The following is a 52228-nucleotide window of genomic DNA, read 5'->3' on the forward strand; positions in this document are numbered from 1 at the left end:
GGCGAGCAGGGTTCTACCTCGATCGTTGGTCAATCGGATTGCCGCCCTCCCATATCGGCGCCCGTAGGGCGGCACCACATAAAAGGGGCAGGAAAGCCTGCGAATAGCATCTGCTGGCATCGTACCGGATTTGTTCGCCCTTAGCGTGCAGATACGTCACTTTCGTGTAGTCACCCCTACTTCGACCGGTCGGTGTTTACGACGATGTTCTCGCTGATGTTTGCATCCTATTCGCTCGGAGCCACCGGAGGGCCAATCGTCTTTGCCGCACTAGCGAGCAGGACCGGCAACTACGATCTGGCCCTAACCATGTGCTGGTCGTCGATCGCGGTGCTGATGATCGCCATCCTCTTTCTGCCTCGCTACAACTCCGCGCAACGGGCAGTGTGAGCCTACCGCGCCGGCAGGACGGATCGGCAAGGGCGCGCGCACCCCACATTCGCGGGGACAGGAGCCCTGCCCCCGCGAAGCGCGCAACACCCCACGGCAGTCGTCAGATTCGGAATTCGGAGAACGTTTCCGGTGCGAACATGTCCTCGACCGTCAACTGCCGGGGCGAAAGACCCTGCTCATGGTGGTAGCGCGTGAACGTCTCTATGACGTGCCGATTGCGATCGATGCCGTAGGGCCACCATTCCTTGCCCATGGTTGCGATCGTGTCCTCGACCGCAGCGATCTGCCAGGGCAGCATTGTCTTGAGTGACGCCGAGACCATCAGTTGTTCGTAGACAAGCTTCTGGGCCTCGACAAACGCCTTGTACAGCGCTTGGGCGACCCAGCGGTTCTTCTCGTAGACATCGCGGCGGATCGCGACGACATGCATGATCGGGAATATTCCTGTCTTGGCGAAATAGGCCTTCTCGACCGAGACGAAGTCAGGAAACAGGCGCCGGACTTTTTCGGGTTCGGAATAGAAGGTCGAAGGCGCGCGAGGCGCATAGACCGCGTCAAGCTCGCCATCGGCGATCATTCGCGAAATGGTCTGCTCAGGTCCGATCGGAATGACCTTGAACTTCTCGGGGAGATTGATCTTGAGCTTTTCCTCTCGGCCCGGTTCCTCTTCCCCGCCGAAGAAATAGGTCACCGAGGACGGATCGACGCCGTATTCATCCTGCAGGATACCGCGGATCCACACCGGCGCGGTAAGCTGATACTCCGGCACGCCGATCCGCTTGCCGACAAGATCCGAAGGCTTTTCGATCCCGCTTTTCGCCGAAACGAAGATGCCCGCATGCCGGAAGAAGCGCGAAGGGAACACCGGGATGGCGATGAAACCCGGATCCTCGCGGCCCAGCGTGACGCAATAGGACGACATCGACATTTCGGCCACATCGAACTCGCGGTTGCGGATCATGCGGAAGAACGTCTCTTCGACATCCAGAACTTGGAAATTGAGATCGATCCCGTCGGGCCGAACCTGGCCGGTCTGGAGTGCTTCGGTCCGGTCATATCCCCAGCAGGCGAAAGATAGATTGAGACGGCTCATTGGATGGTGTTTCCTTATGACTCTTGAATGATGGTCTGGGGCTTGACGTCGGCCGCGATGCGGCTGGATTCCAGCAGTGCGGCGCAGCAGGCCATGGTTTCGAGACCCCACCAGCCATCGTGGACTGGTGGCCTCGCGCCGAGAATCGAGGCGGCGAAGTCCTCGATCACATTTGCTCGGGAAAGCGTCGGCGGGGCGATCGGAATGGTTTCGCGCCGTTCATCACCGAAGACCTCGATCGCGGTCGGCAGTAGCTTGAGGTCGGCCCGCTCACAGCTCACGAGGACGAATCCAAAATGTTCGTGGTGGGGCGCGCCGGCCGGATCGCCCGCCGAGGCCGATCCAAACGTCCGGGCCAGCTTCGCATCGATCTCGTCCTGCTGCGAAAGCTGGTTCAGAGCTTTCCGGGCCTCTCCATAGCGCGCGGGATCCTTCGGACGGCCCAGCTCCGAAATCCAGCCGAGCAGCTCGTCGCTGTCATAGTGGGCATAGCCGCTGTACGTGAGCGTGGCCGCGGCGCCGGATGCAAACGTCATCAGCGCTGAGTATGCCCCTTCGCTCGGCCGCGATGCATCCCAGTTGGCCGCGACCGCGCGAACCGATTCCACCGGCTGGCGCACGATGCGCCGCACCACATCGATCTGGTGCGCCGCCTGACTGTAGACCACGCCGCCGCCGCGCTCGCTGTCCAGTTCCTCGGGCCGTCGCGGACGATACATGAAATCGGTGTAGTTGAAGGCGTTGACCAGACGCACCTTGCCATAGCGCCCCGATGCCACGAGTTCCGCCGCTACGCGGACCGGCTCGTCGAAGGCGTGGCTCGGGCCGACCATGAGTACCTTGCCCGCTTTCTCCGCCGCCCTCGCCATCGCCGCGCAATCGCCGACCGAAGTCGCCATCGGCTTCTCGACCAGCACATGCTTGCCCGCCTCGAGCGCGGCAATGGCCTGAGCGGCGTGCAACTCGTGCGGTGTGGCGATGTAGAGGGCATCCACGCTAGAATCTGCCAGCAACGCCTCATACGTGCGGTGCCCCGTCGCTTCAAACTGCGACTCGAACCGGACGAGGGCCTCATCGCGCAGGTCGTGGGCCGCGCTCAGCTGCACCGCAGGATGGGCACGAAGGGCAGGCAAGGTCAACATGAAACCTCGTCCGAGACCCACGATTCCGAGGCGTATGTGTTTCAACGCTAACCTTTCGCACAATTGGGGAACTGAAATGGGCGGCCCCGCTTGAATTCCCGATAGTTCTATATAGAAGCATATGCAAGCTACTCAGAGTGCGGACATGCACCGCCGGCAAGCCAAATTTGACCGGCGGCGGCGAAGCCAATCTCCATGCATGCAATGAAACAAGGGAAACACGATGCGCAGAGTATTCGAAACGAAGCAACCGGAGGATCGGGCCAATGTCCAAGCCTGAAACGGTTGCCGGACTTGGTCGCCAGGAACTCGCGAGCTTCGTGTCTGCCGTGCTTGCCGAGGATCTGGGCACCGGCGGCGACGTTACCACCAATCTGACGATTGGAGATGGCCTTCGCCTCAGCGCAGTCATCGCTACCCGACAGGATATCGTGGTGGCGGGCCTGGAGCTGGGAGTCGCATTTTTCCGCCAGCTGGATCCTGGCATCAAGATCGAACTTCTGAAGAGCGACGGCGAACGCGCCGCACGGGGAGACGTGTTGATGCGCCTGGAGGGCAATGGTCGCGCCATGCTTTCGGCCGAACGATCGGCGCTCAACAGCCTGCAGCACCTGTCAGGCATAGCCACGCTCACCCACGAATATGCGGACAAGATCGCCGGAACCGGATGCACCTTGCTCGACACCCGCAAGACGATTCCCGGCCTCAGGGTCATCGAGAAATATGCAGCCCGCATGGGCGGTGCCACCAATCACCGCATGCGGCTCGATGATGGAGTCCTGATCAAGGACAATCATATCGCGCTGTGCGGTGGTGTCGAACGGGCAGTTGGCCTCGCCAAGGCATCCGAACTCGAAATCCAGGTCGAGGTCGACCTGCTGGAGCAGATCGAACCTGCACTGGCGGCGGGGGCGGAGCGGCTGCTGTGCGACAACATGTCTGCCGCGATGCTGCGCGAAGCCGTGAAGATCGTCGGCGGCAGGGTTCCGATCGAAGCTTCCGGCGGCGTCAGGCTCGACACCATCCGGGACATCGCGGAGACCGGCGTGGACTTCGTCTCGGTCGGGCGGATCACGCAGAGCGCCCCCGCCGCCGACATCGGGCTGGACTACAGCCCGGCCTGATCGATCCCGGAGAGGATCGACCCACCCCATAGAAAAGTCATTAGGGAGAAACACAATGACACCTGAACAGAATGACCTGCTTTGCCGCGTGGAAGGCAATGCCCCGATGGGCCGCCTGATGCGCCAGCATTGGCTTCCGGCCTGCATGATCGAGGAAGTCGCCGAACCCGACGGCACTCCACTGCGCGTTCGCTTGCTCGGCGAAAACATGGTGGTGTTCCGGGACAGCGAAGGCAGGATCGGCGCACTCGACGAACTTTGCCCGCATCGCCGCGCCTCGCTGGCCTTTGGCCGCAACGAAGAATGCGGATTGCGCTGTCTCTACCATGGCTGGAAGTTCGACGTGAACGGCAACGCCCTCGACATGTCCTCCGAGCCCGCCGACGCCAAGCTGCGCGAGACGATGAAGACCAAGGCCTATCCGGTTCGTGAAGCGGGGGGATTTGTCTGGGTCTGGATGGGTGATACCGACAATGTGCTGCCTTTCGATCCGCCCAACTGGACTGCCGCTCCGGCAGACAAGATCAGCATCGTGAAGATGCATGGAGCCTGCAACTGGGCTCAGATACTTGAAGGATCGATCGATTCTGCGCACAGTTCGAGCCTGCATTCCACCAACATGCCCACGGCAACCGAAGTGAGCGGATCGACCGCGACCGACAGCGCCTGGCTGCGCCCATCGGCCGACAAGGCGCCACGTATCGAGGTTCAGAAGACCCCGTTCGGCTTCCGTTATGTTGCGATCCGCAAGCCGATCGTCGAACCCGACAAGCAGGACTATGTGCGCATGACCCTGTTTGTCGCCCCTTTCACGGTCCACATTCCATCGAACGACCAATACCACCTGAGCCAGATGCTTGTGCCGGTCGATGACGAGAACACCATGTTCTACTGGATTGCCTGGCACCCCGAGAAAGGGATTTCGCAGGATGCCTGGCGGAAGTTCTGCGGTGCCGAACTCGGCCAGGATGTCGAGCCGGTCACGTTCAAGAAGATCCGTAACGCCGAAAACAATTACCTGCAGGATCGCGCCGCGATGAAAGCCGGGGACTTCACCGGCATCTACGGCATCCCGGCGCAGGACATGGCCATGTGGGAATCGATGGGACCGATCGCGGACCGCAGCGAGGATCGCCTCGGATCGAGCGACAAGGCTATCTTCACGTTCCGGACGCTGATGTATCGTGCGGCCCAAGCCGTGGAACGCGGCGAGCCCGCGATCGGGACAGGGGAGTCGCGCATTCCCCATGCCAAGCTGATGTCCTTTGAGGGCATGGTGCCCAAGGGCGACGACTGGCGCCTTCTCAATGTCTCCGATGAGGAACGCCGACTTTCGAGCGCGGCGGAGGACAAGGGAGATCTTGTCGAAGATCTGGCCGGCTGAGGCGCGGCAAAGTGGTCACGCCCCACTTCGCTTGCGCGTAGAAAATTGATAGTGCGGCCGTGTTCGACATTTTTTTCGTACACGGTCACGCACCCGGTGCGGCCGTCATCTTGAGATCTGGGAGAATCCGCGTTGCCGATCCCGCGACCGCAAACGCTCCAGCCCGAAGAGAGTCTTGGCTACCAGGTCCGGCGCTGTCACCGCAGGTTTGACAGGTTGCTCAATTCGGTCTTGGCGCGCGAGGGGCTGAAGGCAGGGTATTGGTATTATCTGCGAGCCTTGTGGTTAGAGGACGGTCTGACTCAAAAACAACTCAGCGATCGGACAAATGTCGCTGAAAACACAACCGTTGTAATGATCAACGGCATGGTTGCGGATGGTCTGGTCGAGCGCAGGCAACAGCTTGGCGACCGGCGCAAACAGAACATCGTGCTGACAGAGCCCGGTCGCGAGCTCGAAACCAGGCTGATGCATCATGCCACCAGCATCAATGGCTTGGCGTCAGCCGATATTCCGGCAGATGAAGTGGCAATCTGCCTATCGGTACTCGCAAGAGTTTCGAGAAACCTGGCTGCCGAACTCCGATTGCGGACCGAAGCAGTCGCTTGCGACGATTGATGAGATGAGCAGTCTGATGCGGTGGACAGCCAAATAGTCGGTGGAAGGCTCAGTATTCTTTGGTCGTTCGGAGTCAAGCCAGACCTTACCATGTAGGAATGACAACGAGCGCGAACCAAGCCGAATTTCGTCTGGCAATGCGGCGGCTAGCCGCAACTGTGACCGTCCTGACGCTGGAGCTTGAAGGTCAACCATTCGGAATGGTTGCAACCGCGGTTTGCTCGCTGGCGCTTGAACCGCCAAGCATTCTGGCGTGCATCAACAAGTCCGCTTTCCTGCATGATGAGTTTGCCGGATGCACAAGGTTCGGGCTGAACATATTAGAGCGGTTTCCACTCATTCCGGTTCATACCCGCACGAGCTGAAGTAGTTTGCGCATTCGGCGGGTTGGAAGATGTCGACGAGCCTGCCGATCAGCCCCCACAGCCCGCTGACGGTTCGTTCGCCCGCCTTGCGCAGCATGGCTTTCAGGCGAGAGAATGCTTTTTCTATAGGATTGAAGTCGGGGCTGTAGGGCGGGAGGAAGCGCAGGGTTGCTCCCGCCGCTTCGATCCGTTCTTTCACGGCGGCCCGCTTGTGGCTTGAAAGGTTGTCCATGATGACGACGTCGCCGGGCCGCAACTCTGGCACCAAAACCTGCGCCACATAGGCTTCGAACCAGTCGCCGTTGATCGGACCATCGAGCACCATCGGCGCGACCATGCCGGTCATTCGCAGGCCGGCCACCAGCGTGGTGGTCTTGCGATGACCATGCGGGTAGCCCATCCGCAGCCGCTCACCCTTGGCGCAACGGCCGTGGCTGCGGGTCATGTTGGTGGCGGTCCAGGTCTCGTCGATGAAAACGAGGCGTTCGGGTTCGAGGTCGATCTGTCCGTCGAACCAGCGCTGGCGTTGCCTCAGGACGTCGGGACGATCTTGCTCGATCGCGTGCCCGGTCTTTTTTTGCGCGTGATCCCGTGACGGACGAAAAAGCGATGCACGGTGCCGATCCCAACCAAGGTGCCGCGCTCGATCAGCCGCGCCTGAACCTCGACCAGGGTCATGTCGCCCTGCTCGGCGATCAGTTCCCGAATGAAGTCACCGTGCGCTTCGATCCTGCCCGAATGACGGTCGCCACCTGTGAGCGGACGGAATTGACTGCAACGAGCCGATTTTGAAGCGCCCCAAGGACCGACAAAATTACCTGCAGTGGCCACGGCTACATTTCCGTTCGGCTTCACTTGTCACCTTCTCACCTTCCCCAGCATAGCCGCTGCGGCATTCGAGGCAGGGGCGAGCTTGCGTCCATAGCGCAGCGCGGTCGATGTCGATGTCCAGCGCAGCGCCTGGGCAACAGGGCCTGCATCGGCCCCGCTGGCAAATAGATCCTGTGTCAGCCCGACCCTCAACGAATGCGTACTGAGCGCAGCTATAGCGCGATCGAGCTTCTTGCCCATCAGCGTCACCAGACCCGCATCGGCTGCGGCGCGGGCGCGGCGCTTGATAATATGCCGCACAGCAGTGGGCGTGAGCGCTGCCGACCCGATCGCATAGGTGACTCCGGGATCGCGTGCTTGCACGGCGGCCATTCGCTCCCGGTCCACCTTCGCATTAGGCGCAAGATCGGCCATGGTCAGCGCCCGGCGCGCGAGAACTACTTTGCGTCGCCGCACGGCGATCCGGCAAAACAGCGGGCCTGCGCTAATTGCGCTCACATCGCGCCATAACGCAATCCGCCGCATGGTGTCTGGCGAGACCCAGACATAGCTCCCCTCCCCCAGCTGGTCGGTTTTGGATCGCTCGATATGAAGCAGGCCCGAGCCATCGTCCTGAAGCTGGACACTTTCGCAAGTAGCCGCGACCAGCTCGGACACCCTGAGCCCGGCATCATAGCCAAGCGACAGCAACGCCGCATCGCGCAAGCCCGGCGGATCGCCGCCACAGGCATCGAGCAGCGCGGTGAGAGTCAAGCCTTTGGCTGGCTCGCGGCCGATCTCGGCGCCGAACCGCAAGGGGCCCGCCTGGCGCTGCGCCACGCCCTGTCGCTTGCGCATGCCGCGCAAGGCATCGCGCACCAGCGGTGCCGCAGTCGCCGATGGCAGATCGAGGATACGGTGCACCGCGCCCAGCGAGGCAACTTTGCGCGAAATCGTTGCAGGACTTTGCCGCCTGGCCTCGAGATGGCCGATGTACCCGGTCAAGCGCTCGGGCGAAGCCGGGAGTCCTGGCCGAGGATGATCGAGGCAAAACCCGCTGTAGCATTCAAGATCGGCAGCCAAAGCGCGCAGTGTCGCGCTGCTGCGTGCGGCGAGCGCGGTGGTGAAGTTAAGCTCGGCGACCTGGGTCCCCTCCCCCAGCAAGGATCCGAGGACCGCGACAAGGCGTTCTTTGTGCGTCGGCTTCGTTGACCGGCGGCGTTGCGGCAGAATGCCTTCGCCCGAGGCGAGCACCGTGACAATTTCGGCGCTCGCCGCTGGAACAATAGCGGTGGGGAGTGTTTTGACTTTCCTTGGCGACGCTGCGCGGCTCATTTCCCGGGAATAGCCGCGCAAATTGGCAATGTCACTACCGATAAGATACCATTAGCGATAGTGTGGTGATTTCAAGGCGCAGGTACTTGTAAAGCTATTTCGTATTAGCTATACTATATTCTTAGAGAATTGATTTTCCACCATTTTTGGAAAGCGAAGCCGCACTGCCCTACCTCGGCACCCTCGTGGCCGAAGCCCTGCTCGCGCTTGGCCGCCTGGACGGCGGCCTGAGAGGAAGCGCCCCCGCAACTTTGCGGTTGCTAGCGATCCGGCAACTGCGCAGCCTGCTCATCGCCGCGCTGCGCCAGGTGTGACGCGCCATAATTGACGTCATTGGGCCAACTCGTTGACCAGCAACTGTGACAAAATTCATGGCAACGCGCTGTCTCCGTTTACATGACGCTCGATTGAATTACCTTCCCGGCCATGTCCGCGATCCCTTCCTGGCGTGCCGGCTTCGAGTTGGAAGTCATCCTTGGCGACCTTGGTAAGCCCCGTTTCGAGCGAGAGCTGCGCGATGGAGAGGCAATGGACGAGGCATCGCCGGGCTTCTGCCGAGCCTTCGCATCGAAATTGCGTGAGCGGACAGGTCGGGCGTGGTCCGCCCCTTCTCGGCCACCGCAGCGCCCCGGCTTTTATGTCGTCCCGGAATATGGGCTGGACCCACTCAATTGGCCGGACGACCGCCTAGCGGGCGTGGAACTGCTAACCCCTCCCCTGCCCCTCGACGAGGCCGAGATGGTCCGAACCGAGCTTTCCGAGGCGATCTACGAGATCGACGGCGATTTCAACTTCTTCGCCAGTGACCATACCGCCAGTTGCGGTTGGCACATCAACATCGATGGCGGCGATGGCTACCGGCTCGATCCGGAGCGCTTCATCCTCGGCGTGGATGAACTACTGCTGCTGGCGAACAACGATCGGCTGTTCAGCCGCTACACGGCCTTGCAGCGCCATGCCGTCGGCGTGCCCTTGCTGCGGCATCTGGCGCATGATCCGACCGGCAAATTCCTGCTCGGATCCGCCCTCGGCAACCTGCTCGATGACCGCGCTGGGCGCGACAAGGGATACGCGGCAAACTTCGCCAAGCTGCTCAAGGGCTATGTCGAGCTGCGTCATTTCAGCGCGGAGTCGTTCTTCAACGGCCCACACCTTACCGAGCAACTCGAGCGGATCCCCGCGGCCTTCGAAGTCTGGCCCGCACATAGCCATCCCTTCGAGCAGGCCTTTCGCCGCAAATTTCTGCTGCTCTCGCGCTGGCTTGAGCGCGCTCGCAGTAAACTGAACTGGAATCTGACCCAAGGACTGGTCGCCGCCGAGGGTCGGGTCCAATTCGCCGGGGAGCCGATCGGCCATGTGATGGCCAATGGGCTGGTCGAGCTTAATCTGTTCGGGCATGGCGAGTACGAGTATGTCGCCACCATTCGCGACATTGCCCTCTCCGATATTCCCGAAGCGGTAGCCTTGCTCGCGCTCGATCTTGCCGAACTTTACAATCTTGGCATTCGGCAGCGTGCCAGCAGCAACACATCCTTCCAGCGCGCCGTGCTCCAGCTCGCGGCACATCTGCGGAAAGACCCCGGTCTTTCCAGTTCGGCGCAGCTTGACGAGCTTGCGCATGCCGAGAAGCTGCGGCGCGAGATGCACCCGCAATTCTACATGACCGCCGGGACATAACCTCATAATATATCCTGGTTGGCGGGCGGGCTACGCAGGCGTCTGGCTGCCACCGCCGCGCAAGCGCCCCAGTACCCGCGCCGCCGCATTGTTGCCCACGGCCAGTTCGCGCGCATAGCGTAAAGCTGTCGTCGGCGACGACCACCGCAGCGCAAGCGCAATTCCCGCGCCGTCCTCACCGGCCGCGAACAGATCCTGCGTGAGCCCGACCCTGAACGAGTGCGCGCTCAGGCCGCGAACGGTGTCGCCCTCCATCCCGGGCTCAAGCTCGACCAGGCCCAGATCGACCGCCTCCAGCACCCGGCGGCGCAGGATCGCGACCACACCCTGCCTGGTGAGCGGTTTTGAACCGATGTAGTGCCGCACAAGTCGCTGCCCGGCAGCGTCTGGCGGACTGGTCAGCACATTGATGCGCCGGAACACAGGGCCATGCGCAATCCCGCTCGCGAGCAACCAGGCCGACAGACGCACCATGGTATCGGCCGACAGCCAGGCCAGAGCCCCCTCCCCCAACTGGTCAGTCTTGGAATGCGTGATTTCGAGCCGCCCGCTGCCATCGCCAAACTGGGAAAGATCGACCACCGTCGCCCCAACCAGTTCGGACACGCGCAAACCCGCATCATAGGCGAGACTGATCAGCGCCGCGTCACGCAGACCGATGATATCGCTGCCGCACGAAGCCAACAGCGCGTTGACCGTTACCCCCTCGGGCGGCGCCTGACCCTCCTGCATCGCCTCGCCCAACCGGAGCGGCGCGGCCTGCCTTTGCCGTTCGCGCTTCTTGCGCCGGATACCTTTCAGCGTGTCGCGAACCATCCCGGCCTGGGTCGGCAACGGTTCACGTCCGCCAAAACCGAGGATGCGGTGGATCCGCGCGATTGAGGCGATCCGGCGTGCGAGGGTGGCAGGCTTTGCACCGGCACGGATGTCTGATCCCTTGGCCAGCCAATGCAGATAGTGGACCAGGGTTTCGGGCTCGGCGGGGACGGCGGTCGCGACCGGTCGCCGCGCCTTGCACCAGGCGAGGAAGCATTTGAGGTCGGCGGTGATCGCGGCCTTGGTCGCGGGTGCCATCGCCGCGACCGCAGCCTCGAGCGCCAGTGGGCTGGCGGCGCGGGTATCGACCAGCATAGCGTGGCCACCCAGCACCAGTTCCACCGAGGACGGGAACGGGCGATCGGTAGTCATGCGGGGCGATCGTTTCGTGCGCGTTTCACGGGGGCTTCTTGGGCCAAATCCGGCCACTTCGGCAAGTTCGAATTTACCATAACATCCGATTATGGAAATACCGGATATGGAAGGGCCTCCGCCATACGCACTTTAGCTACGTATTAAATTGACAATTGAGGTTCAATTTGCTGTTATTCCGTGCATGTCCGGACATTTTTCGAGTGTCGTCCTGAACGCCTACGGGGCCGCCCGCGAAGGGCTGGCCCGGGCCGAGGAAAGGCTCGCCCTGTTTCCCGAACCGGCGATCCTGATCGCCCATATTCGCAGCGCCGAGCAGGAGGCGCTGGGCTGGCTCGAAGGCGAAAGCTTCATACCAGAACAGCTCGCCATGAACTACGGCTATTCTCCGCGCGCGTGGCGGCGCTGGCCCTTCGCCTTTGTCCAGGCTTTCGAGCGCAAGCCCCCCTGGAGCGCCATTCCTACTGCCGATGCCATCCGGGCGTGGCTCAAGACCGACGACCCGGCGATCGAAGGTTGGCCCTCCCCTGCCCCGCTCGCCATCGCCGACACCCGCCTCGAGGGCTGGGCACGCCAGGCCGCGCGGCTGTCGGCGCTCCCCCGCCTGATCGCCAGCGCCGACCTCGCCGCCTCCTTCGCTCGCGCCGCCCCTCTGCCCCATGGCAGCATCGTGATCGGGGCAATGCTGGCCGACCGGCATGCGATGGCGAAGGGCAAGCTCTCCGCCGGCGGCATTGCCGCGATCGGCCTCAACCAAAACCGCGCCCCCTGGCGGGCGCTGCTGACCGGCGTGACCGACGACGACCTCGACGAACTGACAACCCACGCCCGCGACGAACGCTGCCGGCTCGCCTGGCTCGAAGCGCTTGGCGCGGGCGGCACAGCGGTGGTCCGCCTCGATCAACGGCTGCGCCTGTGGCTGGCCCGGCTCGACACCGCCTGTGCATCGCGGCGCAAGTCGTCGCACCTGCGCCCTCTCGCCCTGCTCGCCGGAGCGGGTCCTTCGCTCACCGTCGCGCGCGCGGCGAAAGCGTTGGGGCTATCTCGGCAGGCGACCACTCGGCTCATCGCCGAGGCGTGCAAGGCGCACCTCCTGCGCGAGATCACCCAAGGCAACGCCTTCCGCCGCTATGTCATCGCCGTGTGATGGGCAAAACTCGTCAAAACAGCAGAAATTCAACTAACTTTCTGACATTACTTATAAAATATGACCTCCCCGGAAATGTGCCGTACAGCGCCAAAATAGGCCCCGGATAGGGGAAGGGTGCAGCGGCGCGCCGAACGCGCTCTACGGGCCCCTCAAGGCGAAATTTGATGATTTGGCACTGCGGGCGACCTTTCACCCTTCGCTTCGAGCCTGGCGACGGCCAATTCGAGTGCGCGGGCTGTCGGAAGAGCAAATCCCCAGCAGGCCGGATCAAATGGTTCGCTGTCCCAGCGCGGCCGTCGCCGCAGTTCCGCCTGTATCGCAAAATCCCTCGCGAGCTGGAGACTGGCGAGCGCTTCTGCACGGCTTTGCCGCTGTCGGCTCTCCGCGCCCAGGGCATGCAGGGCGCGCTGGCGCCAGTCAGGTCCGTCACGGTCGACCCGCGCCAGATAGCTGAACGCGCTCAGCCTCTGCGCTGCCGCCTCAAGGCGACGATACCGTCTGCGTAGACGATGACGATGAACCCGGCGAAGCGCTACTGTGAGCATCGCCCTCGACATCGCCGACTTGGGGAGCGGCATGCGGGGCAGCTCGGCCCCAGGGCACCCGGGCACAGCGAAGGTCGCGGCAAAGCGGCGCGGCAACTCGCGGTCGTGGCAATGAGCGTGGGCCAGCAGCAGCGTGCGCGCAGGCACGACATGGAGACGGTTCGCGCTGAACTCGCGCATGTAGGCATCGAGCCCGGGCGGCGGACGCTCGGCAGCGCCCTGCCCCAGCAGCTTCAGTGCGGCATGACGGTTGCCGAGCAGACGGGGTTCGGCGAAGCCGAGCAGCTCAAGTGCACGCACTGACACCGCAGCAAGGCGGCGCAGTGAAGCAAGATCGATCACCCCGACGGCGCGGCGCGGCACATCGCGCAGATCGACCAGCAAGGCCTGATGCTTGCGGCAGAGCCAGCTTTGCCGAAGCGTCCATTCGCGCAGGATCACCAGCGGCTTGCCTGCCAGGTGGAATTCGAGCCAGCATTTCAGACAGCCATAATGGCGCCCGCGCGGCGGCAACAGATACTCACCGCTAGCCGGAACGAGGGTGGCCTGCACGACGGACACCTCGCACTGCACCGCCCAGGCAATCCGTTCGATTGCCGCACCCGCGTCCGCGCGCGTGCGGGCTACCTGTCCGCCGCCAAGATCGAGGCGGGCAAGCCCCGGCTCCAAGCCAAGAAATTCGAACAAGCCGATGCGCGTCGTATCGTGGCGTGAGACAAGCCGGTCGAGCCACGAATCGAAGAATTCCTCGGGCTGCGGCAGAACCCGGTAGGCCAGCGGAGCCGGATCCCTCTTCCATTCCTCCCGCCTCACCGGTCGATATAGCAGGGAAACAGTCGGGCCGCCTCGTAGACGTCGGAGAATTCGACGTACTCCCGCCCATGCATGTCCCTCGCAACCCGCTGGCTCCAGTGCAGCAGGCGCTTGAAATTGCCTGTCACACCGTGGCTGGTGCGCCAGATGAATTCGGCCATTTCCGGTTCGGCGAAGCGGTCCGGCTCACTCAGGCCAATGCCGCGCGCCAGGACCCGGATCAGCTGCTGCGAAGGCTCCCCCGGTGCCCAGGGCGTCAGGCGCAGGATGATCGAGCGATACGCCAGTTCGGCATCGTCGCTGAAGATGTCGGCGGCGATGTCGAGCCCGGCAACTACCATGTGGACATTGCCCTCGCTCATCAGAAACCTGAACGAATCCAGCGCATCGCGCCGCGCCCGTCCGCTGGCCGTCAGCACCGCATGGACATTGTCTATGGCAACCAGCCTGGTCGCCTGCTCACCCAGCAGTTCGGCTACCTTGAGGTCAGCAATCTGGTGCGTGCGGCGGGTGAGCGGCCAGCCCTGCTTCCACAACAACGCAAGGTTAATCCGCAGCGATGTCGGGTGCGAGGGCACGACCGCACGCAGCATCGGAATGTAGCGCGCATCGCCCCAGTCCGCTGGTTCCGGATAGGCCAACTCAATCCGCCGACCCACTTCCTTCAGGATCGATGTCTTGCCCATCCCCGACTGGCCGACCAGGACAACGCAGGTCGGCCGGTCATCCGGATCCTCGCCGGCCAGCCCCACCAGCGTATTCACATGCACACGTGCCTCGTCGAAATCGATCCAGAAGGCCTGCCGCAGTGCGCCTGCCGACGCTAAGCCTCGCTTATCGGCTTGAGCCATTCCAATTCTCCCAGTTCCTCCAGTGGAAGCCATCTCGCACCGGTTGCAGAAGTGCCTGCTGGCGGCGGCGGTGCGTGCGAAACACCTTCGCGCTCGAGCCGCTTGCGCCCCTGGCGGTGCTGCCGGGTCCGGATCTTCGAGGCCCGCACTTCCTGGCGATTGGCGTAGACGAGCCTTGCAATCTCAGCCTCGCCGCTGCCTTGATGATAGGCCGCCCCGCGGCGGCGATGCGCGGCGGCAGCGGCATCCCACTCCACCTTGGTGACGTGCGGGTACGAACCGACGACACACGCCGCGACAAGGGCATCATCGATCTGCGGATAGACCTCCTGGATCGTGCGTTCATCGACATGGATCATGATCTTGAGCCCAAGCCGGGTCGCAAAGCTCTCGTGCCAGTATCGGCGGTGATCAATCCGGACCCCGCCAGCGGTTATGGTGCGTTCGACCCACGGCAGAAACCGGCGGGTCAACTGCGCGACGTCGATCCCGAGAGGAACGAGAGCGCCATGTTCCGCCGCCCCATCCTGCCACCTCTGCGCGGGCGCGATCCGCCCCAACCCGTCATGCGGGGTGTGATGGTAGCGGCAGATTTCCCGGACGAACCAGCGCTCAAACTCCTCCAGCGTCATGGTGGCGGCCGCTTCGACGTCGTGGCCATCGCGCTTCGTGACGTCGCCCCCGGTTGCGCCCGGTAACAGCAGCATCTTTTCGCACATGGTGCCGATCAGTCGCTCGATGTGGCCCCCGAAATGGGCCGGGCCACGCGGTCGGATGTCCGGATCGATCCCGTAGGCGTGACAGGCGCTTCGGAAGACTTCTGCCCGGTGAGAGCCTGCATGGTCGGCATGCAGCCGCTTGAAGAACCCGTGAATCGGGTAGTCTTCATTCATGCCGAGACCCGCCAGCAACGGCTGCTTGGGGAGCAGCGCGTTGGCTACCGCCCGACCGCAGCGGAAGATCGAGGGATCCCCAAAACTCACATAGAACCCCAGAATGCAGCGGCTCCAGACCTCGATCAGCAGTGTAACCCACGGTCGCCCCAAGGCCTCTCGGCGCACGCTATCGACGAGCATGACGTTGGCCGGCGAGTGGTCCATTTGCACGAGGTCTAGGAACCCGTTGCTTTGGTACTGGCCGGGATGCGGTTCGTATGCCGTCCGCCGCTTCGACCCCATGGTCGAGCGCGCAAGCTGCGGTGAGCTGATATCGCCGATCAGCCGCTCGATGGTCCGAACGCTCGGGACATCTCCACGCTTGAACCGGTAATCGCCGTTGTCCGCGATGAGCAGGCTGCGGATCTGGTTGGCAGCCTCCCGCACGCTGGGGCGCGGACGATGAAGGAAAATCTCCTCGATCTCCTGGTCGATCGCCGTGAAGATTACGGGCGGCGCATGCCTTGTTCCGGGCTTCGGCCCCTTTGGCCGAGGCGCGAGACTCTCCGCGATAGGATGCTCCCGGAACCGGCGGGCAAGTTCGCGAATCCGTCGCTCGCCGAGATCCGTTTCTTCGCTGATTGCGGCCACCGACGCTGCTGCCAGCGGACCCTCCAGCGAAACATGACGCCGGAACACCGCGTACAGATATGCACCGGTTTTCAGCGCCGCTGCGGAAGGCTTGGCGGCTCGGGGTGGTTTTCGTTCGATCACCGGAATACTCCGACCGATCTATGGACCGCTTCAGCGTCGTCTATTTTGACGTAATTGAGAAGCCAAAATACTTCAGTGCCAGGATTTCATGCACTGATTTCGTCACTCTATGATTTTATATCAATAGGTTACGTTGATTGTTTACTTCTTTGTCCCGTGACACCCCTTCATCTCGCCCGAGCTGTCCGAATGCCTTGCGCTGGCCTCACTCCGGCGCCTCTGGCGCGTGCATGTGCGCGATTATCCGTTTGATAATATTGGAATTGAACACAATCCGGGGATCGAGGCCGACGAGCTTATGCGCTCGTGGTATTCCGAAGAACGCCGTCAGTTCTTGTCGTGGATCAGCCGGCGAGGTCACCCTCCCCTCGCCCATGCCGCCAAGCTGGTCATGGCCGCCAAAAGTCACTCCGAAGGATTCAGCGAGACATACAGGCATGCTGATCGCGCGCTCGAACGGCTCGATGCGCTGCTGCCGAGCCGCGATCCGATGGGCACCCTCCTTGACTGGCTGGCGGAACTGCGGACTGAGGAAATCGACTTTCTTGAAGGCGGCAGTGAGATGGTCCAGGTCAGTGGGTTCACGGTCACACGTTCGGCGCCGCGGGGGGCGGCCTGGGCTGCGTCGCTTGCGGCCGCCGTGCGGCCACACTTGCTTGGGCTGGGGTCGGCTCCAATGGCGCTTGCTGGGGTCATGCCGCGGGCTGTGTTTCGTGAACTCCATGAAGAGCCCTTGCCCGTTGTGCTTCGCGCCGCGCTTCAGGTAGCCAGCGAAATGGCTGAGGTAGATTTGCGCTTCCTGCGAAGGGCTGTCGTTCGGGCCGACGAGGTACTTTCTGGGCTGTACGCCTCTTCGACTGCTCCGCAGACCTGGCGAATGATCGTCAGCCTGGGCCCACTTACCCGAGCTGAGCTCGCTCGGGGACTTGGTGTAACGAAGCGCACTGCTTCTCAATCGGTAGCTTCGCTTCAGGAGGCACATATGGCGCTCCTTCGGCAGACCGACGGCGCTATATTGCCGGCCAGTGCTGATCTAAAACGGCGCGAATAGCCTCTTCCGCTTCCTGCCGTGTCGCGCCGCCCTTATTCAGCAACGTAACACGGACGCCCTTACGGTCAGCCCCATCGATCCGAAGCACTGGCTTCCCACTGGCATTGGCCAAGGTTTCAGGCTTTCCTGACTTCTTGGGGGATCCTGACTTCTTGGGGGGGTCTGCCGCGAGAGCGAGCGCCTTGATCACCTCAATCACAGACATCGACTTGCCAGTCTGCTCGCGCTCTGCAGCAAGACGTTCCGCCTCACGGAAGGCGCGCTCCCGTCGATCCTCAGGCTTGAGGAGCGCTTTGAGCGCAATCGCATTGCGAATGCCAAGCTCCTGCGGATTGGCAAATGCCCTGGTCAGCCCATCTGGCAGCCGTGCCAGATCGAGATACCGCGTTAGCCAGCTTTCGGAGACTTTAAGCCTTTCCGCCATCGTCTTCTGCCGACCATCGTAATAGGCCGTCAGGGCGCGCAGATAGTCTTTTGCGCGTTCGAGATCGGTAAGATCATCCCTTGCCCGGTTTTCAATGTCAGCAAGCCTGAAGGCCTCTTCATCGCCCATCTCGCGTACATCGACGAGAAACTTGAAGTCTGGATAGTTGTGCGAGCGCAGCCAGCTGATCGACCAGTGTCGGCGCGCTCCGCAAATGACTTCAAACTCAAACCCGTCATCTCCGGATAGACGACGGACGATCGCGGGTATCTCCTGCCGCCCTTGAGCCTTGATACTCTCAATAAGGTCCGCGCAGCGTTCCTCATTAAGCAGAGCATAGTCGCGGTTATGGCCTGCCCACATCCGACACTTTGCTGGGTCAACAAGCTCATGTGTGCGAGAAACAATCGCTCCCGACGCCAGGTCAGCAAGACGGTTTGAACGCCCCGTAAGCACGTTTGAGGCAATGCTCGATCTGCGAGGGGCAGCAGTATCCTCGGTCAGGTCAATACCTGCCGCCAGATCGGCCGCAAAACCACTGTTCTTCCTACTCATGCAAGCCTCCCATTAGCGGAATTGCACGCGTGCAATTTTCCAGCGGCTCATACCAAAGCCTCCTGACGGAGGCGCTTCTGATGGCTGGGCCACATCGATCGAATATCAACTTCGATTTCCGAATTCACGCCATCAAGATAGTTTAGGCAACGGTTGCGAACCGCCGAACTAGTGGCAGGGCCGTCAAGCTCATAGACTGTCATCAGCCGCGCCGTAGCATTATCAATCTCTGCCGAGTCCTTGAGAGGCGTGCGAACCATCGCATGGCCGAATAGCGTCCGCATCAGCTGCAACAGCTCTTTCTGCATCGATTTGTTTTCATCGGCCTTGGACGCGACAAAGCGGAGGAACTTCAACTCTGGAGCGAGGCCACGGTCTGCCAGCTGCTCAATCGTCTCATCTAGCATCGAGAGAAATGCAGCCGTCGAGGAGAAATCCATAACAGTCGGCGGAACCGGCACGACCAATGCGTTAGCGGCCCGCAGCACGGACAACGAGATCGCTCCGAGGGCAGGCGGCGGATCCATCACCACGACATCGAACCGATCCGATATACTCTCAATTCCCTCCTTCAGGCGGTCAAGAAGCGCGCCGTTCCCCTGTGCCATCCGTGCGGCTAGTTCGTATTCGGAATTGAACAGACGAAGGTTGGCGGGAATGAGCTCCAGACCGTCGAAGTGAGTCTTGCGGAGAGCGTAGTCCAGAGACGATCGCTCCCCCTCACGAAGGAACGGATAGAGGGTATCATCTTCGGTGAGGTCGAGATCGGGCACATACCCGAAAAGGGTCGTCGCCGAGGCTTGGCTGTCGCAATCGACGAGTGCAACACGGTAGCCTCTGATGGCCAGATACTGAGCGAGGTGAACGGCCAAAGTCGACTTACCAACTCCTCCCTTGAAGTTCTGAACGGCCACGACACAGCAGGGATCGTTTGGAGCCCGATAGGGTCTCGTCCCGAAGACGCCGCGCATGTCATTCAGCTGGGCAAGCGTATATCTCTCTCGCCTGTTGTTGTCGGTCCTTGCAGGCTCTGGCAGGCGGCCGTCCTTTTCCGCATCACGGATAGCAGCCGGCGTGCGGCCCACAAGTTCGGCCGCTTTCCCGATTGTAAAGGTTGGCTCGCGCCGGTCATCTGCCCTAGCGCTTCGCGCGGAATCCCGGAGCTTTTCGAGTACCGAGGAGGTTCGACTGGCCAGCGTCGCGACCGAGACCAAACGCTCGGCTTCTTCAATCTGAAGTCCGTTTGACACATGCCTTCCTTTCGCAATTCCGCATGTGCTACACCGAATTGCGCTTTTCGGTCAAGAAAATCGGGAATTTCGAAAGTTGGAGCGCGTTATCGGTGAGAAATCTGGGCCGCCGCGCCCTATCCTGACTCGGTGGGGGCTTCGAAAATTGCACGCGTGCAATTTCTGCCGTTCAGGGTCGGCCCCGGCGATTGAACCACCCCTCACAAAACCCTTTCCAGGCGGCGATCAACTTCGCACCGCGAAGCTTCTCCAAACGCTCGCCCATATGCTCGCGAAAGCCGTTGGCGATCAGATCTACGTCCCAACCACCGCCATGCCTGCGGCCAATCTCAAGGAGGTCGTCATGACCAAAGCGCAGCGTTCCCACTGGAAATGTCACCTCGGATGGCTTCTTGACTGAGACTGCTCCTCGCGGCGCCGGAATAGCCCCCTGCCCCACTGTGACGCTCTCTACAGCCCCTTCACGCCTCGCTTGGCGTCCAGCTGAATGACGATCAAGCTCGTCGACAGTCTCAAGCACTTCCGGCGCGCCTTTGGGCTCGAACCGGAACTCGATCTCCGTGACTGTTCGACCCTGCCTGATTTCCCGCCACTCAACACGGAAGTGAGCTAGCTGGTCAATTTCGGATTTCGCCTTCTCCAGAACTTTGCGCCGAAGTTGAGCGAAGTCTGTGTAAACATCTGGTGGAATACCCAATGCTGCGCGCAGCGCCTGCATGTCTCCCCGCCAAGTTGCTTGTCGACGATGAAGTCGGAGTGCTCCCAGCTCATAAAGCTTCAAGGCATAGTTCGAACGGAAGCCAAGCACCGCTTGCCGATTGAGCACAGCATAGGTTTCTGATGCCTGGATGAGCTTGCGAGCATCAGGAGTGAATTCCCACTCGATCCATCCAGTCTCGCCGCCCTCCTCATCTGTCTCCTCCTTCGACCGCGAGATCAGGGAAAACAGGAGCGTCGCCTTCTTTCCCCGCCAGGATTTGTCGTCGACGGCAAACAGCGTTCGGTGCAGTTCCTGAAGCATCTCGGTAATTCGCTCATTGCCCTTGTGGCCTCGCCGAATGTCCGCCTTACGTATGCGGTGAGGGCGATCCTCCCAGGCGTCACCCCCAGCTGTGAGGATCATGAGAGCAAGTAGTCGCGAAGCTGTCAGACTGAGAGATTCGCCTTTGACAAACTTGATTTCGATGATGCTGCCTGGCTTGGCAAACTCGTCGCCGCCCTTTGCCTTCAACGCGGTAGCAACCCGCATCGCACGGCCAGGGGATCCTTCCTCGGGCTTCTCTTCAGGAGCCTCGGCTATTGGGCTAACATCCGTTTCCATGCCATATTGCGATCAAAGCTTGATTCTTGGTATGCTGATTGCTGCCTGACCTGACCTCATCAGTCAAGTCAGGTCAGGATATAGAGATGGCCGCAGCCCCCAAGAGGTCAGGATTGAGTTGGTCGGATCGCGGGTCTGAATCGCCCAAGAAACCGCGAGTCGCTAGGTTCTCCAGCAGGGCTTAAAATGGCGCTTGATTTTGATGCCTGCGAGACCCAAAAATCCGGCCCAGCGGGCGACCCATCAACATCTAGACGGCTGCCCCCAAAAGGTCAGGAAGGCCCCAGGAGGTCAGGTGAGTTCCCCCGGCAAGTCAGGGTTAAGCCCCCGGCAAGTCAGGGTTAAGCCCCCGGCAAGTCAGGTAAAATCCCCCAACTGGTCAGGCAAACCAGCGTAGGCAACTGATTTCACTACCAATTTACGCTCCGAATCTGAATCTTTAGAATCATGAATCCTTCCGCTGCAAGCAGCGGCGTTTTTTTATGATTGTTTTTGGAGATTACGAGACGTCGCGAGGAGCATTCTCGGCTCAGATCAACGAAACATCCATGCACCCGTTCTAAAACACGAGCCTGTGGTCAATCGCCTAAATGAATCACAGACGCTCCTGTGATTCAGATTTCCAGTTGGACCGAATGCTCAGCCTTCTGCCACCGGTTTCATATGGAGACACCGAAGAACCAGTCGTGGCATTGGCAAGCAGTAGACCCGTCCCGCAACGTCGCGCGCGACTATCACCTCTGGGTTGAGACCGATCTGTTTGGCTGGACAACCGTTGAGCGGCGCTGGGGACGAATTGGTACAAAAGGGCAGGGGGTGACCACCAGCTTTCCGGACAGAAGACAGGCAGACACAATCGCACAGCAGATCCGGATCCGGCGCGAAAGCGCATTCAAGCGGATTGGTGTTCGCTACCAGGCAGTCGAGTGACTTCCCTCAACATTTAGGCGGCTCTTCAGAGCTGAACACTTCTCCATAAAACTCCCCAGTTTCGCCAAAGGGAGAGGGGGAAGGCCTGATGCGGTTCAGCATCAGGAGCAGACCGTGACCGACCTTTTTGAACAATCCAGCCAGAAGCTGGACGCAGCAATCACTGAAATCCAGCACGCCATCGCCACCGGAATAGCGAACAAGCAACGCCTGTTTGAGACGATGCGCCAACTCTACGGGGAGGGCTCCGCAAACGGCGCCTGGAGCCAGAGGGACGCTTTTGACCTGCTCGAGGCGGCATTGACGCGCCACATGGCCGGACTGCTGAGCAAACCTCAGATGCTGAACCAGATTTCGGAGATCAGCGCGCTCATCGAGGCACTGCCGACACATACGGTCAGAAGTGAAGACCAGATCAGGTACCAGCAATTCTCGACGCCCCCAGACCTCGCAGCGCTATCCGTGATTTTGGCGCAGCCACTCGCAACTGATATCGTTCTTGAACCGAGCGCCGGACATGGCGCTCTCGTGGCAACTTTGCCCGATGTCAGCGCATTGCATCTCAACGAAATCGATCCGCGCAGGCGTGAGAAGCTGGCTCTGCTGTTTCCCGAGGCAACCACCACAGGGATGGATGGAGCCATGCTGGCCTCCCATCTCGACGCGGCTGTGCAGCCAAGCCTCATCTTGATGAATCCGCCGTTCTCCCGGTCAATGGGACGAGGGGCAGACGAGTTCGCAGCGGTGCGTCACCTGCGCGCTGCCATAACGCGCCTCAGGCAAGGGGGACGGATCGTCGCGATCATGCCGGACTGGTTCACGACGAGCGCAAAGCTTGCGAAAATCTACGAAGACACCTTTGCCTCTTGCACGGTCCGCACATCCATCCGGCTCGATAAATGCTATCACAAACAAGGCACCAGCGTGGCCGTGCGCTTGTACGTGATCGACAAGATCCCGGGGCAAATCAGACCAGCAGTTTTGGCGCGGGAGACGGTTGCAGACGTCGCGTCTGCGGTCTCCATCATCAAGCGTGTCACAACCCAGCCCGACTGCGAACCGCGCGCGGTGCCGCCGAAAGCAAAGCCGGGTGCGCTCTTCAAAGCCATGCGGGCAACACCGATCACAAAACCCGTCAAAGCGAGGGCAGCCCAAGCCCCCAAGATCGAAGCATTGGCGTTCAGTACCTTGGACAAGCCGCGCGTGCTCGGTGAGCAAAGCGGGGTCTACATCCCGTACCGGCCAAGCCGGGTCGACATTGTTGGTGCACGCGAGCATCCGACGCCGCTCGTCGAAAGCGTGGCCATGGGATCAATCCCTGCTCCAATCCCGGATTATGTCCCGGCGCTGCAGGACCGGGTCCTGCAGGAAAGCCTGCTATCCGAGGCCCAGATCGAAACTGCCATCTATGCCGGGAACGCGTGGCAGCAGTATCTGCCTGGCCTGTTCGTTCCGGCTGAAGAAGGCGTTGGCCTGCAACTCGACGAGCATGGGCGCGCCTACCGCAAAGGCTATTTCCTTGGCGATGGCACGGGGGCAGGGAAGGGCAGGCAGATCGCCGCCTGCATCCTTGATGGCTGGCTTGCGGGACGCCGCAAGGCCATCTGGATCTCGAAGAACGAAAGCCTGCTCGAAGACGCGCGACGCGACTGGAGTGCCATCGGCGGCCTTGCTGCCGACATTCAGCCGCTTTCTAACTGGAAGATCGATCAGGCGGTTCCTTTCCGTGAAGGAATCCTGTTCGTCACCTACCCAACCCTTCGGAGCCAGCGTCAGGACGCTACGCGCCTGAAGCAGCTGCTCGACTGGGCGGGCGAGGATTTCGATGGTGTCATAGCCTTCGATGAGAGCCACGAGATGGGCGGTGTTGCAGGGGGCGAGGGCGCCCGGGGCACGAAAAGCGGATCGCTGCAGGGCATCGCCGGCGTGCTGCTGCAAAACAATCTGCCCGATGCCCGGGTTCTCTACGCTTCTGCGACCGGGGCCTCGGAGGTCAACAACCTTGCCTATGCCGTGCGGCTAGGTCTGTGGGGACCTGGCACCGCGTTTGCCAACAGAGAAGATTTCATCAGCCAGATCAGGGCAGGGGGCATCGCTGCGATGGAACTCGTGTCGCGGGACCTCAAGGCACTGGGCCTCTATCAGGCGCGCGCACTCAGCTTCGCAGGCGTCGAATACGACATCCTGAAACATGATCTGACAGCCGAACAGATCGCCGTTTACGACACTTATGCCGACGCCTGGGCGATCATCCATCAGAACCTTGAGGAGGCACTGGAGCTGACCGGCGTCGTCGACGAAATCGACGGAGCAACGCTCAACAGCGGTGCGAAAGCCGCAGCGCGGAGCCGGTTCGAAAGCACCAAGCAGCGGTTCTTCAACCAGCTGCTGCTGTCGATGAAGCTTCCCACGCTGATTGCTGCCATCAATCTCCATCTGGACCGCGATGAGGTGGTTGTCGTTCAACTGGTTTCGACCGCCGAAAGCATCCTCGATCGCCGTCTCGATAGCCTCTCGCCAGAAGAGCGCGCGGAGCTCGACCTCGATCTCAGCCCGCTCGACGCGGTGATTGAGTACCTTGAGCGCGCCTTCCCCACGCAACAGATGCAGGTATTCGTCGATGATACCGGCACCCAGCGCTCGGCACCGATGTTCGACGAAGAGGGCCGTCCAGTCCACAACCAGACTGCGATCGCCCGCCGCGGCGAGATGATCGAGCACCTGTGTGCCATGCCGCCGATCAAGCCTGCCCTGGACGGGATCATCGAGCACTATGGACCGGAGAAGGTCGCCGAGGTGACCGGACGCAGCAAGCGGCTCATAAACCAGAGCGACGGCCAGCAGCGGCTCGAGACCCGCTCGCCGCGGACGAACCAGTCCGAGACAGACCAGTTCATGGATGGCAGGAAGCCGATCCTAGTCTTCAGCGACGCGGGCGGCACCGGGCGATCGTACCATGCCAGCCTTGACGCAGCTTGCCAGAAGCGGCGAATCCACTTCCTGCTTGAGCCGGGATGGCGAGCAGACCGAGCCATCCAGGGGCTGGGCCGAACGCACCGGACCCATCAAGCCAACACACCGCTGTTCCGACCCGTGACCACGAACTGCAAGGGGGAACTGCGGTTCACAAGCACCATTGCGCGCAGGCTCGACAGCTTGGGGGCGCTGACGCGAGGCCAACGCCAGACTGGCGGCCAGAACCTCTTTGACCCTGCCGACAATCTCGAAAGCGAATATGCCAAGGCGGCTCTCTCGACCTGGTTTGCCTTGCTGGCGGACGGCAAGCTCAAGAGCGCAACGCTGATCGATTTCCAGCGCCGGAGCGGGCTCAAGATTGTCTCCGAAGATGGTGTTCTCGAAGAGGACCTTCCGCCAATCCAGCGTTGGCTCAACCGCATCCTTGCGCTGCCGATCGGAATGCAGAATGCGATCTTCGAAGAATTTCTGGGGTTGGTCGAAGCGCGGGTGTCGGCTGCGCGCGAGGCCGGTTCGCTCGATGTTGGCGTCGAGACCCTGCGGGTCGAACAGGCCGAGGTTGTCGAAGACATAGTCTTGCGGACCGACGAGCGAACCGGTGCCACGTCGCATTTGCTGCAGCTGGCTCTCAAGACGAGAGCACGGCCGATCTCCCTTGAGCGTGTCCTTGATCGCCGCGACTACGCTGACGGCTGCATTCTGCTCCAAAACACCAAGAGCGGGAAAGCAGCCCTGGCCGAACCTTCGCGGCACTTCATGACCGAACAGGGCGAATTAATCAGGCGGGTTATCCTCCACCGTCCGCTCCGGCGCGAATACCACCACTTCGATGACCTTGCGGAATCGGCCTGGGAAGAAGCTCCGCGCCGGACTTTCGAGAAGCTGTGGCAAAGCGAGGTTGCGGAGCTTGCCGAACGGCTAACGACAGAGACCGTGTACCTTGCGACCGGACTTCTCCTGCCGATCTGGTCGAGCCTGCCTATCGACTATCTGGAGGTTCGGCGGATCGTCGACGAGGAGGGCAGAAGCTGGCTCGGCCGCATGGTCCACGAACTCGATGTGGCGAAGCTGCTCGAGAAGTTCGACATTGCCTCCACCGTTGAACTAACCCCGGATACGATCATCAAGGCGCTCGGCGAAGGCCGGACAGTCCCTATCAAGCAGCCGTTCGAGGCGACCATCAGATGGTCGCGCGTGGCAGGCGAGCAGCGCTACGAAATCGTCAGGGCGCCTGTCGATCAGCTGCCTTGGCTCAAGAGCATCGGCTGTTTCACGGAAATCATCTCGTTTCGTACCCGGGCGTTTATTCCGATAGAGGCAGCGCCGTCTGTCATCAGAGCACTGTTTCGAGCATGTGGAGCAGCTATGCCGGAGCCATCGATGCCGACTTTCCCGGTTGAGCCCTAACGCCCCACGGTTTTCCTCTTGGTATGATCCATCTGTGCAGCATGGAATGGCGAGGAGTGGGACAATGCTGCCGTTCGACGTGCGCCGCTCAAACGGCAGGCTTCGCCGCAACCCGCCTTAGCTAGCGTGAGATGGGGCGGATGGGGGTCTGGGGCAAAAGGTTTCCGGCTCAGGTGTCAACACCGGGACAAAAAACGGGCCAGGCTGTCAAAACCGGTCGACAGTCGAGCACTGGCGCACTTCGGTGATTACCTCTGCGGTCGGGGATCCCCGCGTCCGAAGGCGTAGTCGCTAATCAGCGAGCCGCAGACACCGTTATTCCCGCTACATCATCTAGTGGCAGCTGTGCACCACAATGATGGCCGGCGGCCTCACCGACACGCTGGATCTGGCTTTGCTCCATACCACCTGCCCCCACGAGTTGCACAGTGGCAAGTGGTATGGCTAGCCGCTCATCCTTTAGGTTTCAGCGTCAAGGGAAGGCCGGCGAACATTATGACTGCCTCTTCAACCAATGCCGCTATTTCCTGATTGATGCGGCCCGCAACATCGCGAAACCTTCTGGCAAGGGCGTTGTCGGGTACAATGCCCAGACCCACTTCGTTGGCGACCAGAATGACCGGCCCCCGTGCGGCTGAAAGCGAGCGCGTCAGTCCTTCCGTAGCGGCAGCCGTATCGCGTTCCGCCAGCATCAGGTTCGAAGCCCACAGCGTCAGGCAATCGACCAGCACCACCGTCTCGGGCGTGCTATATACCGTGATCGCCTCCGCCAGTTCCAGGGGGGCCTCGACGGTTGACCAGCGCGGCCCACGATCGGCACGGTGCAGGGCAATCCGCTCGCGCATCTCGTCATCGAAGGCCTGGGCTGAGGCCAGATAGATCAGTTCACCCGCCAGGGCCTCTGCCCTGCCTTGCGCATAGCGGCTCTTGCCCGAACGCGCGCCGCCCAGCACCAGCAAGTGGGACAAGGCGCTGCTCATGCGCTGTCTCCCGCCGGGACGGAAGCGGGTCTCTCCGCCATGGCCAGCGCCACCAGCGCGTCAATATCGAGATGCTCCTCAAGCGCGGCTGCGATCTCGTCCAGCGCCGCCTCGACAGAGGCGCCATAGTCCACGCCCCCGGCTTCTACATCCATGCGCGACAGCAGCGCCCGGCGCAGCTCCGCATCAGCCAGCAGGCCGTGGACATAGGAACCAAACACCGTGCCGCCCGCATTTATCGCGCCATCGCGGCGGCCATCGGCGAAAACGGCGAAGGGCTGTTCCGTATCCGGCCCGTTGGTTTGCCCCATGTGCATTTCATATCCCTGGAATGGCGCGCCCATCGCCAGCCCGCTGACCGGACGCAACGCCTTGTGCGCGTGCAAGGTCGTTTCAACATCAAGCAGGCCAAGGCCGCTGGCAGCGCTGGCCGAACCTTCAAACCCATCGGGATCGGCGATGCTTTTGCCGAGCATCTGGTAACCACCGCAAAGCCCAAGGATCAGCCCGCCGCGCCGGTGATGCGCAAAAATATCGATGTCCCAGCCCTCTGCACGCAGAGCGGCCAGATCGGCGATTGTCGACTTTGACCCGGGCAGGATGATGAGTGCGGCCTCTGCCGGGATCGGCTGGCCGGGCGGAACCATGTGCAGGTCCACACCATGTTCGAGCTTCAGCGGATCGAGGTCATCGAAATTAGATATGCGCGGCAGGATCGGACAGGCGATCAGCTTGCGGCTTTCAGCCCGCGCCTTGCCGCTCTCCAGCACCACGGCATCCTCGCTGGGGAGCCGCGCCGCCGCGCTCAACCATGGGACAACGCCGAAGCCGCGCCAGCCTGAGAGGCTTTCGATCTGGGCGTAGCCATCGGCGAACAGGGCGGGATCCCCCCGAAACTTGTTGATGATGAAACCCTGGATCATCGCCGTGTCGGCGGGGTCGATGATCGTTCTCGTGCCAACGATGGCGGCAATGACTCCGCCGCGATCAATATCGCCGACCAGCACGACGGGCACGCCTGCCGCTCGCGCAAAGCCCATATTGGCGATGTCGCCAGCGCGCAGGTTGATTTCCGCAGGAGAGCCGGCACCCTCGACAACGACGATGTCGCACGCCCGGCGGAGCCGGTTATAGCTGGCCAGAACTTCGCCGAGCAGCGCGCCCCGTGCCTGCCGAAAATTGCCCGCGCCCAATGTGCCGCGCACCCGACCATGCACGATCAGTTGCGATGTGCGGTCGGCCTGCGGTTTCAGCAGCACCGGATTCATGTCGGTATGCGGCTCCACCTTGCAGGCGATTGCCTGCAAGGCCTGCGCCCGGCCGATCTCGCCGCCATCGCTGGTGACGGCAGCATTGTTCGACATGTTCTGCGGCTTGAACGGCAAGACCCGCAAACCCCGCTGCACCAGGGCGCGGCACAGCCCCGCCACCAGCACGGATTTGCCCACATCAGAGCCGGTGCCCTGAAGCATTATAGCGCCCATGCTGCACCTCCTGCAATACCGGCCGCCATGAACCACAGGCACAGACATGCACGGGCGTAGATGCCCAATCCGCGCCAAATATCCTCTGTCCGGGCCGGGCGGTCTCCCTCCCCAATCCAGAGCTTGTCCGAAAGAATCCCGTCATAAGCGATTGGCCCAGCCAGGCGCAGCCCCAGCGCCCCAGCCATCGCGGCCTCGGGCCAGCCCGCATTGGGCGAGGCGTGCCTGGACGCATCGCGCCACAATATCCGCCAGCCACCCCCGCCGCACAGGCAGATCAGCAATCCCGACAGGCGCGCTGGAATGAGGTTCATCGCATCGTCGGTGCGGGCCGCAGCCCAACCATAGGCGCGCCATCGCTCCTCGCGGTGCCCAATCATGCTGTCGGCGGTGTTGATCGCTTTATAGGCCCAGATACCGGGCAGCCCCAGCACCAGCAGCCAGAACAACGGCGCGACCACCCCGTCGCAGAAACTTTCCGCCAGACTCTCGATCGCCGCGCGGGCAACACCCGCGTCATCAAGCGCGGCTGTATCGCGGCCAACGATCATGCCGACTGTGGCGCGCGCGGCTGGCAGATCCTGCCGCTCCAGCGCATCGGCAACGAGGCGGACGTGGTCGTACAGGCTGCGCTGCGCCAGACCCGGCCAGGCCAGCACAGCGATCAGGGGCCAGGCCCAAGGCCCGGCGATTGCCACGAGCAGACTTTGCAGCACCCAGCCCGCACCGCCCGCCATACCCAGCAGGATCAGGACGGTGACCGCCCCGGCCATGCGCCGCTGTCCATCGGAACGCGAGGGGACATTCCAGCGCCGTTCCAGCGCGGCGATAATCCGCGCAAAGATGCCCACAGGATGGCCGATCCGGCGATACAGCGGCTGAGGCCAGCCCACTGCCGCGTCGAGCACCAAGGCCAGGAAAGCAGTCAGATCAATCATCAGCCAGCGCCGCATCAAGGCGATCCAGCGCCTGTCGGTCGGCGGGCAGGCCCAGGCGCAGCCAGCGCGGATCGTAATCGAACGGCCGCGTCAGGATGGAATGGCGCGCAAGGCGTTCGAACAGCGCGGCGGCATCGTCCGTTTCGATCAGCCGGAACAGCGGGCAAGCACCTATCGCGCTGTAGCCCCGCCGCGCCAGCACCGCGTCCAGCGCATCCGCCTGTTCACGCAAGGCCATCCGCATGGCGGCTGTCCAGTCCACATCCTGATATGCCGCTGTGCCGATGGCCAGCGCCGCTGCCGATAGCGGCCAACTGCCCAGCCGCTGCCGATATTGCGCGATCAGCGCGCGCGGTCCCAGCACAAAGCCGAGCCGCACCCCGGCCAGCCCGAAGAATTTGCCGAACGAGCGGAAGATAATCAGCCGCTGTCCGTCCTGCACATGGGCGGCAAGGCTGCTGTGCGGGGCGGCATCGGCAAAGGCTTCGTCCACGACCAGCCACGCTGCGCTGTCGCGCCGCGCCGCCAGCCAGCCAAGCAGGGTGGCAGGCGACATGATCCGGCCATCGGGGTTATTGGGATTGGCAAGGATGATGGTCGCCTCCTCCGTTCCGGTCAGCTCGGTCAGGGCTACGGGGCGGCTGCGGGGAATCATTTCGCCATGGGTGCGATAGCTGGGCTGGGCGTGGATGGCAGCGCCGGGCAGGATGTCACCCAGCATCCGCAGGCCGATCTCCGTGCCTGGTACGGCACAGACATGGGCTGGGTCAGTGCCGAAACAGGCGGCGGCAGCGGCCTCCAGATCGTTCAGCGCGCCGGTGTCGGGCAGCGCCTGCCAGTCCACTGCCAGATTGTCCGCGCCGGGCCAGCCATGCGGATTGATGCCGGTGGACAGGTCGATCCACGGCGCCTTGCCCATGCCGAACTGCGCCATGGCATCGGCCAACCTGCCGCCGTGAAAACTGAAGCTGTTCATGTCATGTGTATCCATAGGCCCGTGATTGCCACGCTCAGCAGCAAGCCGGTTTCGATCAACTCGATGCCTGCACCATGGCCATCGCCGGAAATCCCGCCCAACGCGCGGCGCACGTGCCACCCCCACCACAGAACGAGCAATGGTGTGACAAGCAGCGCCGGAGTGAACCACGCCGCCGCTGCCAGCGCGGCCGCCCAGCCCGCAAGATCGATCGGGCCGATGGCGGAACGGAATCGAGCCGCCAGCCCCTGATGCAGCGGCATCAGCCACCATGTCCACACCAGCGGGCCGATGCGCGCGGCAAACGGCACCAGTACCAGCGCGCCAAACGCCCGTGCATCCACCAGCATATCCAGCAGCACCAACTTGCTCAGCAGTTGGAGCACAATCGCGACAACGCCGAAGCTGCCGACATGGGGATCGGCCAGAACGGCCAGCAGCCGCTCGCGATCTTTATGCGCCGCGCCGCTGGCATCGGCGAGGTCGGCCAGGCCATCAAGGTGCAGCGCGCCGGTCACGCCCACCCAGACGATCAGTGCGGCTAATGCGCCCAGCCGGTGATCGACCAGCGCGCCTGCCCATGCGGCTCCCGCAACCGCTGCACCAATAACCAGGCCTACAGCGGGAAACCAGCGCATCGACCGGGCAAACGCGGCATCATCCACGACGATTGTCCGCAGTGGAGCTGGCATAGGCAGCCGCGTCAGGAATTGCAGGGCGATGATGAAGCCCCTCACGGATAAAGCCCCGCGATCTGTGCCGTGGGGGTTGCTCCGGGCCAGACGCGCAACGTCAGCAGGCAATTGTAGGGCAGGTCAACGGCCCACGTCTGGTGCATGTCAAACCCGCACAACACCGCCAGCGCCGCCCGCATCGCGCCTCCATGCGTGACGATCAGCGTCGGCCGCGCGGCCAGATCGCCAAGGGCGCTGGATACTCGTTCCACCAGCGCCGACCAGCGTTCTCCACCGGGCGGCGCATGGCCATCGGGATCGTCCCAGAACCGCGCCAGTGCCGCGCCTTCTACATCGCCGGGAGCCATCCCGTCCCATGCGCCAAAGTCCAGTTCGCGCCAGCGCGGATCGATTGACAGCGGCACACCGGTCGCAAGGGCAATGGCCTCGCCCGCCAAACGCGCCCGCGACAGGTCGGAAGCGATCAGCACTTCAGCCGCCAGATTCCGCGCCTGATCGGCGCAGGCCGCGATACCGGCGGCAATAGGCGGCGCATCGGTAAGACCAATCAGCCGCCCCGCGCCTTCCGGTTCACCGTGGCGCAGGAGATAAAGGGGAAAGCTGCTCACAGGCCGTCTGCCACCCCGGCCTGCGCAAAAGTGGCCATGCCGTTGTGCGTGGCCAGCGCTGCCCGGATTACCGACACGGCCAGCGCCGCGCCGCTGCCTTCGCCCAATCGCATCCCCAGCGACAGCAGGGGATCAAGGCCCAGATGCTCCAGCAAGCGGATATGCCCCGGTTCAGCCGAACAATGGCCCGCCAGACAATGATCGGTGATCGCCGGAACGGCGGCGGCCAGCGGCGCCAGTGCGGCGCAACTGATGAACCCGTCCAGCACCACCGGGATGCGCAGACGGCGCGCCTCCAGCACGGCCCCGGCAACGCCTGCGATTTCGCGCCCGCCCAACCGGCGCAGGATTTCAAACGGGGTGTCCGGCGCATCGGCATGAAAGGCCAGCGCCCGCTCTACCACGGCTACCTTGCGCGCAATTCCGCCCGCATCAACGCCCGTTCCCGGCCCGGCCCATTGCGCGGGACTGCCGCCATAACTGCGCGCGCAAAGCGCGGCGGCGGCGGTTGAATTGCCAATGCCCATTTCGCCAACGACCAGCAGGTGCAGCCCCGGCTCCACCACCGCCGCTCCGGCAGCAAGTGCAGCAAGGCACTCCGTCTCGTCCATTGCCGCAGCGATGGTGAAGTCCGCCGTGGGCCGGTCCAGATCGAGTGCGATGACCCGCAGATCAAGTCCGGCGGCCCCGGCCAGTGCGTTGATGGCGGCACCTCCGGCAGCGAAATTGCCGACCATCGCGGCAGTCACGCTGGCGGGAAAGGCGCTGACCCCGTGGACAACGAAGCCATGATTCCCGGCAAAGATCGCCGCGCGGCCCTGTTCGATCACCGGCTGCGCCGTGCCCTGCCATCCGGCCATAAACACCGCGATGTCTTCCAGTCGCCCCAGCGATCCGGCGGGCTTGGTCAGGCTGGCCTGCCGCGCCCGCGCAGCGGTGATGGCGTCCGCATCGGCCACAGGCAAACGCTCAAGCGCCGCTTCAAAGGCGGCAAGGGACGCAAACCGGCTCATTCCGCAACGAAGCCCTGCGGCGGGGTGCGGGTTATGAAATGCCCCTTCACGCCTTGCGGCCATTGCTTGAACGGCACCCGGCCATGTTCGCTGGCGGCATAGTGGACCGCATAGTCCAGAATGGCGGTGGCGGCGTCCTCGTCCGGCGTGAACCGGCCCAGAACATAGCCGACCTTGCCGGGCGCGCGCAGGTGGATTGTGCAGAAATCGGTGCAGGCGAACAGGCACGGCATCTCCTGCACCGCCACCCCGGCATAGCGCGCGTCGCTCTCCTGTACCTGTCGCAGCGCCGCCACCAGTTGCGCGCCGCCGCGCGTCCCGGCGGAGTCCTCACGCGCATCGGCGCTATGGCGGCAAGTGTTGCAGGCCACGATAGCGGGGCCGTCCTCCACGGGTATCAGCATGGTTTTCTGGTCCTTTGATTGAAAATCATCGTTCGAACACCCGGTCGCTCCACGGTTCACGCGGTTGCCAACCGTGCCGTTCCAGTTCGGGTGTGTCGGATGTGTCTGCCGGATAGCCAATGCACAGCAGCGCGATCAGCGACCAATGCGCGGGTACATCCAGCATGGCCTGAACCAAAGGCGGATCAACGATCGACACCCAGCCAAGGCCAATGCCGCGCAGCCGTGCCGCGAGCCAGAGATTGTGGATCGCCAGCACACAGGAATATCGCAGCATTTCAGGCATGGTGGCAATGCCAAGGCCGTGCCCCGCCTCGGGCAGTTCATCGCAGAACACCGCCATCAGTTCGGGCGCTTCACGCAAGCCGTGCAGCTTTAGCGACAGGTAGTGATCGTGCCGCGCCTGCCCGGCATAACGCTCCGCCGCTTGTGCACTTTGCCCATCGGCATGGGCGGCCAGCGCCTCGCGGATGTCAGGCGTCCGCACCCGCACAAATCGCCACGGCTGCGCATTGCCGACCGACGGCGCAAGCGAGGCACAGGCCAGCAGCGCGCGCATGTCCGCTTCGCCCACGGCGCGGCGGTCGAAATGCCGGACATCGCGCCGCCAGCGCAGCAATTGCATGAATTGCTCCGCAAATTCCGCGCCGAACACAGGCGGGACCGCGCTCAGAACTCGATCCCCGGTCAAAATTCAATGCCGGCCTGGGCCTTCACGCCGGAGCGGAATGGATGCTTGACCATGGTCATTTCGGTAACAAGGTCGGCCGCCTCGATCAGCGCCTCGGGGGCGTTGCGGCCTGTGACGATAACGTGCTTCATCATGTCGCGCGCGGTCAGCACCGCCACCACTTCATCGACCGGCAGATAATCATACCGCAGCACGATGTTCAGTTCGTCGGCCAGCACCATGTGATAGCTGGGATCGGCGATCATGCGCTTGACCTCGTCCCAGCCGGCGCGGGCGGCCGCGATATCGCGTGTGCGGTCCTGCGTGTCCCAGGTAAAACCCTCGCCCATCGGCTTGAATTCGACATTGTCGGGAAAGGCATCGAACACGGCCTTTTCACCCGTTTTCATCGCCCCTTTGACAAACTGGACCACCCCCACTTTCATGCCGTGGCCAATGGCGCGAACCACCATGCCCAGCGCCGCGCTGGTTTTGCCCTTGCCCTTGCCGGTGTGGACGATCAGCAGGCCCTGTTCGCGGGTCTTGCTGGCCATGATCTTGGCCTGCGCGGTCTGCTTCTTGCGCATCTTTTCGGCGTGGCGGGCATCGCCGCCTGCAACTTCTACTTGGTTTTCAGGTTCCATCGGCCAATTCCCTTCGCATGAGATAGACATCCATGATCCAGCCATGGCGCGCGCGCAGTTCCGCCCGGCGCAACGCGATCCGGGGACCGGCTTGCGCCAGGGGGCCCTGTTCCAGCGCCTCGTGCGCCATGCCCAGATAAGCGCCCCACCAGATGGTGATGCCTTGCGGTTGCAGCCCCTCGAACGCGCAACCGCTGTCAAGCATCACGACAATCGTGTCGGCTCCGGCAGGCCAGCCATGGGCGCGCAGCAGCCGCCCGGTGGTGATCGTCACCGGGCCGGCCAGCGGGTTCAACGGCATGGCATGGGCAGCGGTCAGCGCCTGAATACTGGTGATGCCCGGCACCACCCGCACGGCGATTTCCACCCCCGCGCTGCGCAGCCGGTCAGCAATGCGCAAGGTGCTGTCATACAGCGAGGGATCACCCCAGACGAGCAGCGCCAGCTTGCCACCGCCGGGCAAATGTTCGGCGATCTGCACCCGCCACGCATCGGCAATGGCATCATGCCAAGCGTTGACGTCATCCAGATAAGTGGCCCCATTGCCGCGCACTGGCAAGTCAAATTCCACAATCCGCGTTGGCCCCGTCAGCACCTGCGCGCAGATCTCCCGGCGCAGGTCGATCAGATCGGACTTGGCCTGCCCCTTGCGCGGCAACAGGATCAGGTCGGCACGGTTCATCGCCGCGACAGCCTGCGCTGTCAGGTGATCGGGGTTGCCAGTGCCGATACCGATCAGGTGGAGGTCGATCATTGGGCATCTCGGCACGAAGCGGGCGCGATCATGTGGAAATAGCTGCCGGTGACATGGCCGCGATGCGATCCGCTTTCGGCCACCGCCGCGCCTTCGGCATCGGTCACAAGCGCCAGCGGCGCGTCGCTCTGTTCGGCAATGGTTGAATAGTGGAACTCGTGCCCGCGCAGCCTGGTCCCGGCGGCAAGGCGCGATACCGGCACCAGCAGTTCGGCATGGCGATAGCCAAGGTGCATCTTGCGCTGGGCATGGCTGGTGACAAGCCCCAGCAGCCCGGCCATCCGGTGCCGTTCTCCGCTCTTGTCGATCAACCCCTGCCCCAGCACCATATAGCCGCCGCATTCGCCGTGCACGGGCCGCGTTTGCGCATGGCAGCGCAGGCCGGACAGGAATGTTGCAGCCGCCGCAATGGTCCCGGCGTGCAGTTCGGGATAGCCGCCGGGCAACCACACCAGATCGGCATGGGCGGCAGGCGCTTCATCGGCCAGCGGCGAGAATGGCAGGATCTCCGCCCCGGCGCGCCGCCAGCCTTCGATCAGATGCGGGTAGACGAACGAAAAGGCCGCATCGCGCGCCATGGCGATCCGCTGGGCCGGAGGGGCAGGCAGGTTGCCGCCGTCGGCTTGTGGTGCGGCACCAGCGGCAAGGCGAATAACGTCAAGATCGACATGGGCGCGCAGGAACGCTGCAAACTCGGCAATCGCGCGATCAAGGTCGGGATGCTCCACCGCCTGAACCAGCCCCAGATGGCGTTCGGGCAGGGTCAGGTCGCCGCGCCTTGGCAGGGCGCCCAGCACCGGAATGCCCACCGCCTCCATGCCCTTGCGCACCAGCCGTTCATGACGCGGACTGGCCACGCGGTTCAGGATCACCCCGGCAAATGGCAGCCCCGGATCAAGGCTGCTGAACCCCAGCGCGGTGGCGGCGGCGGACTGCGCCTGCCCCGACACATCCAGCACCAGCACGATCGGCCAGCCCATCCGGCGGGCCATGTCGGCGCTGGCACCATTGCCCGACGCACCCTTGCTGGCCACGCCATCGAACAACCCCATCGACCCTTCGGCCAGCACCATGTCCGCGCCCCCGGCCTGCGCCGCAATGGCAGCGATCAGATCGTCCTCCATCGCCCAGCTATCGAGATTGAACGACGGCCTGCCACTCGCCGCGCGGTGAAACGCCGGGTCGATATAGTCCGGCCCGCTCTTGAACGGCTGCACCGCCAGCCCGTCTTCGGTCAGGGCGCGCAGCAGGCCCAGCATCACCGTGGTCTTGCCTGTGCCCGATGCGGGGGCGGCGATCATCAATCCCGGAGTCTGGTGGCGCGCGCTCATTCGGCCGCACCGCCAAAACGTGACGTGGCATCCTGCGGCCTGAACCGGCGATCATAACCGGGCGCATAGAGGCTGCTTTCGGCAAAATCCTGCGCCGCCAGCACCCGCCCGACCAGGATCAGGGCGGTGCGCTCCATGCTCCCGGCGATGGCCTGTTCAATAGTGTCGAGCGTGGCGCGCACGATCCGCTGATCGGGCCAACTGGCGCGCCAGACCACCGCGACGGGGCAATCCGCGCCATAGGCCGGCGTCAGGTCCGCCACCACTTGCGCCAGATTGTGAACCGAAAGGTGAATGGCCAGCGTCGCGCCGGTCACGGCAAAGTTGGCCAGGCTTTCGGCGGGCGGCATCGTGCTGGCGCGGCCCGGTGTGCGGGTCAGCACCAGCGATTGCGCCAGCGCGGGCAGGGTCAGCTCTGCCTCCAGCGCAGCGGCGGCGGCGGCGAAAGCCGGGACGCCGGGTGTGATCGTAAAGGGAATGTCCAGCGCGCGCAGGCGGCGCAACTGCTCGCCCATGGCAGACCACACCGAAAGATCGCCCGAATGCAGCCGCGCCACATCGTGCCCGGCGGCATGGGCGGCGGCGATTTCGGCCATGATCTGGTCCAGTTCCAGCGGCGCGGTGTTCACGATCCGGGCGCCCGGCGGGCAATGATCCAGCACGGCGACCGGGATCAGCGACCCGGCATAAAGGCACACCGGGCTGCCCGCGATCAGATCGCGTCCGCGCAAAGTGAGAAGATCGGGCGCGCCGGGACCGGCGCCAATGAAGTGGACGGTCATGTCGGGGTTCCCTGAAGGTTGACACTGGCAGCAATGGCGCACGTCGCCATGCGATCGGGGGAGATGTGGCGCGGCGACAGCAGGCGCGCACCCGCGCCAGCAGCGGCAAGCGCGGACGCTTCGGCCACGCTGCCGACGTGACGAGCGTTCAGGCTGGCGATGGAGCGCGTGGGGGTGGAAACGGCAGCCAGTGCATCGGACGCCACGCCCATCAGCGGCAGGCCCAGCGCTTCGGCCAGAGGGAGCAGCGCTGCGAGCTTGTCTTGCGCCGTGGCCAGATGCGTCACCGGCGGTTGCCCCTGCTCCGCCAGCGCGAACGCCGCGCGCAGCGAAGGCAGGCCGACGCCTGACCGAAAGCCGAACCCGGCGATGATCACAGCGTCACGCTCCATTGCACCACCGGATAGCGCGCGCGCCAGCCGTGCCGGTTGCCCAGCGGTGCGGCGTCGGCCAGTTCGATGCGCAGGAGGCTCCCGCCCTTCTGGCCATGCCACCGGGCTAGCAGCGCTTCTGATTCCAGCGTCACCGCATTGGTCACCAGCCGCGTTCCGGCGGGCAAACGTGCCCATAGCGTGTCCAGCAAGGCTTCCGATAAACCACCGCCGATGAACACCGCATCGGGCAATGGTCCCGGTGGCAGGGCATCCGGCGCAATCCCGACGACAACTTTCAGCCGATCAACGCCCAGCGCAGCGGCGTTGGCCCGCACACGGTCCGCGCGCACCGGATCCGCCTCTATCGCACAGGCCCGGTTGGCCAGGTGGGCCAGCAGCCATTCGATCCCGATCGATCCCGATCCCGCGCCAATATCCCACAGCAGCTCACCCGCACACGGGGCCAGCGCCGATAGCGTCAGCGCGCGTACCGGACGCTTGGTCAACTGCCCGTCGGACGCAAACCAGTGGTCCGGTCGGCCCGCCGTCAGCGGCAAGGACGGGCCATGCCCGGCACACTCGATCCCGGCCGCTACCGGATGGGCGATGTCGGTGAAAGACAGCCCCTCGGCGCGCGCGGTGCGAACCCGTTCGCGCGGCCCGCCCAGCGCTTCCATCACATGCAACGCTGACGCGCCAAAGCCTTGGCCGGTCAGATAGTCCGCCAGCGCGGCCACCGCCGCGCCATCGCGCAACAGTGCAATGACGCGCCGCCCTGGTGCCAGGTGGGGCTTGAGCCGATCTAACGGCGCGGCATGGAGACCAAGACAGGCCACATCCTGAACCGGCCAGCCCAGCCGCGCAACCGCCAGCGTGAAAGTGGAAGGCGCGGGGATCGCCACCCATTCGCCCGGATCAAGCAGGCGCGCCACACTGCTTCCCGCCCCGAACCAGAACGGATCGCCCGATGCCAGCATCACCACCCGCTGCCCGCGATGTTGCATCAGCAGGGCAATGCCATCGGCAAAGGGTACTGGCCATTCGATCATGGTACAGGTAATCGCGGGCAGCAGCGACAGGTGCCGTGCCGGTCCCATGACCAGTCCGGCCTGCGCCAGCGCCGTGCGGGCGGCGGCGGAAAGGCCGTCCGGCCCGTCCTCGCCAATGCCGATGATCGTCAACCACGCTTCAGGAGCCATATCAGCCATGCCCAACGTCCTCCTGCTGGGCGGCACGACAGAGGCCAGCGCGCTTGCCCGCCTGCTTGGCGCGCGGGGCATTGCGACGACGCTCAGCTATGCCGGACGGACCGAAAACCCCCGCGCTCAACCGGTGCCGGTGCGTGTCGGCGGGTTCGGCGGTGTGGCGGGGCTGGCCGATTATCTGCGCCACCACCGCGTGACTCATCTGGTGGACGCGACCCACCCCTTTGCCGCAACGATGAGCAGCCATGCCGTGGAGGCGGCCCGCCTGGCCGGAGTGCCTCATGTAGCGCTGACCCGCCGGGCGTGGCAACCGGTCGCCGGAGACCGCTGGACCCGCGTTGCCAGCATCGACGGTGCGGTGGCAGCGCTGGCCGGGCACTCCCGCCGCGTAATGCTGGCGCTGGGCCGGATGCATGTGGCAGCCTTCGCTGCCCAGCCGCAGCATCATTATCTGTTGCGCTTTGTCGATGCGCCAGACCAGCCGCCGGGCTTGCCCCATCACACCCTGATCGTCGATCGCGGGCCGTTCACCGCCACAGGCGACAGCGCATTGATGGAGGCGCACGCCATCGATCTGGTGGTGTGCAAGAACGCTGGCGGGCAAGGCGCAGAGGCCAAGCTGATCGCCGCACGGGATCTGGGCCTGCCGGTCCTGATGATTGATCGCCCTGCCGTTCCGGGCCGGGCCGAATGCTATCGCCCGGAAGATGTACTGGTCTGGCTGGGTCATGACGCCGAACCCAAGGCCGAACGCGACGTGTAGAGGATCGGACCGAGCTTTCGCCCACTTGTCCGTTCGATGATCCGCGTCAGGCTTGATCCGACGATCACCATGGTCCGCATGTCGGCCATGTCTGCACGGGCCTGACCCAGCGGTACGATCCGCAATTGCTCGTCGGGCGTCGATACGGCGCGGGCGAACAAGATCGGGCGATCCGGGCCGCACACTTCGCGCAGCAATTCCAGCACACGTTCGAAACCTTCGGGCCGGGCTTTTGACCTCGGGTTGTAGAAGGCCATGGCAAAGTCCGCCTCTGCCGCCAGCCGCAACCGTTTTTCGATCAAATTCCACGGCTTGAGATTGTCCGACAGATTGATCGCGCAAAAATCATGACCCAGCGGCGCCCCCGCCCGCGCGCTGGCGGCCAGCATCGCGGTGATGCCGGGCAGCACCCGGATGTCGAGATCGCGCCAGTGGGCCGGGCCTGCCTCCAGCGCCTCGAACACGGCGGCGGCCATCGCGAAAACGCCCGGATCGCCCGATGATACCACCACCACGCGCCGCCCCTGCGCCGCGAGTTCCAGCGCATGGGCGGCCCGGTCCAGCTCCACCCGGTTATCGGACGGATGCAGTGTCAGCCCGGCGCGCGGGGCGATCCGGGCGACATAGGGAATATAGCCGATGACATCGCTTGCCCCGGCCAGAGCGGCGGTGACTTCGGGCGTAATCAGCGCCTCGTCGCCCGGCCCCAGACCGGCGATGGCCAGCCAGCCGCTCATGGCCCCGGCACTCATGGCCGGCGCCCCTGGCCGTGAATCAGCAGGATCGAGAAATAGGGCGTGACCGTTTCGGCCTCGATCAGCCGCGTGACCCGCTGACCTGGCATGGCGGCATGTTCGACCAGCCATGCCGCATCCTCGCGCCCGGCAGCGGCCACCGCGCGGCGCAGTTTGGGCAGGTTGCGCCCGATCTTCATCACCACCAGCGCATCTGTATCGCGGATGCGTCGCACCAGTTCATCCTCGGGCAGGGTCGCCATCGCGATGGTCAGCACATCGTCGCCCCAGGTGATCGGGATGCCGGTTGCGTTCCACGCCCCGGCCATGCCGGTGATACCCGGAACCACTGCCACCGGAACCGTGCCCGCCAGCCGGGTGTGCAAATGCATGAATGAACCGTAGAAAAACGGATCGCCCTCACACAGCACGACCACGTCTTCGCCTGCCTGCGCCAGCATGACCAATCGCTGCGTGCATTCGGCATAGAAAGCGGAAAGACAGTCGTTGTAGCGCGGGTCGGATAACGGAATCTCGGTCGTCACCGGATATTCCATCGGGATTTCGATCACGTCGGGGCGCAGCATTCCTTCGACAATCCGCCGCGCCTGTCCTGGTCGCCCGGCCTTGCGGAAATAGGCCACGTGGCGGGCGCCACGCACCAGCCGGTCAGAGCGAACGCTCAACAGATCGGGCGCACCCGGACCCAAACCCACGCCGTGGATCGTCCCGCAGGAAAGGGCCGCGCTCATTCGGTGCCGCTCGCCAAAGCGTTGATCGCAGCAACCGTGATCGCGCTGCCGCCCAGCCGCCCTTCAACGATGCAGCACGGCACCGGCGGCGCGGCCCATAACGCGGCCTTGGATTCGGCCGCGCCGACAAAGCCCACCGGACAGCCGATGACCGCCGCAGGGCGCGGGCAATCGGGATCTTCCAGCATATTCAGCAGATGGAACAGCGCGGTTGGCGCGTTGCCGATGGCCACCACCGCGCCTGCCAGATGCGGCCGCCACAGTTCCAGTGCGGCGGCAGAGCGGGTGTTACCCATTGCCCGCGCCATGTCGGGCACTTGCGGCGCATTCAGGGTGCAGATGATCTGATTATCAGCAGGCAGCCGCGCACGGGTGATCCCTTCGGACACCATCCGCGCATCGCACAGCACCGGCGCGCCAGCGGCCAGCGCCGCCCGCGCCGCACTGGCAAAGCCGGGTGAGAAGCGGATATGCGCGGCAAGGTCCACCATCCCGGCGGCGTGGATCATGCGCACCGCCACCGGTTCCTCATCAGCGAAAAAGGGCGCCAGATCGGCTTCGGCGCGGATCATGGCGAAAGACTGGCGATAGATGGCCGCGCCATCGGTTTCATAGATATGGGGCATCAAGCGGCTCCGAAATGGGCGAGAAGCTCGGCTGGGCTGAGCGCAGAGCGAACTGGCAACGCACCGGCGGGTGCGTTCAGGGAAAGATCGAACAGGCCATCGCGGCCGGTCAGCGTGACATCGGCGGCGCGCTGGCGGGCGCAGCCCTTGGCACAGCCCGAAACATGCAGCCGCCCGGCGACATGCGGTGCAAGGCGGCGGGCAAGATCGCGGGTTTCAACCGAGGCCTGCGGGCAGCAGGGCGCGCCGGGGCAAGCATCGACATGCAGCAGCGGGTCGGCAGGATTATCGATCAGCCCACCGGCGCAAACGGCAGGCGCGCCTTCCACCAGCAGCACACGCCACGGCGTGATCCGCACCGCTGCGGCGGGCGATGCTTCCACCATCCCGGCCAGTATCCGCGCCTCTATCCGGCCAAACGGCAAGCCATAGGCCCAACTCCCATCACGGAGGCCCAGATCATGAAGGCCCGGCACGATGCAAGCAGCCGACGGCGCGGGCAGAATGTCGCCACAGGCCCATTCGGGCAGGACCAGCCGGTGTCGCGCCATGCGCCCCGCTTTCGCGCCGCCGCTGGCCGCAAACCAGTGGGCGAGCGCGATCAGCGCGTCCACTTCCCTGCCAGCAGCAACCGCCATACCGGTGGCGCGGCCATCGGCGCGCAGGATCAGACCGCCATCGCCGCCGCGCTCAATGCGGAAATCGCCCGCCTCGCCACCCAGAATGCAGGTCTGACCGGCATCGATGGCAAAGCCCACTTTACCGAGCAGATCGGGCAACTCATCCAGCCGGGTCAGCAACGCGCCCGCAATGCGATGGCTGTCATCACCGACCCGCCAATCCGGCGCGACCAGAATGTTGCGCCGCTGTTCGATGACAGGGTCAGGGTCCACCAGATCCAGCACCAGCAACCGGTCGAGCAGCGCCTGCCAGCCAGTTTCAGGCACCCCGCGAAGCTGGAGATTGGCGCGGGCGGTCATGTCGATCAGGCCATTGCCGTGCACCACGGCGGCATCGCACAGGCCCAGCACTTGCGCCCGCGTCAGGCGGCCAAGCCGAGGCTTTACCCGCACCAGCAGCCCGTCGCCCGCCATCATCGGGTGCCAGGCATCGGGGCACCAGCCCTTCACCGCAAAACTGCTCATGCCCTGTCCTCAAGCCTTGGCAGGCTGGCGAGGATGGAATTGCGCCGGGTCTGCCACAGCCCGGCGGCATGGAGCGCGGCAAAGCGGGCTTCCATCGCCGCCAGCGCAGCCGGATTCTCGCGTTCAAGAAATGCGCGAACATCGGTCTGGCCCAGTGTCGCGTCGTGATAAAGGTCGAACAGATGCGGCGGTACGCTGCCTGAAAGGTGCGCAAAGGCACCCATATGGTCCAGCGTCGCGGCCAGTTCTGCCCCCCCGCGAAAGCCGTGCCGCATCATGCCCGCCACCCAGCCTGGGTGCGCCGCGCGGGCGCGGACCACGCGGGCGATCTCTTCGGTCAGGGTGCGCGCAACGGTGCGCCCCGGATCGCGATTGTCGAGGTGGTAGAGCGCCGCCGAACCACCGATCAGCGCCTTGGCAGCGGCAAAGCCCGCCTCGTGCGCGGCATAATCGGCGGCCAGCAGCAGATCGGTTTCGGGCAAGTCCTGAAGATGGACAAAGGCGTCCGCTCCTTCAACACGCTGGCGCAGGCCGGCAGGATCGGCAAAGGTTCCGATCGCATCGGAGGCTGCGTCAAACGCATGGTCCGATGCCGCCAGCCATGCCTCACCAGCAGCGCGCCGGGCCGCTTCAGTATAGACCTCGGCTGCATCGCCAAGACCCAGTCCATAGCTGCCGGGGGCCGGGCCATAGACGCGCGGTGCCGCAGCCTGCCCTGCAAACGGGTTCCAGTCCGCCGGTTCATCGCGCAAACACAGCGCGCGCACCGCTTGGCCAAACAGTATCGGCAGCGCAGGAAAGGCATCGCGGAACAGGCCGGAAATCCGCAACGTCACATCGATACGCGGCCGGTCCAGCAGCGCCAGCGGCAGGATTTCGATGCCTGTTACCCGTTCGGACGCGGTGTCCCACAGCGGCTTTGCGCCCAGCAGGTGCAGCGCCATGGCGAATTCCTCGCCCGCCGTGCGCATCGTGGCCGATCCCCACAGATCGACCACCAGCCCGCGCGGATAATCGCCGTGATCCTGCAGATGCCGCCGGATCAGCTCCTCTGCCAGTGTCACCCCTTGGGCATGGGCCGCGCGTGAAGGCACGGCGCGCGGGTCTATCGCATAAAGGTTTCGCCCGGTTGGCAGCACATCGCTGCGCCCGCGAAAGGGGGAGCCGGAGGGACCGGGCGGAACGCGGCGTCCGTCGAGTGCCGCCAGCAATCCGGCCCGCTCGGCTGCGCCCTGATCTCCCCGCCCGAACACATGCAGCCCGTCACCGAACTGGCTGTCCTTTACATCGCAAACGAAGCGGTCGATCCGGGTGATCGCCTCGACCAGCGTGGCCGCGTCATCAAGGCCCAGTTCCGCCTCAAGTCCCAGCACGCGCGCTTCGTCGCGGATGTTCACTTGCAGACGGTCGCGGCGGGCCGGGTCCAGCCCGCCAGCGTTGGAGAATTCATCCAGCAGCGCCTCGATCCGGGCCAGCCCCGCACCGCTTTGCGTTTGCACCAGTGGCGGGGGAACGTGCCCGATCGTAACCGCGCTGATCCGGCGCTTGGCCTGCGCCGCTTCGCCGGGATCGTTGACGATGAACGGATAGATCACCGGCATCGCGCCGGTCAGCGCCTCGGGCCAGCAAGCATCGGACAGCGCGACTGATTTGCCCGGCAGCCATTCCAGTGTGCCATGTGCGCCGATATGCACCAGCGCGTCCACGCTTCGCTGGCGCAGCCACAGGTAGAACGCCACATAGCCATGGCGCGGGCAGCGGGACAGGTCGTGATAGTCGCCGTCGCGATGGGCGCGTTCGCCGCGTTCGGGCTGCAAGGCTACCAGCGCGTTGCCGATGGGCAGCGCGGCAAAACGGAACGCGCCATCGGCGGCGGCAGCATCGGCTTCCGGCTCGCCCCATGCGGCGAAAAGTTCAGCGCGCAGGGTATCGGGCAGTGCTGCCAAAGCCTTGCGGTACTCTGCCATCGGCCAGTGCTGATGTGTGCATTGAAGGAGCGCTGCCAGTCCGGCCTGCGCGTCAGTGGCATATCCCGCCTCGGCCAGATCGGCCAGGATCGCCTCGGCAGAAGCCAGCGCATCCAGCCCCACGGCGTGGGCCATCTGGTATGTCTTGCCGGGATAAGTAGACAGGACCAGCGCAACCCGCCGTTCTGCAACCGGCGTTTGGGCAAGTGCGATCCAGCCCGCCACCCGCGCGGTGATCGCCCCAACCCGGCCTGCATCGGCGCGATGGATGGTGCGGGCAAAGCCAAGCGCGGGATCGCGCGTCCCCGCCTCCTTGAAGCTGGCGACGCCTGCAAACACCCGCCCGTCAATTTCGGGCAAGACCACGTGCATGGCAAGGTCTGCCGGGGAAAGCCCGCGCGAAGCCGCTGCCCATCCCGCGCGCCCGGACGTGGCCAGCGCCAGCTGAAACACGGGAACGCCCGCGCCATCAAGCGGGGTGGCGCCGTCATCGCCCCGCGCGGAAAAAGCGGTAGCGTTGATGATCGCTGCCGGGCCAAGCCCGCGCACCCAGCGGTCCACCTGTTCGCGCACCTGCGGGGCTTTCAGCGAGGGGACGAAGATCGACAATGCATCGAAACCGCGCTGCTCGAACGCGGTATGCAGGGCGGCAAACGGGTCCAGATCGTGGGCGGTCAGGTAAGAACGATAGAACACGATCAGGACCAGCGGCCTTGCGGGATCGCGCGCAAAGGCTTCAAGATCGATCACGCCCCGGCCGGGATGCCAGCCTCCCGCCATCAGCAGCGGATCGAATGTCCGGGCGGGGGCATCAATCAGCCCCGCCAGCTGCGACAGCGCGGCAAGCGCCGCCTGCGCCGCCCTTGCACCGCCAGCATCGCACCACTGCGCAAGTTCGCGCAACGCGGTCACCGGCACGGTCGAGGCCGCATCCAGCCGCGCATCCTCAAAGCCGTCGCCGGGCAGCACGGCCAGCACGATCCCGCGCGACCGGGCCAGCGCCTCGACCTGTTGCAGCCCGTAGCTCCAATAGGGCGTGCCGCCGATCAGCCGGATCAGGATCGCCTTTGCGCCCGACAGCGTCCGCTCGGCATACGTGTCGACCGACAGCGGATGCATCAGCGCCGCCAGATTGGCGAGCCGCAGCGAAGGAAATGTCGCATCGTCTGCACGGGCCTGATGCCATGCCGCCGCGAACGCCCCCAGATCGCTGTCCGAAAAGGACAGGACCACAAGATCCGCGGGCTCTTGCCCCAGATCCTGCGGGACGGCGGTTTCCTCCATCCCGTGCGTTTCGCGGAAAATGACGTGCATGGCCCGCGCCTTACGCCAGCAGCACCGCGCGAATGGCATCGGCGTCGACGTGATCGTGCTCGGCAATGGCGACCAGCGTGGTGCGGCGCGGCTCGTCAGGGCGCCACGGGCGATCGTACTGGTGCCGCACCCGCGCGCCCACCGCCTGCACCAGCAGCCGCATCGGCTTTCCCGCAACGGCGGCATAGCCCTTTACGCGCAGGATATGGTGATCGCGGGCCAGCGTCTCGATCCGCGCGACCAGCGCCGCCGGATCGGCGATCTCGCCCCATTCGATAACGGTGCTGTCAAAGTCGTCGTGTTCGTGATCATCCTCACCATCATGGTGCGATGGGCGCGCGGCGATGTCGTCCTCGGCTGCGGCATCAAGCCCCAGGATCACACGCGGATCGACCACGCCTTCGGTCAGTTCTATCACCGGAACCGGGCGACTAAGCTCTGCCGCAATGATCGCGCGCGCGGCGGCTACGCCTTGGGGTCCGGCCAGATCGACCTTGGTCAGCAGGATCATGTCGGCGCAGGCCAGCTGATCCTCGAACACTTCCGACAGCGGCGTCTCGTGATCGATGCTCGGATCGGCGGCGCGCTGGGCGTCAAGCGCTGCCACATCGGGCGCGAACCGGCCTGCCGCGACCGCTTCGGCATCGGCCAGCGCCAGCACGCCGTCCACGGTGATCCGGCTGCGGATCGCAGGCCAGTCGAACGCCTTGAGCAGCGGCTTTGGCAACGCCAGACCCGATGTCTCGATCAGGATGTGATCGGGGCGCGGATCAAGCGCCAGCAGCTTTTCCACCGTCGGGATGAAATCGTCCGCCACGGTGCAGCAGATGCAGCCATTGGCCAGCTCTACGATGTTTTCCGCCGGGCAATCAGGAATGGCGCAGGACTGCAGAATCTCGCCATCCACACCCAGAGAACCGAATTCGTTGACCACCACGGCCAGCCTGCGGCCACCGGCATTGTGGATCAGGTGGCTGATGAGCGTGGTTTTCCCCGCGCCCAGAAAGCCCGTGATGATGGTGACCGGCACCTTGGACAGGGACGCCTTGGACAGGTCTGGCATAGTAACTTCCCCGCGCGCCAGAGCGAGACACGGCGGGGCTTGCCGGACAAGTCCGGTCGGCGCGCGACGACGGGCGGGCGCGACAAAGCACCCGTAACCACGCAACCCGTGCAGCCCCAGCCACACAGCTTCGTCGCTCAGACGGAGAGTTACCGTGCCGTGACCATCCCCTGGATCAGGCAAGAGCGACCGGTGCGCCGGCAGGTCTCCTGGCTCGCGGGTCACAGCTTGATGCACGCCTTCCCAGACTTGGCGCTTGCGCGCTGCCCAGTGGCTGCTCCTGAATTCAGGAGCATGTGCATCGCGCTATCCGCTTACAGTTGCAGGGACAGCCACGGATTTGGGAGCACGCTCCCGCACCGCATTCCCGATTAAGCCCCTTGCGGGGCACCGGCGCGATCATTGAAGGGCGGGTTACCCCGATCCTTCACCGCGCGCTCTAGACGAAAATGCCAGCCAAGCCAATTGATGATGTTGCTTCACGCAACGTGGACGGTCAGGCACCGACCGAAACCTCGATTTCATCGAACCGCTTCCATCGATAGATCGCGTAACTCGCCAGCCAGCAGAACACGAAAAGACCGATGATGGCGAAGCCCAGACCATTGAAATTTTCACCCAGTTCAATGGCGATCCGCCATGGCGCACCCGTAAGGGCCAGCTTGTCGCCAATCAGGGCCAGCGTTTCGATTCCACCAATGACAATCGCCACGATGGCCGAGATCAGGGTGATGGTGATGTTGTAGTAGAGCTTGCGGATCGGCTTCACGAAGGCCCATTCATAAGCGCCCAGCATCACCACGCCGTCCGCCGTATCGATGAGGGCCATACCGACCGCGAACAGGGCGGGCAGGACCAGGATTGTCCCGATCGACAGGCCATCGGCGGCCTGGCTGGCCGACATGCCCAGAATGGCAACTTCGGTTGCTGTATCGAACCCAAGCCCGAACAGAAACCCCAGCGGGGCCATATGCCAGCTTTTGTTCACGAGGCGGAACATCGGCCTGAACAGTCTGGAAAGCAGACCGCGCCCACCCAATAGCAGATCAAGATCGTCCTCGGCATAGCTGCCGCCTGCACGAACATGGGCAAAAGTCCGCCAGACAGAGCGCAGGATGACCAGGTTCATGCCGGCGATCGTGAACAGGAAAAGCGCGGAAATCACGGTTGCAATCACGCCACCGATTTCCTTGAAGGCGCCGAACTGCGACAGCGCGCTGGCCGTCACCGCAATGATGATCGATGCTATGGCAATGATTCCGGAATGCCCGATCGCGAACCAGAATCCGACCGAAACCGGGCGCTGCCCGTCCTGCATCAGCTTGCGGGTCACATTGTCAATCGCCGCAATATGATCGGCATCAACCGCGTGACGCAGGCCCAGCCCCCAGGCAAGCACAGCGGTGCCGAGCATTAACGGCTGTGCATGAAACAGGCTGAATGCCCAGACCCAGACCCCAATGTTGGCGGCGATCAATCCGGCAAACAAGGCACCAATTCGTCGGCGCAGAGACAGGGATGGCAGTGACTTCGTGAGGTGCATGATTGGCTCGGCGATTGAGGAATATACAAACGAAGGATGGCGCCGCAGACGTGCTGCAGCGCCGCCCATCAAGGGATTTCGCTAGAAATTGACCTTTGCGCCAATCCTCACAGTTCGAGGCTCGACCACGCGGCTCAACCGGCCTTCCACCGGAGCACCTGCATCGAAGGCGGGGATGTAGGACTCGTAATAATAGGCGATGTCCTTGTCCCGGCTGTCGAAGATGTTCAGCACTTCTCCAAATATCTCGACCTTCTTGCCCTTCCACGCGGCCCGGGCATTCATGACGGTGCTGCCTCGATCCCGGACACTGTTGTCCTCGACAAGCGGAGAAGGTCCAAGGTGGCGCACCCGAATGCTGGCTTCCCAGGGATCAAGAATGATGGCGGCACCGGCTGAAGCCGCGTTCTCAAATGCATTGGGGATGTGATCGCCATTGTCGAAGCGCGCATGGCTGGCGGTATAGTTTCCATCAAGCGCAAGCCAAGGGAACGGCCGCCAGAAGGCGACGATTTCATAGCCATGACGCCCACTGGCACCCGACGGTTCAACAGCATTGGAATCGCCAATGAAACGAAGTTCGCTGCCGACATGCAGCCACCAGTAAGTCGCGGTTAACGTGACCCCGGAGAATTGAATGCGTCCTCCCAGTTCCTTGCCGATGCCGCGAACCAGAACGGGAACAGGCGTGTCCCTGTTGACCGCACCCCGAACATCGTTGGAATGGAATCCACGGCCCCAGTTGGCGTAGAGTTCAAGATGCGGCGTAACCTGATAGGCGATTGACGCCTTGGGAGAGAGAATCGACGCTGAGCCACTGCCTTCGCCCAGCGACGCCGCAACAGAATCTCGTGCACGCACGGAATAGTGATAATAGTCCCCGCGAAGACCACCTGTCACACGCAGTCCCGCCAAGGGTTTCCAAGCGACTTCGCCGTAGAGCGCGGAAGACAATTCCCCGACCCGAAAGTGCCCGAGAGATTCAAGAAATGCGCGGGCAGCCGTTCGATCGACACCAACATTCCCGACGGCGTCGTATCTGTTTTCGGTGCCAAGGCTCACAGCCAGACTGTCAGCGATTTCCCAATGTTTTTGTGCGGACAGCCCGAGGACCCAACGCCGGTCGAACTGCTTGATCTGCGCGCTTGTGCCATCCGGATCGGTGTAAGTGGGGTTCGAGAACATCGACCAGTCGTAAAACTGGGCATAGACATTGGCGCGCCATGTCGGTTGCTTGACCGCGATGTTAGCCACCAGGCGCGTCGTCTCACCCCGCGCGGAAGGATCTGGAGAGCAGAACACATCCGCACACAACGCCGTGCCGATAATGCGCTCGGGGATTTGCTCGGTTGGGTGCCATGTCGCCCGGTAGGCATGGAGAGATGCCTCCAATGTGCCCGCACCGGTCGGCATGCTATATTTCGCGAACCCCGAGTAATGGCGCAGACGTTCAGGTTCCTGCCACGGTCCGTCATAGGCCTTGGCCTGGGCGACAAGCGTGAGGTCTCCGCCGCCCAGGTCGTGCAATGTTCCACCCGCAGCGACGCGGCGCCAACCATATGAACCAGTCTCGGCCGATGCCCATGGCCGGTCATAACCCTTGATGGTCGTCATATAGGCTGCTCCCGCCAGAGCGAAATCACCGCCATCGGCGCGGTAGGGCCCTTTACGAAAATCCTCCCGGCCCACGATCTCCGGAATGAGGCCGTTGAGGTCGAGATAGCCATGACCATGTCCGTGGGTACGAAAGTTCATCTGCACATCATCGATATAGGTACTGAAGTCAGACCCATGGTCGAGGTTGAAACCGCGCAGGAAATACTGGTTGGCTTTGCCGCTCCCAGAATGCTGGGCTGCAACCAGCCCGGGCACCGCTTCCAGCAGTTCGGCCACGCGGAGAAGAGGCCGCACGAGGAGATCGGCCCCTCCGACGCTTCCTTCGCTCGCTGATTTGGCAGTGCCGATCATGGCCTCACCGCGACCGAAAACCACAATGTCGTTACCCGCCACGACTGCATCCGCGCTTGTTTGCGATGCCTTTTCAGAGGTTTCGGCAAATGCCGGTTTTCCGATACAGATCAGCGCAAGGGCGCTGCTGGTAGTAATGGTCTTGATCACTAAATAGTCCCCCGGCGTCTTGCGACGTGGCCGGGGCAAACCCGCGCGAACGGGCGACACGCGCGGCGGCCGGACGCCATGGGCGGCCGACGCACGTCTCCGATGCGGCCCCAGCCGCTCGTTCGTCGCTCAGACGGAGTTCACCGTGCCGCAGCCATCCTCTGGACCAAGGCAAGAGCGACCAGACGCCGGCAGGTCTCCTGGCTCACGGGTCACAGCTTGATGCACGCCTTCCCAGACCTCGCATGATTTAGCGTCCGGCCCAGTGGCTGCCCCTTCCAAGAGGAGCGATGTACATCGCGCTATCCGCTTACAGTTGCAGAGACAGCCGCGGATTTGGAAGCAAGCTTCCGCACCGCATTCCCGATTAAGCCCCTTTCGGGGGCACCGGCGCGATCAATGAAAGGCGGACTAGTCTGCCCGTCGATACCTCACCTAACTGAAGTGATCGGAAAAGCCAATAACGCTTGGAGCAGGGATTGAATCAACGATTACTGCATCCCGCGCCACCATTGCCATTGGCACGGCCAGAGCGCACCAACCGCGCGCACTCGATTTGAATGGCGGGTTTTCACTGAACCTATCGTTGGCCATCGGACTCCTGTACGACCGGAAGTGGTCGCCTGCTGCCCCTGCAATCGCCGCCTACAAGGTGGCAAATGCAGCCCTATATTCGGTCATTCCGAGGTCATTTCAATCGCATCAAAACCCGCTGGTCAGTGGATTGCCGTCTAAGAATTTGATGGCAGGCACTGACCAGATTGTTGCCTAGCCCCTTTTGCTCTGCTGATCTCGATTGCCGATGTTCGCTAAATGCTCCAGAATGGTTGCGTCTGATTCCCTCGCAAAAGGCCCTTACGGCTGTGACAAAGCTTTACCTCGATTTCGACAGCTTCTTCGCATCGGCCGAGCAACATTTTAATCCAGTCCTGCGTGGGAAGCCGGTTGGTGTAGTACCGCTAGATGTCCGGCACACTGGTTGCATTGCAATCAGCCGCGAAGCGAAGCGGGCGGGGGTCCCCTCTGGTGCTTCGGTAAGCGAAGCCAGAGCGATCGTGCCAGAGATGATTTTCATCGTAGCACGGCCTGATGCGTACGTTCGGCTCCATCACCGTATCCTCGCTGTAATCGAGGGCTGCCTGCCGATCGAAAAAGAGCGCTCGATCGACGAACTGGTATGCAACTTGGTTGCATCAGAAGTAAGCGCCGACGGAAGGCGGCGTTGACGTAAGTCTATTTGGCCTTCCGCGGGCGCGGCGCCCATTTCTTTGCCAGCGCTGCTAAGCGGTTATGG

At 63.4% G+C, this 52228-nt stretch carries 46 protein-coding genes, 1 pseudogene and 2 riboswitches; of the genes and pseudogenes, 13 read left to right on the forward strand and 34 right to left on the reverse strand.

The features are described from left to right. The first annotated feature begins 216 nt into the window (after positions 1-216). The gene (locus B9A23_RS22935) at positions 217-390 is read left to right on the forward strand and encodes a hypothetical protein (RefSeq protein ID WP_156452082.1); all 174 of its coding nucleotides are present in this window, start codon (positions 217-219) and stop codon (positions 388-390) included. Between the two features lie 103 nt (positions 391-493). On the opposite strand, the gene B9A23_RS18775 is transcribed toward B9A23_RS22935, so the two are convergent. Both B9A23_RS18775 and B9A23_RS18780 read right to left on the reverse strand, forming a co-directional pair. After that, positions 494-1486 carry a hypothetical protein gene (locus B9A23_RS18775; protein ID WP_062345270.1) on the reverse strand — a complete coding sequence of 331 codons (993 nt, stop codon included), beginning with the start codon at positions 1484-1486 and terminating at the stop codon, positions 494-496. A gap of 14 nt (positions 1487-1500) precedes the next feature. Next, a complete protein-coding gene (locus tag B9A23_RS18780; RefSeq protein WP_254895193.1) occupies positions 1501-2691 on the reverse strand; it encodes a Gfo/Idh/MocA family protein in 1191 nt (396 codons plus the stop codon). Positions 2692-2894: 203 nt separating this feature from the next. On the opposite strand from B9A23_RS18780, the gene nadC reads away from it, so the two are divergent. The 4 genes from nadC (at position 2895) to B9A23_RS23540 (ending at position 6119) form a co-directional block, all read left to right on the forward strand. Beyond that, positions 2895-3752 (forward strand): carboxylating nicotinate-nucleotide diphosphorylase, encoded by an 858-nt coding sequence (nadC, locus tag B9A23_RS18785; RefSeq protein WP_084280701.1) that lies wholly within the window; start codon positions 2895-2897, stop codon positions 3750-3752. A gap of 55 nt (positions 3753-3807) precedes the next feature. Next, on the forward strand, positions 3808-5136 hold the full coding sequence (locus B9A23_RS18790; RefSeq protein ID WP_084280703.1) for a Rieske 2Fe-2S domain-containing protein: 1329 nt from the start codon (positions 3808-3810) through the stop codon (positions 5134-5136). Between the two features lie 216 nt (positions 5137-5352). After that, the gene (locus B9A23_RS18795; protein WP_230461519.1) at positions 5353-5754 is read left to right on the forward strand and encodes a MarR family winged helix-turn-helix transcriptional regulator; all 402 of its coding nucleotides are present in this window, start codon (positions 5353-5355) and stop codon (positions 5752-5754) included. 137 nt (positions 5755-5891) lie between these two features. Next, positions 5892-6119: a flavin reductase gene (locus tag B9A23_RS23540; protein WP_368655946.1), complete on the forward strand. Its 228-nt coding sequence runs from the start codon at positions 5892-5894 to the stop codon at positions 6117-6119. Here B9A23_RS23540 and B9A23_RS18805 read toward each other — a convergent pair. Beyond that, positions 6091-6872 (reverse strand): annotated as a pseudogene (locus tag B9A23_RS18805) (IS630 family transposase); the annotation flags it as partial. The gene B9A23_RS23540 and the pseudogene B9A23_RS18805 overlap by 29 nt on opposite strands. 105 nt (positions 6873-6977) lie before the next feature. After that, complete coding sequence (locus B9A23_RS18810) at positions 6978-8264, reverse strand: site-specific integrase (protein ID WP_062345282.1); 1287 nt, start codon at positions 8262-8264, stop codon at positions 6978-6980. A 146-nt stretch (positions 8265-8410) separates the two neighbouring features. Between B9A23_RS18810 and B9A23_RS22940 the strand changes: the two genes are divergently transcribed. Together B9A23_RS22940 and B9A23_RS18815 are read left to right on the forward strand one after the other, a co-directional pair. Beyond that, positions 8411-8578, forward strand: coding sequence for a hypothetical protein (locus tag B9A23_RS22940; protein ID WP_156452083.1), 168 nt, complete (start codon positions 8411-8413; stop codon positions 8576-8578). Positions 8579-8690: 112 nt separating this feature from the next. Continuing rightward, a complete protein-coding gene (locus B9A23_RS18815) occupies positions 8691-9941 on the forward strand; it encodes a hypothetical protein (protein WP_084280705.1) in 1251 nt (416 codons plus the stop codon). 30 nt (positions 9942-9971) lie between these two features. Here B9A23_RS18815 and B9A23_RS18820 read toward each other — a convergent pair whose 3' ends face one another. Then, positions 9972-11129 (reverse strand): tyrosine-type recombinase/integrase, encoded by a 1158-nt coding sequence (locus tag B9A23_RS18820; protein WP_084280706.1) that lies wholly within the window; start codon positions 11127-11129, stop codon positions 9972-9974. Positions 11130-11313: 184 nt separating this feature from the next. Here B9A23_RS18820 and B9A23_RS18825 point away from each other — a divergent pair, with 184 nt between their 5' ends. After that, a complete protein-coding gene (locus B9A23_RS18825; protein WP_084280708.1) occupies positions 11314-12276 on the forward strand; it encodes a MarR family transcriptional regulator in 963 nt (320 codons plus the stop codon). Between the two features lie 152 nt (positions 12277-12428). Here B9A23_RS18825 and B9A23_RS18830 read toward each other — a convergent pair whose 3' ends face one another. The 3 genes from B9A23_RS18830 to B9A23_RS18840 are packed head-to-tail and all read right to left on the reverse strand — an operon-like array spanning position 12429 to position 16137. Continuing rightward, a complete protein-coding gene (locus B9A23_RS18830) occupies positions 12429-13637 on the reverse strand; it encodes a hypothetical protein (RefSeq protein ID WP_084280709.1) in 1209 nt (402 codons plus the stop codon). Next, a complete protein-coding gene (locus B9A23_RS18835) occupies positions 13634-14488 on the reverse strand; it encodes a TniB family NTP-binding protein (RefSeq protein ID WP_084280711.1) in 855 nt (284 codons plus the stop codon). Before B9A23_RS18835 ends, B9A23_RS18830 begins: the two co-directional genes overlap by 4 nt. Continuing rightward, positions 14461-16137 carry a Mu transposase C-terminal domain-containing protein gene (locus tag B9A23_RS18840; RefSeq protein ID WP_254895194.1) on the reverse strand — a complete coding sequence of 559 codons (1677 nt, stop codon included), beginning with the start codon at positions 16135-16137 and terminating at the stop codon, positions 14461-14463. Before B9A23_RS18840 ends, B9A23_RS18835 begins: the two co-directional genes overlap by 28 nt. Before the next feature lie 232 nt (positions 16138-16369). On the opposite strand from B9A23_RS18840, the gene B9A23_RS18845 reads away from it, so the two are divergent. After that, positions 16370-17188, forward strand: a complete 819-nt coding sequence (locus B9A23_RS18845) for a MarR family transcriptional regulator (protein WP_254895195.1) — start codon at positions 16370-16372, stop codon at positions 17186-17188. Here B9A23_RS18845 and B9A23_RS18850 read toward each other — a convergent pair. The 3 genes from B9A23_RS18850 to B9A23_RS18860 all read right to left on the reverse strand — a co-directional run bounded on the left by B9A23_RS18850 (position 17148) and on the right by B9A23_RS18860 (position 20738). Then, positions 17148-18167: a ParB/RepB/Spo0J family partition protein gene (locus tag B9A23_RS18850; protein ID WP_084280714.1), complete on the reverse strand. Its 1020-nt coding sequence runs from the start codon at positions 18165-18167 to the stop codon at positions 17148-17150. The genes B9A23_RS18845 and B9A23_RS18850 overlap by 41 nt on opposite strands. Before the next feature lie 47 nt (positions 18168-18214). After that, the gene (locus B9A23_RS18855; protein WP_084280715.1) at positions 18215-19417 is read right to left on the reverse strand and encodes an AAA family ATPase; all 1203 of its coding nucleotides are present in this window, start codon (positions 19415-19417) and stop codon (positions 18215-18217) included. A 169-nt stretch (positions 19418-19586) separates the two neighbouring features. Then, a complete protein-coding gene (locus B9A23_RS18860; protein ID WP_176218071.1) occupies positions 19587-20738 on the reverse strand; it encodes a replication initiation protein in 1152 nt (383 codons plus the stop codon). A 663-nt stretch (positions 20739-21401) separates the two neighbouring features. Between B9A23_RS18860 and B9A23_RS18865 the strand changes: the two genes are divergently transcribed. Then, positions 21402-21668 carry a WGR domain-containing protein gene (locus B9A23_RS18865; RefSeq protein ID WP_084280716.1) on the forward strand — a complete coding sequence of 89 codons (267 nt, stop codon included), beginning with the start codon at positions 21402-21404 and terminating at the stop codon, positions 21666-21668. A 114-nt stretch (positions 21669-21782) separates the two neighbouring features. Continuing rightward, positions 21783-26051 carry a strawberry notch family protein gene (locus B9A23_RS18870; RefSeq protein ID WP_368655947.1) on the forward strand — a complete coding sequence of 1423 codons (4269 nt, stop codon included), beginning with the start codon at positions 21783-21785 and terminating at the stop codon, positions 26049-26051. Between the two features lie 452 nt (positions 26052-26503). On the opposite strand, the gene cobU is transcribed toward B9A23_RS18870, so the two are convergent. From cobU to B9A23_RS18945, 15 genes are read right to left on the reverse strand one after another with little or no spacing between them, the layout of a single operon-like run. After that, on the reverse strand, positions 26504-27031 hold the full coding sequence (gene cobU, locus B9A23_RS18875) for a bifunctional adenosylcobinamide kinase/adenosylcobinamide-phosphate guanylyltransferase (protein WP_011443984.1): 528 nt from the start codon (positions 27029-27031) through the stop codon (positions 26504-26506). After that, positions 27028-28515, reverse strand: a complete 1488-nt coding sequence (locus tag B9A23_RS18880) for a cobyric acid synthase (RefSeq protein ID WP_041549915.1) — start codon at positions 28513-28515, stop codon at positions 27028-27030. The genes cobU and B9A23_RS18880 overlap by 4 nt, the downstream gene beginning before the upstream one ends. Further along, entirely contained in the window at positions 28503-29453 is a 951-nt protein-coding gene (gene cbiB, locus B9A23_RS18885; protein WP_011443986.1) for an adenosylcobinamide-phosphate synthase CbiB, read from the reverse strand. Before cbiB ends, B9A23_RS18880 begins: the two co-directional genes overlap by 13 nt. Next, on the reverse strand, positions 29446-30429 hold the full coding sequence (cobD, locus tag B9A23_RS18890) for a threonine-phosphate decarboxylase CobD (protein WP_011443987.1): 984 nt from the start codon (positions 30427-30429) through the stop codon (positions 29446-29448). The genes cbiB and cobD overlap by 8 nt, the downstream gene beginning before the upstream one ends. Next, positions 30426-31166 carry an adenosylcobinamide-GDP ribazoletransferase gene (locus tag B9A23_RS18895; RefSeq protein WP_084280718.1) on the reverse strand — a complete coding sequence of 247 codons (741 nt, stop codon included), beginning with the start codon at positions 31164-31166 and terminating at the stop codon, positions 30426-30428. The genes cobD and B9A23_RS18895 overlap by 4 nt, the downstream gene beginning before the upstream one ends. Beyond that, the gene (locus B9A23_RS18900; protein WP_011443989.1) at positions 31163-31732 is read right to left on the reverse strand and encodes a histidine phosphatase family protein; all 570 of its coding nucleotides are present in this window, start codon (positions 31730-31732) and stop codon (positions 31163-31165) included. The genes B9A23_RS18895 and B9A23_RS18900 overlap by 4 nt, the downstream gene beginning before the upstream one ends. Further along, on the reverse strand, positions 31729-32745 hold the full coding sequence (cobT, locus tag B9A23_RS18905; RefSeq protein ID WP_011443990.1) for a nicotinate-nucleotide--dimethylbenzimidazole phosphoribosyltransferase: 1017 nt from the start codon (positions 32743-32745) through the stop codon (positions 31729-31731). The genes B9A23_RS18900 and cobT overlap by 4 nt, the downstream gene beginning before the upstream one ends. Next, entirely contained in the window at positions 32742-33149 is a 408-nt protein-coding gene (locus B9A23_RS18910; RefSeq protein ID WP_011443991.1) for a DUF1636 domain-containing protein, read from the reverse strand. Before B9A23_RS18910 ends, cobT begins: the two co-directional genes overlap by 4 nt. A 25-nt stretch (positions 33150-33174) precedes the next feature. Beyond that, positions 33175-33804 carry a 5,6-dimethylbenzimidazole synthase gene (bluB, locus tag B9A23_RS18915; RefSeq protein WP_041549918.1) on the reverse strand — a complete coding sequence of 210 codons (630 nt, stop codon included), beginning with the start codon at positions 33802-33804 and terminating at the stop codon, positions 33175-33177. A gap of 32 nt (positions 33805-33836) precedes the next feature. After that, the gene (gene cobO / locus B9A23_RS18920) at positions 33837-34463 is read right to left on the reverse strand and encodes a cob(I)yrinic acid a,c-diamide adenosyltransferase (RefSeq protein WP_011443993.1); all 627 of its coding nucleotides are present in this window, start codon (positions 34461-34463) and stop codon (positions 33837-33839) included. Further along, on the reverse strand, positions 34453-35217 hold the full coding sequence (gene cobF, locus B9A23_RS18925; protein WP_011443994.1) for a precorrin-6A synthase (deacetylating): 765 nt from the start codon (positions 35215-35217) through the stop codon (positions 34453-34455). Before cobF ends, cobO begins: the two co-directional genes overlap by 11 nt. Continuing rightward, entirely contained in the window at positions 35214-36548 is a 1335-nt protein-coding gene (locus tag B9A23_RS18930) for a cobyrinate a,c-diamide synthase (protein ID WP_011443995.1), read from the reverse strand. The genes cobF and B9A23_RS18930 overlap by 4 nt, the downstream gene beginning before the upstream one ends. Then, entirely contained in the window at positions 36545-37330 is a 786-nt protein-coding gene (gene cobM / locus B9A23_RS18935; protein ID WP_011443996.1) for a precorrin-4 C(11)-methyltransferase, read from the reverse strand. Before cobM ends, B9A23_RS18930 begins: the two co-directional genes overlap by 4 nt. Then, entirely contained in the window at positions 37327-37722 is a 396-nt protein-coding gene (locus B9A23_RS18940) for a cobalamin biosynthesis protein (protein WP_230190274.1), read from the reverse strand. The genes cobM and B9A23_RS18940 overlap by 4 nt, the downstream gene beginning before the upstream one ends. After that, positions 37704-38912: a bifunctional cobalt-precorrin-7 (C(5))-methyltransferase/cobalt-precorrin-6B (C(15))-methyltransferase gene (locus tag B9A23_RS18945; RefSeq protein WP_041549920.1), complete on the reverse strand. Its 1209-nt coding sequence runs from the start codon at positions 38910-38912 to the stop codon at positions 37704-37706. Before B9A23_RS18945 ends, B9A23_RS18940 begins: the two co-directional genes overlap by 19 nt. On the opposite strand from B9A23_RS18945, the gene B9A23_RS18950 reads away from it, so the two are divergent. Beyond that, positions 38911-39672, forward strand: coding sequence for a cobalt-precorrin-6A reductase (locus B9A23_RS18950; protein ID WP_011443999.1), 762 nt, complete (start codon positions 38911-38913; stop codon positions 39670-39672). The genes B9A23_RS18945 and B9A23_RS18950 overlap by 2 nt on opposite strands. On the opposite strand, the gene cobJ is transcribed toward B9A23_RS18950, so the two are convergent. The 8 genes from cobJ to B9A23_RS18990 all read right to left on the reverse strand — a co-directional run bounded on the left by cobJ (position 39636) and on the right by B9A23_RS18990 (position 50826). Next, positions 39636-40409, reverse strand: a complete 774-nt coding sequence (gene cobJ, locus B9A23_RS18955) for a precorrin-3B C(17)-methyltransferase (protein WP_041549922.1) — start codon at positions 40407-40409, stop codon at positions 39636-39638. The genes B9A23_RS18950 and cobJ overlap by 37 nt on opposite strands. Positions 40410-40420: 11 nt before the next feature. Then, positions 40421-41158 carry a precorrin-2 C(20)-methyltransferase gene (gene cobI / locus B9A23_RS18960; protein ID WP_011444001.1) on the reverse strand — a complete coding sequence of 246 codons (738 nt, stop codon included), beginning with the start codon at positions 41156-41158 and terminating at the stop codon, positions 40421-40423. Then, positions 41155-41784: a precorrin-8X methylmutase gene (locus B9A23_RS18965; protein ID WP_011444002.1), complete on the reverse strand. Its 630-nt coding sequence runs from the start codon at positions 41782-41784 to the stop codon at positions 41155-41157. The genes cobI and B9A23_RS18965 overlap by 4 nt, the downstream gene beginning before the upstream one ends. Continuing rightward, positions 41784-42929 (reverse strand): precorrin-3B synthase, encoded by a 1146-nt coding sequence (locus B9A23_RS18970; RefSeq protein ID WP_011444003.1) that lies wholly within the window; start codon positions 42927-42929, stop codon positions 41784-41786. The genes B9A23_RS18965 and B9A23_RS18970 overlap by 1 nt, the downstream gene beginning before the upstream one ends. Next, positions 42926-46210, reverse strand: coding sequence for a cobaltochelatase subunit CobN (cobN, locus tag B9A23_RS18975; RefSeq protein ID WP_011444004.1), 3285 nt, complete (start codon positions 46208-46210; stop codon positions 42926-42928). The genes B9A23_RS18970 and cobN overlap by 4 nt, the downstream gene beginning before the upstream one ends. 10 nt (positions 46211-46220) lie before the next feature. Continuing rightward, a complete protein-coding gene (gene cobW / locus B9A23_RS18980) occupies positions 46221-47273 on the reverse strand; it encodes a cobalamin biosynthesis protein CobW (RefSeq protein ID WP_011444005.1) in 1053 nt (350 codons plus the stop codon). Positions 47274-47454: 181 nt separating this feature from the next. Next, a riboswitch (cobalamin riboswitch) is annotated at positions 47455-47683 on the reverse strand. Positions 47684-47769: 86 nt separating this feature from the next. Further along, the gene (locus tag B9A23_RS18985; RefSeq protein ID WP_083455652.1) at positions 47770-48816 is read right to left on the reverse strand and encodes a HoxN/HupN/NixA family nickel/cobalt transporter; all 1047 of its coding nucleotides are present in this window, start codon (positions 48814-48816) and stop codon (positions 47770-47772) included. Positions 48817-48897: 81 nt separating this feature from the next. Next, a complete protein-coding gene (locus B9A23_RS18990) occupies positions 48898-50826 on the reverse strand; it encodes a TonB-dependent receptor (RefSeq protein ID WP_230190277.1) in 1929 nt (642 codons plus the stop codon). Between the two features lie 280 nt (positions 50827-51106). Next, positions 51107-51341: riboswitch (cobalamin riboswitch) on the reverse strand. Positions 51342-51797: 456 nt separating this feature from the next. On the opposite strand from B9A23_RS18990, the gene B9A23_RS18995 reads away from it, so the two are divergent. Beyond that, positions 51798-52160, forward strand: a complete 363-nt coding sequence (locus B9A23_RS18995) for a Y-family DNA polymerase (protein WP_084280719.1) — start codon at positions 51798-51800, stop codon at positions 52158-52160. Positions 52161-52228: the final 68 nt, after the last annotated feature.

This window comes from Novosphingobium sp. B1, from assembly GCF_900176395.1.
Lineage (GTDB): Bacteria > Pseudomonadota > Alphaproteobacteria > Sphingomonadales > Sphingomonadaceae > Novosphingobium.

Coding starts and splice junctions, on each gene's coding strand:
- B9A23_RS22935 (WP_156452082.1), top strand. CDS start 217: ATGTTTGCATCCTATTCGCTCGGAGCCACCGGAGGGCCAATCGTCTTT.
- B9A23_RS18775 (WP_062345270.1), bottom strand. CDS start 1,486: ATGAGCCGTCTCAATCTATCTTTCGCCTGCTGGGGATATGACCGGACC.
- nadC (WP_084280701.1), top strand. CDS start 2,895: ATGTCCAAGCCTGAAACGGTTGCCGGACTTGGTCGCCAGGAACTCGCG.
- B9A23_RS18790 (WP_084280703.1), top strand. CDS start 3,808: ATGACACCTGAACAGAATGACCTGCTTTGCCGCGTGGAAGGCAATGCC.
- B9A23_RS23540 (WP_368655946.1), top strand. CDS start 5,892: ATGCGGCGGCTAGCCGCAACTGTGACCGTCCTGACGCTGGAGCTTGAA.
- B9A23_RS18810 (WP_062345282.1), bottom strand. CDS start 8,264: ATGAGCCGCGCAGCGTCGCCAAGGAAAGTCAAAACACTCCCCACCGCT.
- B9A23_RS18815 (WP_084280705.1), top strand. CDS start 8,691: ATGTCCGCGATCCCTTCCTGGCGTGCCGGCTTCGAGTTGGAAGTCATC.
- B9A23_RS18820 (WP_084280706.1), bottom strand. CDS start 11,129: ATGACTACCGATCGCCCGTTCCCGTCCTCGGTGGAACTGGTGCTGGGT.
- B9A23_RS18825 (WP_084280708.1), top strand. CDS start 11,314: ATGTCCGGACATTTTTCGAGTGTCGTCCTGAACGCCTACGGGGCCGCC.
- B9A23_RS18835 (WP_084280711.1), bottom strand. CDS start 14,488: ATGGCTCAAGCCGATAAGCGAGGCTTAGCGTCGGCAGGCGCACTGCGG.
- B9A23_RS18850 (WP_084280714.1), bottom strand. CDS start 18,167: ATGAGTAGGAAGAACAGTGGTTTTGCGGCCGATCTGGCGGCAGGTATT.
- B9A23_RS18860 (WP_176218071.1), bottom strand. CDS start 20,738: ATGGAAACGGATGTTAGCCCAATAGCCGAGGCTCCTGAAGAGAAGCCC.
- B9A23_RS18865 (WP_084280716.1), top strand. CDS start 21,402: ATGGAGACACCGAAGAACCAGTCGTGGCATTGGCAAGCAGTAGACCCG.
- cobU (WP_011443984.1), bottom strand. CDS start 27,031: ATGAGCAGCGCCTTGTCCCACTTGCTGGTGCTGGGCGGCGCGCGTTCG.
- B9A23_RS18880 (WP_041549915.1), bottom strand. CDS start 28,515: ATGGGCGCTATAATGCTTCAGGGCACCGGCTCTGATGTGGGCAAATCC.
- cbiB (WP_011443986.1), bottom strand. CDS start 29,453: ATGATTGATCTGACTGCTTTCCTGGCCTTGGTGCTCGACGCGGCAGTG.
- cobD (WP_011443987.1), bottom strand. CDS start 30,429: ATGAACAGCTTCAGTTTTCACGGCGGCAGGTTGGCCGATGCCATGGCG.
- cobT (WP_011443990.1), bottom strand. CDS start 32,745: ATGAGCCGGTTTGCGTCCCTTGCCGCCTTTGAAGCGGCGCTTGAGCGT.
- B9A23_RS18910 (WP_011443991.1), bottom strand. CDS start 33,149: ATGCTGATACCCGTGGAGGACGGCCCCGCTATCGTGGCCTGCAACACT.
- cobO (WP_011443993.1), bottom strand. CDS start 34,463: ATGGAACCTGAAAACCAAGTAGAAGTTGCAGGCGGCGATGCCCGCCAC.
- cobF (WP_011443994.1), bottom strand. CDS start 35,217: ATGATCGACCTCCACCTGATCGGTATCGGCACTGGCAACCCCGATCAC.
- B9A23_RS18930 (WP_011443995.1), bottom strand. CDS start 36,548: ATGAGCGCGCGCCACCAGACTCCGGGATTGATGATCGCCGCCCCCGCA.
- cobM (WP_011443996.1), bottom strand. CDS start 37,330: ATGACCGTCCACTTCATTGGCGCCGGTCCCGGCGCGCCCGATCTTCTC.
- B9A23_RS18940 (WP_230190274.1), bottom strand. CDS start 37,722: ATGGAGCGTGACGCTGTGATCATCGCCGGGTTCGGCTTTCGGTCAGGC.
- B9A23_RS18950 (WP_011443999.1), top strand. CDS start 38,911: ATGCCCAACGTCCTCCTGCTGGGCGGCACGACAGAGGCCAGCGCGCTT.
- B9A23_RS18945 (WP_041549920.1), bottom strand. CDS start 38,912: ATGGCTGATATGGCTCCTGAAGCGTGGTTGACGATCATCGGCATTGGC.
- cobJ (WP_041549922.1), bottom strand. CDS start 40,409: ATGAGCGGCTGGCTGGCCATCGCCGGTCTGGGGCCGGGCGACGAGGCG.
- cobI (WP_011444001.1), bottom strand. CDS start 41,158: ATGAGCGCGGCCCTTTCCTGCGGGACGATCCACGGCGTGGGTTTGGGT.
- B9A23_RS18965 (WP_011444002.1), bottom strand. CDS start 41,784: ATGCCCCATATCTATGAAACCGATGGCGCGGCCATCTATCGCCAGTCT.
- B9A23_RS18970 (WP_011444003.1), bottom strand. CDS start 42,929: ATGAGCAGTTTTGCGGTGAAGGGCTGGTGCCCCGATGCCTGGCACCCG.
- cobN (WP_011444004.1), bottom strand. CDS start 46,210: ATGCACGTCATTTTCCGCGAAACGCACGGGATGGAGGAAACCGCCGTC.
- cobW (WP_011444005.1), bottom strand. CDS start 47,273: ATGCCAGACCTGTCCAAGGCGTCCCTGTCCAAGGTGCCGGTCACCATC.
- B9A23_RS18985 (WP_083455652.1), bottom strand. CDS start 48,816: ATGCACCTCACGAAGTCACTGCCATCCCTGTCTCTGCGCCGACGAATT.